Raw genomic sequence first — 57,172 nt, 5'->3', positions numbered from 1 at the left:
ACGACACTCCGCCCTTCGTCTCCGGCGGGCAGCTCGGCGGCCGCGTTGAGCAGCCCGCAGCCGCGAAAGCCGCGCTCGTAGGCGAACGCCGCGTGATCGGCGTAGGCGTCGAAGGCCGCGAGGACACCCTCGCGGGGGTTCTGGGCCCGCTCCAGCCGGGAGGCGTACAGCGCGAGCCACTCCTCGTGCCGGGCATCGAGATAGGCCCTGACGAGATCGGACTTGGAGGAGAAGTTGTTGTACAGGCTCATCTTCGCCACGCCGGCCTCGGTGGTGATCGTGTCGATTCCGGTCGCCGTCACGCCGTCGGCGTAGAAGCGCCGCGCGGCGGCCGCCAGCAGGCGCTCCCGGGCGGGCCGCCGCCTGCCGGGATCCGTCGTCCTCGTACCGGTCTCACTCATCGCATGCACCCCGACAGATTAGGTAGGTAGGTCTACCTACTGTAGAGGGGCGATGGGAGATCCGGGAAGTGGGTTTCACCAGCGGTCGGCCCCCACGGCCGTCGCCGACTGAGCGGCAGAACGGCGGGCACTCGAACGGGCCAGGACGTGGCCTGCTCGGGCGATGGTGATCTTCCAGAGGGCGGAGGAGAGATCATGGCAGCCGAGACCTATGACCCCCGGCGAACGGCGGTGCTGCTCGTCGACCCGTACAACGACTTCCTCTCCGAGGGAGGCAAGGTCTGGCCGGTCGTGCAGAGCGTGGCCCAGAAGGTCGGTCTGCTCGACAACCTCCGTGCCGTCGTCGGCACCGCCCGGCAGTCCGGGGTGCGGGTGGTGTTCGTCCCGCACCGCCGCTGGGAGCCGGGTGACTACGAGTCGTGGACCCACCCCAACCCGACCCAGCGGAACATCATGGTCCGGCACAGCTTCGCCCGGGGCACCTGGGGCGGGGAGTTCCATCCCGACTTCCAGCCGCGGCCGGGGGAGGTGGTGGCCCATGAGCACTGGGCGCAGAGCGGGTTCGCCAACACCGACCTGAATATGCAGCTCAGGCAGCACGGCATCACCCATGTGATCCTCGTCGGACTGCTGGCGAACACCTGCATCGAGTCCACCGGGCGCTTCGCCATGGAGCTCGGCTACCAGGTCACGCTGGTCCGTGACGCCACCGCCGCCGCCACACCCGAGATGATGCATTCCGCGCATGAGCTGAACGGCCCCACGTTCGCCCATGCCATCCTCACCACGAGCGAGCTCCTCACCGCGTTGCCGGGGGAGGGCTCCGGGGTGTAGCGGCCGTGTTCTACGGCGCGGGGGCCGAGCCGGAACCGATGACGCGGCCCTCCGGGATCTCCGCACGGGGCGGGCTCTCCCGGGATCGGCGCGGCGTCAGGTGGCGGACCAGGGCGATCCCGGTGAGGACGGTGACGAGTGCGCACACGCCCCACCAGCCGGCCCGGGCCCAGACCTGGACCCCGAGCCAGGAACCCGCGCTGCCGCCCAGATAGGCGCAGGTCATATAGGCGGTGTTGAGTCTGCTGCGGGCGTTTGGGCGCAGGGCGTAGACGCGGGCCTGATTGGCGACCATGCCGGACTGCATCGCCACGTCCAGGAGCAGCGTGCCGACCGTCAGGGCGGCCAGGCCCAGCGTGCCGCCCCGGGCGCCCGCGGCGAGGATCAGGGCGGAGACGAGGACCCCGAGCATGCAGACGAGGTTCACCGGATCGGGCCCTCGGCGGTCCACCAGGCGGCCGGCGAGCGGGGTGCAGAACATGGTCGCCGCGCCGACCAGGGCGAGCATCCCGACGGCCTGGGCGCCCAGCCCGTAGGCCGGACCGGTGAGGAGCAGCGCCAGACAGGTCCAGACGGCCGAGAATCCACCGAAGACGGTCGCCTGGTACAGACACGAGCGGCGCAGCTCCGGCTCGGTGCGCAGGAGCCGCAGCGGTTCGGCCAGCAGCGCGGGATAGGACTGCCGGGAGCCCGGGGCCGTGGCCGGCACCGCGAACGCCAGGACGGCGGCGAGGAGCAGGGCCAGGACCGCGGCCACGAGATAGGGGGCCCGCCAGCCCAGCCACTCGCCGAGCGTGCCGCTGAAGGTGCGGGCCAGCAGCATGCCTCCGGTCGATCCGCTGAGCAGAGTGCCGATCACCGCTCCTCGGCGGTCGGCGGCCACCAGTCCGGCCGCCAGCGGGCCCACGATCTGCGCGGCCACCGTGGTCAGGCCGACGAGGGCACTGGCGGCGACGAGGGGCGGCAGGGCCGGTGCGCACCCCGCGGCGAGCAGGGCCAGGCCGGTGAGGGCGAGCAGGACGACGAGGAACGTGCGGTGCGGGATCCGGTCGCCGAGCGGCACCAGCAGGACGATCCCGGCCGTGTAGCCGACCTGGGTGGCGGTCACCACCAGGGTGGCCGAGCCGGCTGACACCTGCAGCCCGTCGGCGACCAGCGGGGCGATGGACTGCGGGAAGTAGATGTTGCCCACCGCCACCGCGCAGGTGATGGCGAGGATCAGGACCATACGGCGGCTCATGCGTCAGTCCACCGGCCATCGGTGGCACCGGTCGCCACGGCCGTCGCCTGTGCATGCGTGGGATGCGTCATGGGCTGAAGTCCATGGCACCGGCGTGCCCTTGCCAATCGATGTAGCGTACGGCTCAATGATCAGCTTCGCGCTCGATGTCGAGGACCTGGCGGACACGCGGTTCGCCGTATCGCCCTTGAACGAGACGGTGTTCAGCCTGCGGGTGCTGCACGACCCGAGCCTGTCGGCGGTGCACCTCCCGTGGCGCAGGTCCGTGCTCGGCGGACTCGGCGACCTGGACACGGACCTGCTGATGTCCCTGGTGGCGCGCAGACGCACCCTCCCGGACTTTCTGACTCCGCGGCCCGCGAGCTTCGCCCCGGCCTTCGAGGACGAACTGGCCGTCGTCCGCCGGACCCCTCCCGGCCTGGTCCGCCGCGACCTGCCGGCCACCCACGCGCCGGATCCGCTGCCCCCGGCGCTGCGCGACGCCACCGCCGCCGACGACGCACCCGTCGCGGCACTCCGCGACACCATCTGCGCCCTCCTGCGGCAGTACTGGGAGATCGCCGTCAAGCCGATGTGGCCGCAGATGCGACTGGTCGTGGAGGCGGACATGACCTATCGCGCGCGGCAACTGGCCATGGGCGGCGCCCGTTTGCTCTTCGCCGATATGCACCCCGATCTGCGATGGCACAACGGGGTGCTGTACATCGCCAAGATGATCAGCCGGCACCATGTCGCGGCTTCCGGCCGGGGACTGCTCCTCCTGCCCTCGGTCTTCGCGCACAAGCCCGCGCCCCCGCTGAGCCCGGAGGAAGCACCGTCGCTGGTCTATCCCAGCCGCGGAGTGGCGACGCTCTGGGCCTCGGCGCCCACCGACGCCGCGCCCGCTCTCGTGTCGCTCATCGGCGCGCCCAGGGCGAGGCTTCTCGGCCTCCTGGAGGAGCCACTGCCCACCGTGGAGCTCGCCCGCCGCCTCAGGGTGACGCCGAGCGCCGTCTCCCAGCACCTGCGGGTGCTGCATGCCACGGGGCTGGTCACCCGGGCACGCCACGGACGGCAGGTGCTGTACCGGCGAAGCACCCTCGGCGACCGACTCGCGGCCCCGGACGGGTCGTACGGGTGAGGCCGTGGCGGCGGGGCAGAGCCTCACCCGTACGTCCTTGACTTCACGTTCGGTTCAACTTTTACGGTCGATTTCGTCGAACGAGTTCACGCAACGACGGAGGGACCGGCCATGGAGTACTCCCACAGCGACGCCGAACTGATACGGCAGCCCATCGGCTACTGGAGTTGGGCGGCGTACAAAGCCGTTGTCACCCGCATCCAGAGCACGCTCGCCGGGATCGGTACCACCCAGCCACAGTGGTGGGTCCTCGCGCAGGTCGCCCACGCCGACCCGGACAAGACCCGCGAGGAGGTGTCCGACCTCCTCGGCAACTATCTCGAAGCGGGCCCGGCGGTCATGGAGGAGGAGATCGACCGGACCATCGCCCAGGGCTGGATCACCGAGGACGCCGAGGGACGTCTGGGACTCACGGCGGAGGGCAGAACCTTCTTCGACAAGGCCGCGGCCCTCCAGGACGAGCTGTGGACGGAGCGGCACGCAGGCATCTCCGACGAGGAGTACCTGACGACGATGAAGGTGCTGCAGCGCTTCATCCACAACACGGGCGGACATGCCTGGCACCACTAGGGAGGGACCGGCCCCGTGTGGTCGTGGGTGTTCCGGGCGGTGTGAAACCGCCCGGAACACCCACGGCACCAGAGCCGCGGGCGCGCCTACCTGGCCAGTTCGGCCGGTACATCCAGCCGGGTCAGCTTCCGTGGGTTTCTCACCACGTAGATCCGGGTGATGCGCCCGTTCTCCACCAGGAGGCTCACCGCGGACGGCTCGCCGTCGAAGGCGAGCCGGCCCGCGGGCGCGCCGTTGAGCCATACGGGCGTCGTCTCGAACGCGGCCACCACCTGGTTCGCGCGCGCCAGCAACTTCGCCACTTCCTCGACGCCGTGGATCGGAGCCCGCGCGGCGGCCACCACCCCGCCACCGTCGGCGATCATGACCACGTCCGGCGCCATGATCTCCATCAGCTCCCGCACCTGCCCGGTCCGCAGCGCGGCCAGGAACCGCTCCACCACGGCCTGCTGCTCCGACCGGCTCACCCGCATCCGCGGCCGCCTGGCCGCCACATGCTCGCGGGCCCGTCGGGCGATCTGCCGCACCGTTGCCGCGGATTTCCCGATGGCCTCGGCGATCTCTCCGTACGGCAGGTCGAAGACCTCGCGCAGCACGAACACCGCCCGCTCGGCCGGTCCGAGCGTTTCCAGGACGGTCAGCATCGCGATCGACACGCTCTCCGCGAGTTCGACGTCCTCGGCGACATCGGGGCTGGTCAGCAGCGGCTCCGGCAGCCACTCGCCGACGTATTCCTCGCGGCGGCGCGACAGTGTCCGCAGGCGGTTGAGCGCCTGGCGGGTGACCGTGCGGACGAGGTACGCCCGCGGGTCGCGCACCCGCGACCGGTCGACGTCGGCCCACCGCAGCCAGGACTCCTGGACCACGTCCTCCGCGTCGGCGGCCGACCCGAGCATCTCGTAGGCGACCGTGAACAGCAGGCTGCGATGGGCGACGAACGGATCCCCGGTCATGCCGTGGACGTTACGCCGGACGACTGCGCGGGGCGCCCGGCCAGCGGAATCCCGCAGGCGTCGGAGTAGCCCTGCGAGGTGATTCCGTGCGCGATGTTGGACCTGCTCGCGAAGTTGGCGAAGCCGATGTACACGGTGAGTTCGACCAGCGCCGCCGGGCCGAGCCGGTCCAGCAGGCTCGCGGACAGCTCATCGGTGACGGTCGGCGGTGTGTTCGTCATGGCCTCGGCGTACTCCAGGACGTCCCGCTCCAGCGGTGTGAACACCTCCGACTCCCGCCAGCGCGGCACCTGGCTCGCCTTGGCCAGGTCCAGTTTCTGGTTCAGCGCGAGGAAGTAGTTGATGTCGAGGCACCAGCTGCACCCGATCTGCGCGGCGACCGCCATATGCGCGAACGTCTTCAGGCTCGCGTCGGCGGCGTCCCACGCACCCAGCCTGGCCGCGAACTCCCGGTTCGCCTCGGCCACCTTGGGGTTGTTCCACAGCACCTCGTCGGGCTCGGGCACCTCACCGAGCTGCTTGAGCAGGATTTCCCGGAGCTCGGTGGGGAGCTCCCCCTTCGGAACGCGTAGCGACATGGTGTTCTCCCTGTGCGGTTGCCTGTTCGGCATGAAGACACCGCCGGGGCCGCGCATGTGACAGCGGTCGCCACCGTGCCCGGATCGTCAGGTCACGGTGGCGCGCCACGGTCAGTAGGTGGTGGTGAGGATCTCCAGGACCTGGGTGTGATCGGGGGACAGGGGATTGTTCGTCGTCACCGCGTCCGCCACCGCCCCGGCGGCGATGGCGGGCAGCATGCCGCGGTCGGTGCCGAGCGTCCTCAGGGGGCGCTTCACCTCGACGGCGCCCGCGATCTCGCGTACCGCGTCGATGGCGGCCCGCGCCCAGTCCCCGTCGGCGGGCGGTGCCAGCCGCATGGCGCGCGCCACCTGCTCATAGGCGCCCCGCGCGGCGGGGGCGTTGAACTCCATCACCTCTTCGAGGACGGCGGCGAGGGCGACGCCGTGGGGAGTGCCGGTGTGCGCGGTCAGCGCGTGGCCGATGCCATGGACCAGCCCGAGCCCGGAGAGGCTGAGTGCCTGGCCCGCGAGATGGGCTCCCAGCATCAGCTCGGCGCGGGCATCCAGGTCCGCGCCGTCCCGGTACGCGGCGGGCAGGGCGTGGCTGACCATGGTCACGGCCTGGGTGGCGTAGGCGGTGGAGACCGGGTTCGCGCCGCGCGAGGCGAGTGACTCGATGCCGTGGACCAGGGCGTCGATACCGGTGGCGGCGGTGGCCGGTGCGGGAAGCCCCAGGGTGAGCTCCGGGTCGAGCAGCGCGATGCGCGGCTTCACGGAGGGGTGGCCGATGTACACCTTGCGGCAGGCGGTGGTGTCCTCGATGACCCCGAAGCCGTTGGTTTCGGCGCCGGTGCCGGAGGTGGTGGGGATCGCGACGAGCGGGAGTCCGTCGGCCGCCTCCCAGAGCTCGTCGGCGTCGCCGGCCATGGCCTTCGGGTTGCCGACCAGCAGGGATATGCCCTTCGCCGCGTCGAGTACGGAGCCGCCACCGAGGGCGACGACCGCGGCGGTGCCGAACGCACGGGCCCGTGCGGCACCCGCGTCGACGTTGGCGGTGGAGGGGTTGGGAGCCACCTCGTCGTAGACGGCGTACTCCAGCCCCGCGGCCCGGAGGATCTTGAGAACGGGCTCGAGGACGCCCGCGGCGCGCAGGCCGTGGTCGGTGACGACGAAGGCGCGATCGTGGCCGGTGGCCGCGATCAGTGCGGGGAGTTGGCCGATGCGGCCGGGGCCGAACTCGATACGACAGGTGGGGTCGATGCTCAGCGGCGTTGGGCCGCCGGGCCCGGAAGAGGTCATGGGTGCGGCTCCTGGCGTCGTGGTGCGGGGTGGCGTTCGCTTCTTCTCAGACCGCGAGGGTCGCGCTCAGACCGCGAGGGTCGCGTCGGCCGGCGCGATGGTCGGGTCGGGCAGCCGGAACTCCTGCCCGGCGAGGGCCTCGTAGAGGCGGACCGGGCTCATCTCACCGGCGAGCTCGCCATGATGGGCCTTGGAGCGGCGGTAGATCTGCTCGACCAGGGCGGACAGTTCGGTGGACACCCCCAGATCGCGGCCGAGGTCGACGGCGAGCCCCAGGTCCTTGCAGGCCAGCGCCATGGCGAACGAGTCGTCGTAGTCACCGTCGGCGAGGATGGACATGAGGTCCTTCTCGACGAAGGCGGAGGCGGCCGGGCTCGCCAGCAGCGAGCTGCGCAGCGTCCCGAGGTCGACGCCCGCCTTGACGCCCATGGCGAGCACCTCGGAGGTGGCGACCACATGGCTGAACCAGAGCAGGTTGAGCATGAGCTTGACCGTGTAGCCCGCGCCGGGCGGGCCGACGTGCAGAATCCGGTCCGGATCGCCCATGGCCTCGAGGACGGGCAGGGCGATGCGGAAGTCGTCGTCCGTACCGCCGGCGAAGATCTGCAGCGCTCCGGCCTCGGCGCCCCGCGCCATCCCGCTGACCGGTGCGTCGAGCCGGCGCACCCCGCGCCCGTTCAGCACATCGGCGGCGACCCGGTCCGCGGCCGCGGGGGTCGAGGTCGACATGTCGATCCACAGGGCGCCGGGCGGCAGGGCCTCGGCCGCGCCACCGCGCAGCAGCACGTCCTCGACGATCCGCGGGGTGGGGAGCATCGTGATCAGGAATTCCGCGCCTTCGGCACAGGTCGCGGGCGAGTCGGCCCAGCGGGCGCCGAGCGCCAGATGCTCGGCGGCGGCCTCGGGCCGGGTGTCGTGCACGGTGACCAGGTGGCCCGCGTGGATGAGATGGCGGGCCATGTGGCGTCCCATGTTGCCCAGGCCGATGAAACCGATCCTCATCGTTGTCCTCGCTGTGGTGAGAAGAGAAAAGTAAAGAGGGGAGGGGATGAACAGGTCCGTGCGCCATGGCCGGTTCAGGCCAGGTTGATCCAGGTGGTCTTCAGCGCCGTGTACGCGTCCAGTGCGTGCAGGGACTTGTCACGGCCCGCGCCGGTGGCCTTGAAGCCGCCGAAGGGGGTGATGACATCGCTGGCGTCGAAGGTGTTGATCCAGACCGTCCCGGCCCGCAGCCGCTTGGCGGCGCGGTGGGCGACGGCCACATCACGTGTCCAGACGGAGGCGACGAGCCCGAAGTCGCTCTCGTTGGCCAGCCGTATCCCCTCGTCGGCGTCGCCGTCGTAGGACACGATGGCCAGGACCGGGCCGAAGATCTCCTCCTGGCCGACGGCGGAGGTGTTCACCACCCCGTCCAGGACGGTCGGTTCGACATAGCTGCCGCCCGACTCGGCGAGGGTGCGGCCACCGCCGAACACCACACTCGCCCCGTCCTCCACACCGCGCTCGATATAGCCGAGGACCGTGGCCAGCTGGGTCTCGTCGACCAGGGGGCCCATGACGGTGGCCGGATCGAGCGGGTCGCCCACCCGGAAGGTCTCCGCGGTGATCCGGCGCAGGGCGTCCAGGAGCCGGTCCTTGACGGAGGCGTGGACCACGACGCGGGAACCGGCGTTGCAGGTCTGTCCGGCGTTGTAGAAGATGCCCCAGGCCACCGCCGACGCGGCGGCCTCGATGTCGGCGTCGGGCAACAGCAGCTGGGGCGACTTGCCACCCGCCTCGACGGCCACCTGCTTGCCGTTGGACTCGCCCGCGTACACCTGGAAGAGCCGGGCCACCTCCGCCGAACCGGTGAAGGCGATCTTGTCGACCTCCGGGTGGCGGCCCAGAGCCTGTCCGGCGACCTCGCCGCGGCCCGGGAGGACGTTGAACACCCCGTCCGGCAGACCCGCCTCGGAGGCGAGGGCGGCCAGGCGCAGAGCGGCCAGGGAGGTCTGCTCGGCCGGCTTGAGGACGACGCTGTTGCCGGTGGCCAGCGCCGGACCCAGCTTCCAACTGGCGATCAGCAGCGCGTAGTTCCACGGGACGACCGCGCCGATGACGCCCAGGGGTTCCCGGGTGATCAGGGCGATCGCGTCGCCGGGGGTCGGCGCCACCTCGTCGTAGGTCTTGTCGATGGCCTCGGCGTACCAGGCGATGGTCTCGGCGGCCTTGTCCACGTCGATCCGCACGGACTCGGTGATGGGCTTGCCCATCTCCAGGGTGTCGAGGAGGGCCAGCTCCTCGGCGTTCGCCCGGATCAGATCCGCCCAGCGCAGCAGGACGCCCTTGCGCTCCTTGGGCGGCAGGTCGCGCCAGCGTCCGTCCTCGAAGGCGGCGCGCGCGCCCCGTACGGCACGGTCCACGTCCTCGGCCCCGGCCGCCTGCACCTTGGCGAGCACCGAACCGTCGCGCGGCGAGACGCTGGTGAAGGTGTCGCCGGAGAGGGCGTCGGTGAAGCGGCCGTCGATGAACAGCCGGGTCTCGACGGTGAGTGTGCCGGCCGCGGCCACCCACTGGTCGTACGAACGGGCGAGCAGGGCGTCGATGCCGTGCGTCATGTGATCCTCCAGCGGTCGATCGCGTCTTCGTCGAGCTCGATACCGAGGCCCGGCCTCGCGGATATCTCGAGGTCGCCCTCGCTGTTCACCCGCACCGGGTCGGCGAGCATGAAGTCCCGGCGCTCCGGGGTCCACCCGGGCGGGTCGTAGGGGAACTCGAAGTACGGGCCGCCGCCGACCCCTGCCGCCACGTGCAGATTGGCGAGCACGCCGATGCCGTTGGTCCAGCTGTGCGGGGTGAAGTGGCGGTGCTTGAGCTGGGCGATCTCCGCCAGGGTGCGGGCGCGGTGCATGCCGATCGCGAGCACCACGTCCATCTGGTAGATGTCCAGGGCGTCCTCTTCGAGGTAGCGCAGCAACTCGGTGGGGGAGTGGTGCATCTCGCCGGCGGCGATGCGTACCCCGGGGTTCTCGGCCCGCAGGCGCTTGAAGCCCGCCAGGTCGCCGTAGGGCAGTGGCTCCTCGACCCAGAACACGTCGAGCTCGGCCAGGCGCGCGATGGTCTTGCGGGTCCGGGCTAGGTCGGTGGCGCCCGCGGTGTCGCCCGCCATGCGCCACGACTGGTTCAGGTCCACCATGATCTCGAAGTCGGCGCCCAGTTCCTCGCGTACGGCGCGGACCGCGGCGATCCCCTCGTCGACCCGGTCGCGGTCGATGCGGATCTTCATCGCGCGGAAGCCCGCTTCGCGGACCTTCAGCGCGGTGGCGACACGCTCCTGGGGCGCCTTGAGCTCACCGCAGGAGGCGTAGGCGGGCAGCTTCTTGGCCGCGTTGCCGAACAGCTCCGCCACCGGGCGGCCGTGGACCTTGCCGATGATGTCCCACAGGGCCGCCTCCAGCGGCCAGTAGTGGGCGCCGTGGAAGTTGGCGGTCTCGATGGCCTTGACGTGCCGGGTGATGTCGAGCGGGTCCTCGCCGACGAACAGGTGCTTGTAGGTGTCGAAGCCGTCCATCAGATCACCGGAGCCGATACCGGTGATCCCCTCGTCGGTGTGGACGCGGACGATCGTCGCGTCGAAGTGGCGCCGTGGCTCGGGGTCCCACGCGGCCCGGAACGGCGGGTCCAGCTCCAGGCGCAGCCGGTCCAGGGTGATATCCGTGATCTTCATCGGGTGAGCACCTCGGAGGTGGGGGCGTAGAACGGGTTGACCGGGCCTTCCTCGGCGGCCGCGAGGACATCGGCCACGGTCGGGGCGCCGGTCACCGCGGCCCGCACCGCCTCGTAGGCGGCGGCGCGCTGATTGCGGAAGGACACGTCCAGGTCGTCGACCGCCGGGTTCACCCAGATCGCGGCGATGATCAGCAGTTCGTCGGCATCCTCGGCGGGCAGCACACCGTCCCGGACCGCGTCCGCGACCCCCTGCGCCAGACCGGCCTGGGCGGAGCCCCACGTGGCGCGCTGGTGCAGCTCACCCTCCGCGGCGGCCTTCGGCACGAACAGCGTCAGCGGCTTCACCGGGACCGAGGGCCGCACGATCGTCACGAAGGGGACGTGTCCGGCGCTGGGCGTGGCCAGCGCCGTGGCCCAGGCCGTTTCGACGGGTCCGCCCTTGCGTCCGATCACGACGTTCGTGTGCGCGGCGTTGGCACCCTCCCCGGCGAAGGACTCGCCGATGAGGGCGGTCGGGGCAAAAGGCGATGGCATGGGGATCTCCTGGATCTCCGGGAGCGGGGAATCGGCGGACCACAGGGGAGGAACCGCGCATTCGCCGCAGTTCTCCGGTCCGATGCGGCGAATCTAGAACCGCCGCCACCCCGTCGACAAGCCGTCGGGGTGAATCGAAATGCCGGTTGCTCTCATGACAACCCGGCGGCTGACCTGGGGCTTCCGCGGTGTGCGCCCTAGGATGTCGCGCGTGACGAACCTCCCCCCTCGCGGCACCGACGGTCCCGAGGACCCCGCCGATCCGCATGGCACGGGCCCCGACGCCGCCTCCGCCGGTCCCGCGGACACCGCCGCCCCGCGCGGCCACGGGCTGCGCCGTGACATCGACCTGCTGGAGGCGCTCGCCTCCGACGAGGCCCAGAACGCCGGCGGGCTCGGCGTCGTACGCCTGGCGCATCTGGTGGGCCGGGAGAAGACCCAGGTCTCACGGGCCCTCAAGGCCCTGGCCGCCGCGGGGATCGTGGAACGCGACCCCGACACCCTGGAGTACCGCCTGGGCTGGCGGCTCTTCTCGCTCGTCGCGCGGACCTCGCAGAACCGGCTGGTGCGCATGGCCGAGCCGGTGATGCACGCGCTGTCGTCGGACGTGGAGGAGACCAGCCATCTGTGTGTCCTGAGCGACCGCGAGGTGCTCACCCTGCTCTCGGTCTCCGGACACTCCTTCCGCGTCCACGGCTGGGAGGGGCGCGGAGTGCCCGCGTGGCAGACCTCGGCCGGACGCGTGCTGCTGGCCGATGCCACCCCCGATGAGCTGTACGTCCGCTTCGGCACCGCCTCGACGCCACCGATCCCCGAGCTGTGGTCACTGATCCAGGAGGCTTCGCGACGGGGCTACGCGAGGGTGAGCGAGGAGTTCGAGACCGGGCTGGTCGGGGTCTCCGCACCCGTACGCGACTTCCGGGGACGTGTCGTCGCGGCGCTCAACATCTCGGCACCCAAGTCCCGGCTCGGCGACCGCCTGGACCAGGCGGGCCGCACGACGGCCAAGGCGGCGGCACGCGTCTCCGTGATGCTGGGCTGGGAGCCTCGGCACACCTCCTTCCCCAGGGCACGGCTCACCTGACAGCGCGGGGGCCGCGCGGCCCATGCGGGTGCGGGGCGGGCATGCCGGGGCAGTTGCCCTGACAGCAACCACCATTGCGATCCGAGAAGTGGTCTTGTCGGCCGCATGACGCGCTCGTAAATTCACCGCGAACCGGACCAGCCCCTGTTCGGAACGGAGAAAAGAGCAGCTCATGAACCTCCCCGGCATAGAAACCCTCGTCAAGGCGCCGTTCGCCGAAGGCGATGTGTTCATCGCCGGCCGCTGGTGTGCGGCCGAGGACGGACGGACGTTCCCCGTGCACGACCCGGCCACCGCGGAGCTGATCCGCGAGGTGTCCGCGGCCGGCCCGGCGGACGCCATGGCGGCGGTCGACGCGGCCCAGGCGGCCGCCGCCGGGTGGCGGGCGACGCCGGCCCGCCGTCGTTCGGAGGTCCTGCACACGGCGTTCGCGCTGATGCGCGAGCACACCGACACGCTCGCCCGCCTGATCGTCCTGGAGAACGGCAAGGCATACCGGGACGCGGTGTCCGAGGTCGGCTACGCGGCGGAGTTCTTCCGCTGGTTCGCCGAGGAGGCGGTACGGATCGGCTCCTCGTTCGGCGACGCGCCCGGTGGCGGCTTCCGGCACGTCGTGCGCAGGCATCCGGTGGGCGTCACCGCCTTCGTCACACCGTGGAACTTCCCCGCCGCGATGGCCACCCGGAAGATCGCCCCGGCGCTCGCCGCCGGCTGCCCGGTGCTCCTCAAGCCGGCCCCCGACACCCCCTTCACCGCCCTCGCCATCGCCGCCCTGCTGAGCGAGGCGGGCCTGCCCGACGGGCTGCTGAACGTCCTGCCGACCGACCGCGCGCCCGAGGTGGTCTCCGCCTGGCTCCGCGACGAGCGGGTCCGCAAGTTCTCCTTCACCGGCTCCACCGCCACCGGCCGCACCCTCCTGGGGCAGGCGGCGGAGAACGTGGTCAACGTGACCATGGAGCTGGGTGGCAACGCCCCCTTCATCGTCTGCGAGGACGCCGACGTCGACGCCGCGGTGCGCGGTGCGATGGACGCCAAGATGCGGGGCGGTGGCGAGGTCTGCATCGCCGCCAACCGGTTCTACGTCCATGAGTCCGTCGCCGCCGAATTCACCGAGAAGTTCGCGGCGGCCATGACCGCGGTCCGTGCCGGAGCGGGTCTGGAGGAGGGCGTCACCCTCGGCCCGATGATCAACCGGACCGCCGTGGAGTCCATCCGTTCCCTGGTCGACGACGCGGTCGCCCGTGGCGCGAAGGTCGCCGCGCGGGGCAGCGTGCCCGAAGGCCCTGGCTGCTACCACCCGGCCACCGTCCTGGTGGATGTGCCCGAGGACGCCCGGATCATGAACGAGGAGGTCTTCGGGCCGGTCGCGCCCCTGGCCACCTTCGCCGACGAGGACGAGCTGGTGGCCCGTGCCAACGCCACCGTGCACGGCCTCGCCTCGTACATCTACTCGCGCGACGTGGGCCGGGCCCTGCGCCTGTCCGAGCGCTTGGAGACCGGCATGGTCGGCCTCAACCGGGGCCTGCTGTCCGACCCGGCCGCGCCTTTCGGCGGCGTCAAGCAGTCGGGCCTGGGCCGGGAGGGCGGCCGCGAGGGCATCGAGGCCTTCCTGGAGACGCAGTACATCGCCCTCGACTGGCCGACCGACTGATTCCCCCTCCCCCCACCGCTGCTCCCGGGGCCACTCCTCCCGGGCCGCTCATTCTCGGGCCGCGCTTCCCCGGGCCGCTCTTTCCCGGGGGCAGCGGTCTCCTCCCCCTCTCAGTGAAGGACCCGCGCATGGCAACGACGCCTGTGACCGAGCAGAACGAGCCCAGCACACCGCCGGGCGCACCCGCCACCGAACGCGAACGGAAGCGGCTGCACACCAAGCTGAAGCTGGCCACCCAGATCGGCCAGGGAATCGACGGCTACATCATCGGCGGCATCGGCCTGGCGATGTCGGCGATCACCGACGACCTCCATCTGTCCTCCATGGAACAGGGCCTGGTCGGTGCCTCACCGCTCATCGGGATCTTCATCGGAGGGCCGCTCTTCGGCCGGCTGGCCGACCGGTTCGGACGCCGGCCGGTGTTCCTGATGGACATGCTGATCTTCCTGATCGGCTCGGTGCTCCAGTTCTTCGTCGCCGACGGCCCCCAGCTCATCCTCATCCGGCTGGTGATGGGCGTGGCGATCGGCGGCGAGTACGCGATCGGCGCCCCGCTGCTGTCGGAGTACGCGGGCCGGCTGGGCCGCGGGCGGCTGCTGGCGAGCCTGGAGATCAGCTGGTACCTGGGGTACGCGCTGGCCACGGTCGTGGGAGCGCTGTTCACCTCCGTCGACGGCGGCTGGCGCTGGTCCCTGGCGAGCAGTGCGGTGATCGCGGTGGTGTGCGTGGCCCTGCGAGGTGGCATTCCGGAGTCCGCGCGCTGGCTGCTGAGCAGGGGGCGCCGGGACGAGGCCGAAGCGCTGATCGAGAAGTACGGCATCGAGGTGGACGTCGAAGCGGAGCTGGACGACCGCGACGAGGTGCGGCAGGACGGGTTCCGCGCGCTCTTCAGCCGGCAGCATCTGCGCTCCACGGTGTTCGCCAGTGTCTTCTGGGCCGCCCTGGTGCTGCCGTACTTCGCCATCGGCACCTTCTGGACCGAGGTCTTCGAGGCTCTGCACATGGGGGACAACGCGGTCGCCGCGCTGCTCGTCTACTCCTTCACCGCCGTGGCCGGTGTCACCGCGGGATGCCTCGTCGTGGACCGGATCGGCCGCCGCAAGCTGCTGATCCCGCCGTTCTGGATCACGGCCGCGTGTCTGGCCCTGGTGGCGGTGTGGCCGTCCTCCACCCCCGTCATCGTCGTCGGCTTCCTGTTCTTCATCTTCCTCAACGCCGCCTCCAGCGCACTGACCGCGGTCTATCCGCTGGAGGTGTTCCCCACCTCCCTGCGGACCACGGGCGTCGGCTTCGCCACGGCCATGAGCCGGGTGGGCGCCGCGATCGGCACGTTCCTGCTGCCGATGGGGCTCGACCACTTCGGCGCGGAGTTCGTGCTCCTGATCGGCGCCGGAGTGCTGGTGGTCGGCGCCCTGGTGTCCCAGTTCCTGGCGCCGGAGACCACCGACCTGGACCTGGCCCGGGCGGCGCGAACGGCCCGCGAAGGGGCGTAGGGACCGGCGGCGACCGGCTACCCGGCCGCGAGACGGGGTGCGCCGACGGTGCTGCGGAAACGGGCGCGATAGACCGTCGGCGAGACCCCGAGGGTGTGCTGGAACACCCGCCGCAGCGACTCCGAGGAGCCGAACCCCGCCTGCCGCGCCACCTCCTCGACCGTGCCGGTGCCGTCCGCGAGCAGTGCCTGGGCGGCCTCGACACGGACGGCTTCGACATAGCGGCCGGGCGTGATGCCCACCTCGGTGCGGAACAGCCGCTCCAGGTGGCGGGCGCTCACACCGCCCGAGGCGGCCAGCGTGGCCCGGGTGTGGCACCCCGCGGGGTCCGCGGTGACGCGGTCCATCACCCGGCGCACCGCCGGATGCCGTGGCTGACGCGGGGCCAGCCGCGCGCTGAACTGCGCCTGCCCGCCCGGGCGGGCCATGAAGACCACCAGCTGCCTGGCCACGTTGCGGGCCACCTCCGCTCCCCAGTCCTCCTCGACCAGGGACAGCGAGAGGTCGATTCCCGCGGTGATACCGGCCGAGGTGGCCACATGGCCGTCCCGGACGAAGACGGGATTGCCGTCCACGCGCACCTGGGGGTAGGCGGTGGCCAGCTGCGCCGCCAGCTCCCAGTGCGTGGCGGCGCGGCGGCCGTCCAGGAGGCCGGCCTCGGCCAGCACGAAGGCGCCCGCGCACACGGATGCCACGCGCTTCGCCCGCACCGACAGCCGCGTCACGAGCCCGACCAGGTCGGTGTCGGCCACGGCCGAGCGCCAGTCCCTCCTCCCCGGGACCAGCAGGGTGCCCAGGCGTGGTGGCAGCGTGCCGGGATCGCCGTCGGCGCCGATCACGAGCCCGGAGGACGTGGTGACGGCGTCACCGGCGAGGGAGACCACCCGTACGTCGTAGTCGGCGCCGTAGTGGTTGGCCGTGGTGAAGACCTCCACGGGGCCGGTGACATCCAGCAGCTGCACCCCGTCGAACGCGACGATCACGACGGTGCGCCCGCCACGGGGTGCCGGTGACGCCGGGCGCGCTATTCCGTCCACGGCGAATCCAGGATCGTCCGGACGAAGTTCCCCCGCTCGAAGCCGGGGACGAAGTGCTCCAGGACATCCGCCTTGACGTTGCCGAACGTGGTCTGCGGCTTGGGGCGGATGCCATCGGCGAACGCCCGCAGAATCCTGTTCTTGAAGTCGGGGCGCGGATGCAGCGCCACGACCGCCGCCCGGTCCTCGGCGGAGAGATCCTCGTACCCGATGCCGAGCACGTCGTACTCGACACCGGCCGTCACCAGCGCCACTTCCGGTTCCATGAACTCGGGGACCCCGGGAGTGGTGTGCAGGGCGATCGCCGTCCAGACCCGGCGGATACTGTCCTCGGGTACGCCATGGGCCTGCAGAAACCGCTTCGCCTCGGCCGCGCTGTCCACCTCGAAACGGCGGCCACTGCCATGGAACGCCTCGTTGAGGCCCACGTCGTGGAACATCGCGCCCAGGTACAGCAGCTCCGGGTCGAAGCTCAGATCGCGCCGGTGGCCCTGCAGGCTGCCGAAGAAGTACACCCGCCGCGAATGGTGATAGATGAGCTCGCTCGTCGTGTCCCGGATCAGCTCCGTGGCCTCGCGCGCCAGCGTCGTGCCCGGCACCTTCACGCCTGCCGCGACAGCAGTGTCAGTCGTCATGTGTCCGCTCTCCGTGTCCGTAGCAGTACGCCCCTGTGGGGCACTGTCCACAGCCTCGCGCGGCGGCCGGCTCGCTTGCCATGACGATAGCGCCCTGTATCCCACGGATAGCGACAGGAAACGCCGGTGGTGGCCCCGCGCCGATGTCCGTGTGAGGGGCTTCGTGAGTCTCAGTCGAAGTGCCGGATCCGTGCGATGGCCCCGGGCGCGTACGGCGGCCAGTCGCCCGGAGAGGCGCCGACGATGAACGCGGTGACAGCCGTGGCGAAGGCCCGCCCCATCGCCCGCTCGGCGTCCGAGGGTTCCCCGGGTGAAAGCGAGGATTCGAAGACAAATGATCTCTGGATCGGGGCAGAAAGTGCGACATGCGGTGCCCACCCGTGCCACGTCAGCCCGGCTGACGTGGCATCGGCGCAACGGGGGACGGGTGGTTACGGTCTACGACTGCCCGTTCTCCTCGAGCCAGCGGAAGAAGGCGATCTGCCGGGACATGACGGAGATCAGCTCGTAGGCGGTGTGCGAGGCGGCCACGGAGGTGATCTCGGCGTGGTCGTACGCAGGGGCGACCTCGACCAGGTCGGCGGAGACCAGATAGCAGTCGCTGAGCCCGCGCACGATCTCCAGGAGTTCACGCGAGGTGAGGCCGCCCGCCTCGGGGGTGCCGGTGCCGGGGGCGTGTGCGGGATCCAGGACGTCTATGTCCACGGATATGTAGAGCGGCCGCTTGCCGATGCGCTCCTTGAGCTGCTGCACCACCTCGTCCACCCCGCGCCGCATCACATCGGCCGAGGTGACGATCCCGAAGCCCAGCTTGGTGTCCTCGTCCAGGTCTTCCTTGCTGTACAGCGAGCCGCGGGTGCCGACGTGTGAGAGCGCGGAGGTGTCCAGGAGGCCCTCCTCGGCCGCGCGGCGGAACGGCGTTCCATGGGTGTACTGGGCGCCGAAGTAGGAGTCCCAGGTGTCCAGGTGCGCGTCGAAGTGCAGCAGCGCCACCGGGCCGTGCCGGCGGGCCACCGAGCGCAGGATCGGCAGCGCGATGGTGTGGTCGCCGCCCAGCGTCATCAGCTGCGCGCCCGTGGACAGCAGAGCGTCCGTGCCCTCCTCGATGCTCTCGACGGCCGCGTCGATGTTGTGCGGATTGGCCGTGATGTCACCGGCGTCCGCCACCTGGGCGTAGTGAAACGGGTACACGTCCTGGGCCGGGTTGTAGGGGCGCAGCTGGCGCGAGGCCTCCCGGACGGCGTTGGAGCCGAAGCGCGCGCCCGGCCGGTAGGAGACACCCGCGTCGAACGGCACCCCGACCACGGCGATATCGGTGGTGCCGACCTGGTCCAGACGGGGGACACGGCCGAAGGTCGCCGGGCCCGTGAAGTGCAGGGTGGCATCGGTCTCATGGGGCGGAACGGGCATTGCCATGTCGAGAGGGTTCGCGGTCATGCGGTGCCGAGTCCTTCTTCTGTGGGGGGAACGATCGTGTAGGGGGATGATCCGTGTGGGGGGATGATCCGTGTGGGGGAATGCCGGCCTGGTCGAGGCCGAGTTACGTGGATGATGAAACCGTCCGTTGGTGAACGGGGAAGGGCGCTCACCTGGCTCCGCGGCAGTCCCGCGCACATCGCCAGGTGACCCGCTCGGTGTCCAGGGGTCGCGGACGCACCAAGCGGTCGTCGGTCGCACTCCCGCGGGGGAAGGAGTGCCGCGCCTAGGACGCGTGGCGTACGGGCCGGGGGCCGGTCATGGGGCCCGGGTTTCCCGAATCCGAGCAGCCCGTTCCAGGAAACCCCCGGTCAGCGGGTCTTCGGCTCTCTGTGGCGCGGCAGCGGCGCCCGCGACAGCCGCTCACTGGGCGCCGTCCCGGCGTTCGCTCACTCGTCACACCCTTGTGGTCCTCCGCCTCGCGGGCGGCTGCCTCGCGGCACGATGTGGGCAGTCCAGCACACAACCGCTGGCCTGCGCATGTACCTCGGTCATGTCCGATCGTAGAACCGGCAGTTGAAGCCCTCCCACCCGGCCTCCGATGACCGCTCGCGCCGGGCGAACGAGCGGCCGGACGCGCTACCCGTCACGGGCCTCCAGGCGGGCCACGATCCCCTTCGACGTCGGTTGGTTGCTGATCTCGGCCACGCTGTCGAGCGGCACCAGGACGTTGGTCTCGGGGTAGTAGGTGGCGGCGCAGCCGCGGGTGGTCGGATACGGGACCACCTCGAAGTCCTCCGCGCGGCGCTCCACATCGTCGGTCCACACGCCCACGAGGTCGACGGACTGCCCCTGGACCAGACCGAGTTCGGCCATATCGGCGGGATTGACCAGTACCACCCTGCGTCGTCCGTGGATGCCCCGGTAGCGGTCGTTGTCCGTGTAGGGAATGGTGTTCCACTGGTCGTGGGAGCGCAGGGTCTGCAGCAGCAGATGTCCTTCGGGGGCCCGCAGCATGTCCCAGGCGTTGCGGGTGAACAGGGCCTTGCCGGCGGGGGTGGCGAAGACCCCCTCGTTGACCGGATTGGGCAGCCTGATGCCACTGGGACGGGCCACCCGCCGGTTGTAGTCGTGGAACCCCGGAACGACGTGGGCGATGCGGTGGCGGATCGCCCCGTAGTCGGCCTCGAACTTCTCCCAGGGGATGCCGGCCTTGTCGCCGAGGGTGTGGCGGGCGAGCCGGCACAGGATGGCCACCTCGCTGAGCAGCAGCTTGGAGGCCGGTTTCAGGCGCCCATAGGACGTGTGCACCTCGCTCATCGAGTTCTCCACGGTGACGAACTGCTCGCCACTGGACTGGATGTCCCGTTCGGTGCGGCCCAGGGTCGGCAGGATGAGCGCGGTCCGGCCGCAGACCGTATGGGACCTGTTGAGCTTGGTGGAGATGTGGACGGTGAGGCGGCAGCGCCGCATGGCTTCCTCGGTGACCGCACTGTCCGGAGCGGCCCGGACGAAGTTGCCCGCGAGCGAGAGGAAGACCTTGATACGGCCCTCGCGCATGGCCCTGATCGAGTTCACCGAGTCCAGTCCGTGGGCGCGAGGCGGATCGAAGCCGAACTCGCGCTGCAGCGCGTCCAGGAAGGAGTCCGGCATCTGCTCCCAGATGCCCATCGTGCGGTCGCCCTGCACATTGCTGTGCCCGCGCACCGGGCAGGCCCCGGCTCCGGCCCGGCCGAGGTTTCCGCGCAGCATCAGGAAGTTCACGATCTCCCTGATGGTGGGGACACCGTGGCGGTGCTGTGTCACTCCCATGGCCCAGCAGACGATGATGCGCTTGCTGTCCAGGACGGCGTCCCGGACCTCCTCGATCTCGCGGAGGGTCAGTCCGGTCGCGGTCAGGATGTCGTCCCAGGCGATGGTGCGGACGTGCTGGGAGAACTCCTCGAACCCACTGGTGCTGGAGCGGATGAAATCGTGGTCGAGCACGGTGCCCGGCCGGGCGTCCTCCGCCTCCAGCAGCAGTCGGTTCAGGCCCTGGAACAGCGCGAGGTCGCCGCCGCTGCGGATGTGGAGGAAACGATCGGCGATACGGGTGCCGGGCCCGATCACCCCGCGGGCCCGCTGCGGGTTCTTGAACCGGAGCAGTCCGGCCTCCGGCAGCGTGTTCACCGCGATGATGTGGCCGCCGTTGATCTTCGCCTGCTCCAGCGCGGAGAGCTGTCGCGGATGGTTGGTGCCGGGATTCTGGCCCACCAGGAAGATCAGGTCGGCCTGGTGCAGATCGTCCAGGCTCACCGTGCCCTTGCCCGTGCCCAACGTCTCGTGCAGCGCGAAGCCGCTGGACTCATGGCACATATTGCTGCAGTCGGGCAGGTTGTTGGTGCCGTAGGCCCTGGCGAAGAGCTGCAGCACGAAGGCGGCCTCGTTGCTGGCGCGCCCCGAGGTGTAGAAGACCGCCTCGTCGGGGGAATCCAGCGATGTCAGCTCCGCGGCGATCAGCTTCAGGGCGTCATGCCAGCTGATCGGCTCGTAGTGATCCGCGTCCGGCCGCTTGACCATCGGTCCGGTGAGCCGGCCCTGCTGGTTCAGCCACAGGTCGGAACGGCGGCCGAGTTCGGAGACCGCATGCGTACGGAAGAAGTCGGCGGTGACGCGCCGCGCCGTCGCCTCGTCGTTGATGTGCTTGGCGCCGTTCTCGCAGTATTCGTTGCGGTGCCGGTGGCCGGGGGCGGGGTCGGCCCAGGCGCAGCCGGGACAGTCGATGCCCGCCACCTGGTTCATGGTCAGCAGCGTCGTGGCGGTGCGCCGGACCGTCGTCTCCTCCAGGGAGTACTCCAGCGCATGGGTCACCGCGGGCACTCCCGCCGCCCACTTCTTGGGCGGCGTGGCGGAGAGCCGTTCATCCGGCTCGTGTCTCGGCGCCTTCTTCATCAGGTGTGTCTCGCTCTCTTGGACGAGGGTCAGCCCACGGGCCAGCGAGCAACCCGGCTTCTCGGCGGTTCCGGCTCCGTCGGCTGTACGTGCCCGTTGTGGATGGACCCCCGCCAGGCACCGGTCTCCTCGCCCAGACCCTCGATGAACTCCTTGAAGTGCCCGAGTTCCCTTTGGACCACACGGGCGGTGAGCCCGGAGGATGCGTGGGTGAGGAGGGACGCGACTTTGCCCGGAGCGCTCTGTATGCGCACGGTGACCTGGGCGCGGTCCGGTGCCGTGGGGCGGAACGACGCCTCACCCCAGTGGGAGGGGCGGCGCTGGAGGCAACGCCACACCACCAAGGAGTCCGGCCGCTGGTGCACGATCTCGGCCTGGAACGCACAGCGCACCGGGCCGCACCGGATGACCCAGTGGGTGATCGCGGGTCTGATCTGCTCGACCCGCTTCACCGCGGACATGAACCGCGGAAAGCTCTTGAACTGGGTCCATTGGTTGTAGGCAGTGCGTACCGGGACCGCGACCTCGACCGTCTCTTCGATGGTGTTCATGGCCCACCTGTCTCCAGATCTGCCCTCAGTGTCACCGCCCGACCAGCGGGTCGCCAGATGGATCTTCCTCCTCCGTGAATGAGAATCTACAGTCAACCTATTGTTTGACTGCATGAATTCATGCATGCTGGCGCCGTCCGAATGTGAACGGTCGGGAGGCAGGCGTGGCAGTGCACACGGAGGCGGCGGACGCGCGGACGGCGGGGGACCGGGATGCGGCGCCTGTGCCGGGCACCGCCCCGAAGGAACCGCTCACCGGCTTCCACATCCGGGTGACGGCCACCACCTTCGGGGCGAACTTCTCCGACGGCTACGCCCTCGGGGTCATCGGCGCGGTGCTGCCCGCGCTCGGCACCGATATGCACCTGTCCGGCGTCTGGCAAGGCCTGCTCGGCGCCTCCGCCCTGATCGGCCTGTTCTTCGGCAGCATCCTGCTGGGGCGGGTGGCCGACGTCATCGGGCGCCAGAAGCTGTACCTGTACAACTTCGTCCTGATCGCCGTCGCCTCCGCCGCCCAGTTCTGGGCCCACAGCCCGCTGGTCCTCTTCCTGCTCCGGCTGGCGATCGGCTTCGGTCTGGGCGCCGACTACGCCGTCGGCCCGACCCTGCTCTCCGAGTTCGTCCCCAGCCGGCTGCGCGGCGTTCTCCTGGGCTCCCTCACCGTGCTGTGGACCGTCGGCTACGTCCTCGCCAACGTCCTGGGCACCTACATCCCGATCAACGGCACCTCCGCGTACTGGCTGCTGGCCAGCGGAGCGGTGCCCGCTCTGCTGGTGCTGCTGCTGCGGATCGGTATCCCCGAATCCCCGAGCTGGCTGGCCGCCCGCGGCCGGGCCGCCGAGGCCGCGAAGATCCGCCGCACCTACCTGGGGCAGTCCGAGGCCACCGCCGCCGACGCGGAGGCCGCGGCCGCGAAGCAGCCGCCCGCCGCCCGGTACCGCGAGCTCTTCGCCCCCGGTCAGGCGACCAAGACCTGGTTCGGCGTCATCTTCTACAGCGCCCAGGTGCTGCCCTACTTCGCCATCTACACCTTCATGCCGCAGATCCTGGCCACCTTGCGGATCTCCGGCGCCGACCCCCAGAACCTGGTGCTCAACCTGGCCCTGCTGCTCGGCGGGGTGATCGGACTGTGGCCGGTGCAGCGCCTGGGGCGCAGGCCGTTCACCATCGGCACCTTCACGATCCTCACGCTCTGTCTGGCGGCGATGGCCGTACTCAGCGGCGCCTCCAGCGGGGCGCTGATGGTCCCCTTCCTGATCTACACCTTCGTCATGGCCGGTGCCTCCACCATCACCCAGGTCTATCCGGCCGAGCTCTTCCCCACCGCGCTGCGCGGCTCCGGGGTCGGCTTCCTCAACGGCACCAGCAGGGTGGCTTCCGCCCTCGGCACCTTCGTGCTGCCGGTCAGCCTGAGCCACTTCGGCGCGGGGTGGTCGATGGGCTGGATGGCGCTGGTGCTGTTGCTCGGCACGGTCGTCAGCCTGGCCTGGGCGCCGGAGACGCGTGACACTCTCACCGCCGAGGACCTCCACCACTGACGCCCGCGACGGGCGGTCGCCCGGCGCTGCCCGGCCCCGCACACGGAGGGGAGGTCATTCATGTGCTCTTCCCCGTCCGTTGCCGGACATCTTCCTGCGTTTGCTCTCATGGGCCTCATAACGTGCGCTCGATCCCCGCCGTCCCACCGTGTGGAGCAAGCGCATGTGCAGCCCCCGTCAGACCCATGAGCCGCAGCCCGGAACCCGCCGCCGTACCTTTCTGCGCACCACCGGACTCGCCGGCGCGGGCGTGGCCATGACCGGGCTGGAGCTGGCGCCGCCCGCCGCTGCCGCACCGGCATCCGGCGCCACGGGCGTGCCCGCCTGGCACCCCGACCCCGAAAGCCCCAGATTCACCCTCGCCGTCATGCCGGACACCCAGTACCTCTTCGACGGCGAGAGCATCCACCCGGCGCCGGTGGAGGCGTCCTTCCGCTATCTCCTCAACCACGCACGCGAGGAGAACATCGTCTTCCTGTCCCACCTCGGCGATCTCACCGAGCATGGGAAGGTCACCGAATTCGGGCCGATCAGCGGGGCGTTCCGCCTCCTGGACGAGCGGGGCGCCGCCTACAGCGTGGTGGCCGGAAACCACGACCTCGACTCGTCCACCGACGACCAGCGGGGCCGCACGCCCTATCTGGACGCCTTCGGCCCCCGGCGGTTCCGCTCCTCGCCCTCGTTCCGCGGCGCCAGCCCGGACGGCTACAACACGTACCACACCTTCTCCGCCGCGGGCCGGGAATGGCTGGTGCTCGCCCTGGACTGGCGCCCGTCCGCGAAGGGCATCGCCTGGGCCCGGGAGGTCATCGCCCACCACCCCAGGACTCCGGTCATCCTCACCACCCATGAGCTGGTCTACGCGGACCACGAGGGCGAGGAGGCGAGCTTCTCCGACCACGGACAGTGGCTGTGGGACGAACTGATAGCCGACCACGACCAGATATTCCTGACCCTCAACGGCCACTACTGGCCGCCCGCCCGCACCGTCCGCAAGAACACCATGGGCCACGACGTCCATCTGCACATCACCAACTACCAGGACCGCTACTACGGCGGCGCCGGGATGATCCGCCTCTACCAGTTCGACCTCGCCCGCCACACCATCGACGTCCGGACGCTCTCCCCGTGGATCCTGGACCGCGCCGATGACCACCTCAACGAGCTGGAGCGGGGCGAGATCGAACGCACCGGTCCCCAGGACTACTTCAGCGTCCCGATCGACTTCGAGCGGCGCTTCGCCGGGTTCGCCCCCGCCGCACCGCGGCCGGCCCGGCCCGCCTCGCGGCTGGTGATACCCGGTACGGTGGCCTACTGGCGGTTCGACCAGGGCGGCCGGGACGGCGCGCCCGTCGAGGACACCGTCCGGATCACCGATCACTCGGGGCGTGGCAACCACCTCACCAAGGTCGCCGTCCCCGGGAGCCCCGCCGACGCCCTCACCTGGTCCGATGACCACCACCCCGACCAGCCGGGACACGGCAGCCTGGTCTTCCAGGGCGACAAGTCCCCGCTGCGCGGCGCCTATCTGCGGACGGCCGACGGCGCCCCGTTGAACGGCGCCTCCTTCCGCTCCGGTTACACCGTCGAGGCGTTCCTCAAACTGCCCGCCGACTGGGACAGCGGACGCAACGCCTGGGCCGCGCTGCTCGGCCGGCGGGGCCGCAGCGGCGACGCCGGAAAGACCGGCGGTGACACGGAGGAGCCGGTGGTCACCCTCTCGCTGTCCGACGGCCATGCGCTCCAGTGGGCCGTCTATCCGCTGAACCAGGACGGCGCGGTCACCAACTGGAGCCATGAGCTGCCGCTGAACACGTGGTGGCATGGGGCGGTGGTGAACGACGGACGACACACCACGCTGTATGTGAACGGCTGCCCGGTGGCGCGCAATCCCTCAACCCCGGCGACCGGCCTCACCACCCTCGGGCTGCCCTGGCTGCTGGGCGGCTATGAGTACGGCGGGAAGATCGACCAGATCATGCGTGGCTGGATCGGCGACGTCCGCCTCGTGGACCGGGCACTCCCGGTGCGCGAATTCATGACCTCCTGACCGAGGGCTCCGGGGGCTCCAGCGGCCCTCCCGGGCCTTCCTGGAGCCCCCCGGAGCCCCGGGCTCAGTGCGTCAGCGAGTACCAGCCGGCGCTGCCCAGCGTGACGCACACGGCGCCGGCCCACCGCAGCGCTTTGGGCGAGACGAGGAGGGCGAACCTGACGTGTTCGTCGACGTTGACCTCAAGCCGTCGTGGATGCCGGCGGCTTCGGACGGGTGCGGAAGGGGTGTCGTGGTCTCCACCGTTGGCCAGGTGCTGGTCGGCCGCGACAGGAGGATGGCTCTCATCGCGGCCGTCACCGGTTCCACCGGGGCCGAGACGTGCTTCGGCCATACAGGTATCTCCTTGGTCTTCGGGGCCCGCGGTGACGTGCCGGGGCCTGTCTGGTGAGGGATTGACGGGGTGTCCGGCTCCAACTGCCAGGAAGGGGGGAACACCACGTCGGGACGTACGCCTGCTCGTCGACAGGTGTCGTGTAGTTAACGCAGCCACGTCCCCATACGCAACTAAACCCGCAGTAACCGCTGACCCGGCGTCAGCCGGTGTCTGTCGGAGGGGGGCTCTACAATGCCGCTTCGCGCAGAGGACATTGAGGGACTTATCTCCCATTGCCGACCATAGCGGCTGAACTTACCGGCGGGTATGTCGCAAGTTTGCGATAGGGAGCGCGGGTAAATTCACTTAACGCGCCAGTTGAGCTCCCGTAGGTATGGCCAACGCCACACTCCCGGCGATGGCGAAGCACCAAAGCCGGACCTACCCGCGCATCAGCGGAAGATTTCCGCGTAGGCCCCACGCCAGGTGCGTGAACAAGGGCGCTTCGGCGGGGCTTTCAGGTCACGAGGCCGACCGGCCGGCCTATTCGCGTCGTGGTTCGAGGGGGTACGGGCAGTCTGTCCGATGCCCACTCATTGTCGCTCGGTTTGGCAGTTTCCTGCAGGTCGGCTAAGTGATTGCCCGGGCGGACCATCCATGCTCAACGCAACGATGAGATCGCGAATGCAAATTCAATGGGAGCGGTGTGGATGAAGCGAGGAACAAAGACCGCCATGGCCGGAAACCGCCGCCCCTCCCTTCCTGGCAGTTGGAGCAGGGGCGGCGGCCCTCACCAGACGTGGAGAACCACGCCTGCTCTTCTTCATCGTTGACCCCGCGGATCTGCGGGCAGCGTCGCTGTTCCGGCCTCCGCCCAGTCAACGACCGGATCGAGGATAGTGTTTATCTGTAGGGTTCGGACGCACAACGAGGGTGAAATTTGTGTTATTCGCACCACTGTTCTGGCTGTTCAGAAATATGAAAATCTCCGGCCGCGGGCCCGATCTCTGAGGGCGTTCTGATAGCGGAACCTCCGATCCTGCCGGTGCGGGCCGCCGTCCAATACCCGGCCCAATTGCGGCGCGGCGGCGTTATGCGAGCGCCGCGGCACGGCTCATCGTCGGCCGACCTCGCCCGGAGTCACAGCCATGTCGTCGCCGGCCAGATGGCCACGGCCGCGGCGATGAGCAGCGTGAAGTTGAGAGTGATCTGACGGTCTCCGCGGCTCAGATGGACCCTGGTCGCGCCGAGTTGGAGGACCACGAACCCGATGGCCGCGGCCAGGGCCAGCCAGGGCGCGATGCCGGTCAGCGGCGGGAGGATCAGCCCGATCGCGCCGAGCACTTCGATCACCCCGATGGCCCGGACGGCCGGCATCGGCGTGGTGTCCACCCAGGCCATCATCGGCCGGAGCCGCTCACGGCTCCGGACCACCTTCACCCCGCCCCCGTAGAGGTAGAAGAGAGCGAGCAGGCCGGCGACGATCCAATAGGCGACGTTCACGATGCCGGCTCCGTCCGCTGATCGAAGTCGGTGGCGGGCTCGGTGGCGTAACGGCGCATCACCTGAATGTTCGCCTGCGGGGTCAGCGCCTGGCCGCCGGCGATCATGTCCTGCAGCTCCCGGAAGTACCGCACATACAGGTCCGGTGTGAAGGTGCTGAGCATGACCGCCGGTTGGTCGGTCGTGTTGGCGAAGGTGTGCGGGGCGCCGGGAGGCACCATCACGAGCGTGCCCGCGGTCGCGTCGTAGTCCTGTTCCCCGACCGTGAACCGCACCGTGCCGGAGATGACGTAGAAACCCTCGTCGTGCTCGGCGTGGCGGTGTTGCGGCGGTCCGGGGGTGTGCGGCGCGAGGACGGATTCGGCGATGCCGAGGCGGTGCCCGGTGTTACGGCCGTCTTCGAGGATGCGCAGTCGTGTGGTGCCCAGGACGATCGTCTCGCCGTCGTCCGGGCCGACCACCGATACGGCGGGGTCGGCCATCGGTTCGCTGGTCTTCGGTTCATCAGTCACGCGTCGATTCCAGTGCCAGGGCGCGGCGACTGTCCAAGACCCATGCTGTGCTGTCGATACCGTACGGGTATCGTTCCACCATGGAGCTACGGACACTGCGCTATTTCGTGGCGGTCGCCGAGGAACTCCACTTCGGCCGGGCGGCCGTTCGGCTGCATATGAGCCAGCCGCCGCTGAGCCGGGCGATCAAGCAGCTGGAGACCGAACTCGGTGCCGCGCTGCTTCGCCGGTCGTCAGCCGGCGTCGCGCTCACTCCGGTGGGGGCGGTGCTGCTGGACGAGGCGCGCGCCCTGCTCGACCAGGCCGACCGGGTACGCGTGCGCGTCGCCGCCGCGGCCGGCGCCGCCACCGTCACCGTGGGCCTCCTGGCCGACAGCGCCGACCCGGCCGCGACCCGGCTGGCCGGCGCCTACAACCGGCGGCACCCGGGCGTCGAGGTGCACATCCGCGAGACCGACCTGACCGATCCCACCTGCGGGCTGCACGCCGGGCTGGTCGACATCGCCCTGACCCGCGGGCCGTTCGACGAGACCGGCCTGACCGTGCACGAGTTGCGCACCGACCCGGTGGGCGCGCTGCTGCGCACCGACGATCCGCTGGCCCGCCGCGACAGCCTGAAACTGGCCGACCTCGCCGACCGCCGCTGGTTCCGGTTCCCGGAGGGCACCGACCCCCTCTGGCAGTCGTACTGGAACGGCGGGGAGCCTCGTCAGGGCCCGGTGGTGCGCGGCGTCCAGGAATGCCTGCAGGCCGTTCTGTGGAACGGCACGGTCGGCATGACCCTCGTGGGCCACGAACCGGCGGCGGGGCTCACCGTGGTGCCGCTGATCGACATGCCCCCGAGCCGTGTGGTGGCGGCGTGGAACGGGGACGACACGAATCCACTGATCCGCTCCTTCGTCCAGATCGCCATCGCCGCCTACCGCCACTGACTCACCGGCGGGTCACCAACCTCTCCGGACAGCACAACTAGGGCCGGTACGGCACACCGGCGGTGTCAGGCGTCGTCCTGCTCCACCCTGACCAGGTGTACGGTTGTACTGGCCCAGTCGCCGGGCCGGAGGTCCGGATGGAATCCGTACGCGGCGAGCACGGTGGCATGGTGCACCTCACCGGTGCGGGTGTCGCGGTAGCGGGCGCCGGGGGTGAGCCCACGCAGCCGCACCGGCAGCCGCGGGACTCCGTGGCGCGGGCCGCGCTGCCAGGCCAGTACCAGCGTCTCGGCGCCGTCCTCGGCGGCGTACTGCACCACGGTCGGCGACTCGCCGTGCGGCCCGGACAGCCGGTACAGGGCGCCGTACTGGACGAGGTGGCGCACCCGCTTGTATTCGGCCACCAGCTCGGCGCCCTCGGCGAGTTCCTCCTCCGACCAGCGGGCCAGATCGCCGCCGATGCCCAGCAGCCCGCACATGGCCACGTGGAAGCGGAACCGCAACGGCACGGTGCGGGAGGTGAGTTGGTGGGGCACGTCCGTCACCCAGGCGGACATCGTGCGCGCCGGGTGGAGTTGACCGAAGCCGTGCTGGATGACCAGGCGGTCGACCGCGTCGGTGTTGTCCGACACCCACGCCTGGTCCGTACGGGTGAGGATGCCCAGATCGACGCGTCCGCCACCGCCGCTGCACGTCTCGATGCGCAGCCCGGCATGGTCGGCCCGCAGCCGGTCGAGGACGCCGTACAGATTGGCCACATAGCCCGTCCACAGCCGGTCGTTGCCGTCCGGGGGGCCGGGCCAGCCGGCCTCGCTGAAGGCGCGGTTCATGTCCCACTTGAGGAAGTCGATGCCATGGTCCGCGACCAGCCGGGTCAGCCAGCCGTAGGCCCAGTCGGCGACGTCGTCGCGGGCGAAGTTCAGCACGAGCTGGTTGCGCAGTTCGCTGCGGGCCCGGCCGGGGGTGTGCAGGACCCAGTCGGGGTGCGCGCGGTAGAGGTCGCTGTCGGGGTTGACCATCTCCGGCTCCACCCAGATGCCGAAGCGCATGCCCAGGCGGTGCACCGTGTCGGCCAGGGGGCCGAGGCCCTCGGGGAAGCGGTCCTGGGCGGGGGTCCAGTCGCCGAGCCCCGCGTGGTCGCCGCGCCGGGCCCCGAACCAGCCGTCGTCGACGACGTACAGCTCCACGCCCAGGGCCGCTGCCCGCTCGGCCAGCGCCTTCTGGTTCGCCTCGGCCACGTCGAAGCCGGTGGCCTCCCAGGAGTTGTACAGCACGGGCGCCACCTCGTGCCCGTGCGGCAGGACGTGGTTGAGCGTGTAGGCGTGCCAGGCCCGGCTCGCCGCGCCGAACCCGCCGTCCGTGAACAGCCCGGCGAACGCGGGCGTGGTGAATTCCTCGCCCGGCGCGAGCGGCACGCAGGTGCCCTCGTGGCCGACGCCGCCGGAGAACCCGGCGCGTCCGTCCGGTGTGCGCTGGACGGTGAGGCGCCAGCTCCCGCTCCAGGCGAGGGCCGCGCCGAACACCCGGCCGTGCTCCTCGGTCGCGTCGCCCGCGTCCACCATCACCCAGGGAGCGGCGTGGTGGCTGGTGATGCCACGCCGGCTGGTCAGCACGGTCTCCCCGTACGGCAGGTGTTCGCGGCGCAGCTGGCTCTCCGCGGACCACTGGCCGGTGACATGACTGAGCCGGTAGTCGGCCGTCGCCGGCAGGGACCAGGCGGCCGAGTCGGCCCGGACCAGGCTGAGGTGCTCGTCGCCGTCGTTGCTCAGCACCGTCCAGCGCTCGATGACATCCGTGTCGTCCCGCACCCTGTAGTGGAGGGCGACGCGCAGCGGGTAGTGGCGGTCGCGGAATTCCAGCGAGAGTTCATGGACACCGTCGGACGGCCTGCGCAGGCGGTGTCCGGTCGGCTGCCACTCGAAGCCGCGGGAGCCGTCCGCGTAGCGCACCTGGAGGGAGGGCGTGCCGTAGCGGGTGCCGCCGTCGACCGGCAACTCCTCGCCCACCGGGGGCCGTCCCTCGAAGCTGCTCGGCGCCTCCCCGGCGGGCACGGCCAGCTCCTCCGCCTCCGGCAGCGTCAGCCGCGGCCCCCAGGCGAGGTGGCAGGGCGCGCCCGTATCGTCGATGCGCAGGGCGTATGACGTACGGGGAGTGGTCAGCAGCCAGACCCCGGTGTCCGGGGCATGGGAGATCGTCGGCATCGGGCCTCACGTTCGGGAGACGACGGGGGAGCGGCGGGTGCCGCCCGCGGATGCGGGGCGCTCGGTGACGGGGACGAGGATCGCCTCGTAAGCCAACGAGACCTTCGATCGCATGTCAACACCCCGTGTGTGGCTGGCTTTGGAGCCTGGATCGGGGCTCACAGGCAATCCTCAGGAGATTCCTGCTTCTTTCATTGACAGCGGAAAATAAGGAGCCTAGGTTCCCGGCCATGTCCTCGCCCCCTGCCGTCGAGTCGTTCCCCGCGAACACGTCGGCCGCCGCGCAGATCTTCACCACGGTCCTGTCCCAGGGCCCGCTCACCCGTATGGAAGTGGCCCGGCGGGCGGGGCTGTCGGCCGCGGCCGTCACCAAGGCGGTCCGTCCCCTGATCGAGGCCGGCTACCTGGTGGAGGACGTGGACGAGGACGCGCGCCCGGCGCTCGGGCGGCCCGCGAACCTGGTGCGGGTGGACGGCGGCCGTGCGCTGTTCATCGGGGTCAAGGTGACCGGAGACAAGATCATCGGTGTGCTCACCGACCTGTGCTGCCGGATCCTGGTGGCCCGCCACATGCCCCTCGCCGCCCGGGACCCCAAGGCGGTGCTGGGGTCGGCCACCGAACTCGTACGGGAACTGCTCATCGAGGCGGACGGCCTCGGTGTGCGCGTCGCGGGTCTGGGCATGGCGGTCTCCGGTGACGTGGACCGCGCCGAGGGCGTCGTGCGCTACTCGCCCTTCCTGGAATGGCGCGATGTCCCGCTCGCCGAACTCGCCGCCATGACCACGGGGCTGCCGGTCACCGTCGACAACGACGTGCGCGCGCTGACCGTGGCCGAGCAGTGGTTCGGGGCGGGCGTGGGACTGTCCGGCTTCGCCGTCGTGACGGTCGGCGCGGGCATCGGCTGCGGCCTCGTGGTCCACGGCAGGGTGGTCGCCGGGGCCCACGGCGTGGCCGGCGAGATCGGCCACGTCACCGTCGACCCGGCGGGCCCCCGCTGCCACTGCGGCAACCGCGGCTGTGTGGAGGCCATCGCGAGCGACGACGCCATCGTCCGTCAGATGCGCGCGGCCACGGGGGTCCAGGTGGCCGACGCGGTCCAGGCCGCCGGGCTGGCCCACGACGGCGTCGCCGGCGCACGGGAGATCTACGCACGGGCGGGCGACGCCATCGGCCGTGGCATCGCCACCGTGGCCAATCTGCTCGGCCCCGAACGCGTGATCATCTCCGGCGAGGGCCTGGCCGCCTACGACCTGTTCGCCGACCACATCCGTGCCGCCTTCGCCGCGGCGGCCTTCGGCTCCGCGGCGCGGTGCGATGTGCGGACCCGGCCGCTGCCCTTCGACGAATGGGCCCGTGGCGCCGCGGCCACCGCCATCCAGTCCTTCATCAGGTCGGACGCGAACCAGCACATCCGAGGAGCAGCCATGACGCAGCACGCCTGAACCGGACCGAGAAACACCGTGCCCTCCGCGACCCGCTCCCGCTCCCGTCGCGGACGCGGCGACCGCCGCTCCCACGCGGTCGCCACCCCCCGCCGCTGATCGCCCCGCCGGTCTTCGTCCGGCCGCCCGTCCCCGCCCCGATCGCGCTGTCGTTCCCCGAACGGCCGCGAATCCACTACGTCGCCTGCCCCGGCGCCCGTTCACCGGCGCACTCACCCTCGGTTCGGGCAAGGCCGAGCCCCCGCCGCCGTCTCCCCGGACCCGCCGCGTCCCCCCGCCACCCCCTTCCCCGGACCACACCTCCAGAAGGCAGGACCCATGCGGTCATCCTCGTATCCCCTCATGCCCGTACGCGGTCTGAGAACCGTCGTCGTCATGGCCCTCGCCGCGGGCTTCGCCACCGCCGTCCCGGCGGCACAGGCACAGCCCGGCGACAACAAGGCCACCCCGGCAGCCCCGGCGGGCCCCGCCGCTGCCGCCGCCAAGCCCTATATGGGCTGGACCAGTTGGAGCATGCAGTCATCGAAGTACCCGGGCCTCAACCCGAACGGCGACTACAGCTACCTCACCGAGGCGAACGTCCTCAAGCAGACCGACGCCATGGCCGCCAAGCTGAAGAAGTACGGCTACGAGTACGTCAACATCGACGCGGGCTGGTGGCGCGACTACGCGTGGACGCCGGAGTTCGACGAGTACGGCCGGCAGAAGGCCGATCCGGTGCGCTTCCCCAGTGGCATGAAGGCGGTCGCCGACCATATCCACTCCAAGGGTCTCAAGGCCGGTATCTACCTGCCCGTCGGCCTGGAGAAGGAGGCGTACGGCGGGGGCAAGGTGCCGATCTGGAAGGCCGAGGGGTGCACCACCGCCGACATCGTCTACGACGACCTGCGCACCACCAACGGCTGGGACAGCGCGTACAAGATTGATTTCTCCCATCCCTGCGCCCAGAAGTACATCGACTCCCAGGCGCGGATGTTCGCAGACTGGGGCTATGACTTCCTCAAGCTCGACGGTGTGGGTCCGGGCTCCTTCAAGAGCGGCGACAACTACAACAACGTCGCCGACGTGGCCGCCTGGCAGAAGGCGATCGCCGCCACCGGTCGCCCCATTCACCTGGAGCTGTCCTGGTCCCTGGACATCGGACACGCCGCCGACTGGAAGAAGTACTCCAACGGCTGGCGCATCGACACCGACGTCGAGTGCTACTGCAACACGCTCGTCAGCTGGGAGAACTCCGTGGACGACCGCTGGAGTGACGCCCCCGCCTGGACCCGGCACGCCGGTCCCGGCGGCTGGAACGACCTCGACTCCCTCGACGTGGGCAACGGCGAGATGGACGGCCTGACCAAGGCCGAGCGACAGAGCTACGCCACGTTGTGGGCCATCGCCAAGTCCCCGCTCTACACCGGCGACGACCTGACCCGGCTGGATTCCTACGGCCTGTCCCTGCTGACCAACCGCGAGGTCATCGCCGTCAACCAGAGCGGCAACGCGCCCGCGAAGCCGGTCACCCCGTCCGACCCGCAGCAGGTGTGGGCCGCGAGGAACAGCGACGGCACCTACACGGTCGCCCTGTTCAACCTCGCCGACAAGCCCGCCTCGGTGACCGCCGACTGGTCGACGCTCGGCTTCACGGGCAAGGCCGCCGTCCGGGATCTGTGGAACCACGAGAGCCTCGGCAGCCACAGTGACAAGATCACCCAGGCCCTGCCCGCCCACGGCTCCCGCCTCTTCACGGTCACCCCGCGCGGCGACGCGCTCACCTGGACCGGCATCGAGGCCGAGTCGTCCGCGAACACCCTCAGTGGCAACGCCTCCGTCGCCGACTGCCCGGCCTGCTCCGACGGCCACAAGGTGGGCAACCTCTACACCGGCGGCAAGCTGACCTTCAACAACGTGGTCGTCGACAAGGCCGGCACCTACCAGATCAAGGTCGCCTACGTCAGCGGCGACGCCCGCTCCGTCGCCGTCTCGGCCAACGGCGGGGGCGCCACGAGCCACGCCTTCCCCTCGACCGGCGACTGGTCCACCGTCAGCAGTGTCCACGTACCGGTGGCGCTGAAGGCGGGCTCCAACACCATCACCTTCGACAGCGGTTCCGGCTACGCGCCGGACATCGACCGGATCGACGTACCGAAGTCCTCCTGAACCCGCGGGGGCCCGGCCCCGGCCGGGCCCCGCGCGCCGATCTCAGCCGCCTGGAGCCGCCATGAACCCCCGCCCGACCGACGCCGGCAGTGACCCCGGCAGAGAGCCCGGTAGAGCCCCCGGAAGTGACCCCAGCAGACGAACCGCGCTGTCGCTCGCGGCGACGGCCGGACTCACCGCCGCCCTCGGCGGCCTGCCCGCCTTCACCGCCTCCGCCGCGCCCCGGCGCCCGGCCGACCCCCCGCCGCTCACCGGCACCTCGCACGACCAGCTGTGGTGGCAGGCCCCCGGCGACGAGGGTTCCCTGATCGAGCAGGGCCTGCCGGTCGGCAACGGCCGCCTCGGCGCCCTCGCGAGCAACGACCCCGGCCGCGAACTCCTGCTGATCACCGACGCCACGATGTGGACCGGCGGCCTCAACGACACCCTCGACGCCGATGGCCAATTCCCCTACGGCCGGGGTGACTTCGGTTCCTTCACCCTGCTCGCCCGGCTCACCGTGGACATCCCCGACCACGACCTGTCCGGCGTCAACGACTACCGCCGCTCCCTCGACCTCGCACAGGGACTGGTCACCAGCTCCTACGTCCGCTCCGGTGTCACCTACCGGCGCCAGGTCTTCGCCAGCCACCCCGACGACGCCATCGTCCTGCACTTCACACAGAGCGGCGGCGGCCACTACACCGGCACCATCACCCTGGGGGGCACCCACGGCGAAAAGCCGTCGAACGCCGAGTCGTTCGGCGCGACCTTCCCGGGCGGCCTGCGGTACGGCGCGGCGGTCACGGCCTACGGCAGCGGCGGCCGGGTCCGCGTCAACGGCACACGCATCGACTTCTCCGGCTGCAAGGACCTCACGGTGGTGGTCAGCGGCGGCACCAACTATGTGCCCGACGCCGAGCGCGAATACCGCGACCCCTCCCTCGACCCCGAGAAGCTGGCCCGCACCAAGGTCCGCGACGCCGCCCGGCACTCCGCGGACACCCTGCGGCGCACCCATGTCGCCGACTACCGCGGCCTGTACGAGAAGTTCGCCCTCTCACTCGGCACCTCCACGGACGCCCAGCGATCCCTGGACACCTGGGAGCGCCTCACGGCACGCGCCCGGGACGGTGTGCCCGACCCCGAACTGGAGGCCGCCTACCTCCAGTACAGCCGCTACCTGATGATTTCCGGCTCGCGCGACAGCCTGCCCCTGAACCTCCAGGGCCTGTGGCTGGACGGCAACGACCCGGACTGGATGGGCGACTACCACACCGACATCAACATCCAGATGAACTACTGGATGGCCGACCGGGCGGGCCTGTCCCCGTGCTTCGACGCCTTCGCCGACTACTGCCTCGCCCAGCTCCCGTCCTGGACCGAGCTCACCCACGACCTCTTCAACGACCCGCGCAACCGCTACCGCAACTCCACCGGGAAGATCGGCGGCTGGGCCGTGGCCTTCTCCACCAACGTCCACGGCGGCAGCGGCTGGTGGTGGCATCCCGCGGGCAACGCCTGGCTGAGCAACAGCCTGTACGAGCACTACGAGTACACCCAGTCGCGGGAGTATCTGGCGAAGATCTACCCGCTGCTCAAGGGCGCCTGTGAGTTCTGGGAGGCGCGGCTGATCACCACCACCCTCCCCGGCACCTCCAAGGAGGTGCTGATCGACGACCGCGACTGGTCGCCCGAACACGGCCCGCAGGACGCCAAGGGCAATACTTATTCCCAGGAGCTGGTGTGGGCGCTGTTCGGCAACTTCGCCGCCGCGGCCGCCGAGCTGAAGAAGGACGGCGGCTACGCCGACACGATCAGCTCGCTGCGCAAGAAGCTGTACCTGCCGGAGGTGAGCCCGAAGACCGGGTGGCTCCAGGAGTGGATGTCCCCCGACAACCTCGGCGAGACGACCCACCGCCATCTGTCCGTCCTGATCGGTCTGTTCCCCGGCGACCGGATCCGCCCCGACGGCTCCACTCCCCAGGAGATCGTGGACGGGGCCACCGCCCTGCTCACCGCGCGCGGCATGAACAGCTTCGGCTGGGCCAACGCCTGGCGCGCCCTGTGCTGGGCGCGGCTGAAGAACGCCGACAAGGCGTACCAGCTCATCGCCAACAACCTCCGCCCCTCCATCGACGGCAGCAACGGCACCGCGTTCAACCTCTTCGACATCTATGAGGTCGAGAAGGGCCGTGGCATCTTCCAGATCGACGCCAACTTCGGCACCCCGGCCGCCATCAGCGAGATGTTGCTCTACTCCCGCCCCGGCCACCTGGAGCTGCTTCCCGCCCTGCCCGAGGCCTGGGCCGCGTCCGGCTCGGTGACGGGGCTGGCCGCGCGGGGCGGCTTCGTCGTCGATCTGCGCTGGGAGCAGGGGGTGCCGACGTCGGTCCGGCTCCACAGCGTCGGCGGCCGCACCACGACGGTGACCCACGGCGGCACCTCCCGTACGATCCGCCTGGCGCCCGGCGAGTCCCACACGCTGAACGGATTCGCCCGATGACGGCCCGCCGCGCCGCCTTCGGCGGCGCGGCCGCCGCACTGCTCGCGGCCGCCGCCCTCCAGGCCACCCCCGCCGAGGCGGCGGGCGGCCGGCACGACGTCGTCACCTGGGCGGCGAGCGCGGATCGCCTGGGGGACGGGACGCCGGACCGCGGCTACCGGATGGTCGTGCACACCAGCGTCGGCGGGAGCGAGCTGCGCATCCGTCTCTCCAACGCCTTCGGCGACCGGCCGCTGACCCTCGACAGCGTCTACACCGGCGTCCAGAGGTCGGGTGCCGAGCTGCGGCCGGGCAGCAACCGGCGGCTGACGTTCGGCGGCGCGCACACCGTCACCATTCCGGCGGGCGGGACCGTGCTCAGCGACGCCCTGCCCGGCAGCCTGCCCGCCGAGACCAACCTGGTCGTCAGCCTCCACACCCCCGACGCCGCCGGTCCGGCCACGGGGCACGGGATGGCGATGCAGACGTCGTACACGACCCAGGGCGATCACACGGGAGAGGAGAGCGCCACCCACTGGACGGAGACCACCGGCTCCTGGTTCTACCTCGACGCCGCCACCGTCCGCACGTCCGCCGCCACCGGTGCCGTGGTGGCGCTCGGCGACTCCATCACCGACGGCTGGCAGTCCACCACCGACCTCAACCGCCGCTGGCCCGACTACCTCGCGCGCCGGTTGCGGACGGCGGCCTCCGACGTCAGGGGAGTGGCGAACGAGGGGATCTCCGGCAACAAGGTCCTCGCCGACGGCGCCGGTCAGAGCGCCCTGAACCGGCTCGACCGCGATGTCCTGTCCCTCCCGGGTGTGCGGACCGTGTTCCTCTTCGAGGGCGTCAACGACATCAAGGCACACACCGGTGTCACCGCCGCGGACATGATCGACGGCTACCGCCAGATCATCGCGCGGGCGCACGCGGCCGGGAAGTGCGTGGTCGGCGCCACCGTGGGCCCCTTCAAGGGCTGGTCCGAATGGGACGCGGCCGCCGAGTCGGTACGTCAGGGCGTCAACGCCTTCGTCCGCGGCAGCGGCGAGTTCGACGCGGTCACCGACTTCGACCGCGTCCTGCGCAGCCCCTACGACCCCGAGCGGGTGCTGCCGTTCCTCGACAACGGCGACCATCTGCACCCCAACGACAAGGGGATGCAGGCGATGGCCGACGCCATCGACCTGACGGCACTCGACTGCGCCGACGGCCCGCGCTCCACGGCCTGACCACGCGCCGGCGGCCTCACCGGCTCAACACGGCGCCGGTGGGCTGCCGGGCGCGGCTGGTGGAACGCCGCGCCCGGCCACCCGGCTCGATGGAACGCGCCGGTCATGCCACTGCCCTCGCGGAGGACCGGCGCGCCCGTCTCACTGCTCGCCCGGGCGCCGTGCCGCAGGGGGCGGGGGCAGCACCTCGCCCGAGGTGAAGCGGCCCGGCCGGAAGTCCCTCAGCAGGGGGGACTCATGGCCGTGGAGCTCGTCCGCGACCAGGCGGCCGAGCAGCGGGGCCAGGGTGATGCCGCTGTGGGTCGCCACCACGTAGAACGGAACGTCGGTGGCGGGGAAGCCCGCCACCGTGAAACCGTCGCCCGGCATGGCGCGTTGACCGACCCGGACCTTCTCCACGACGGTGCCCTCGGCGGCGTTCAGCACCCCGGGCAGACGGGCCAGCATGTCGGTGGCGATCTCGCCGTCGGGCGGGTACGGCGTGGCGGGGTCCGCGGCCGCGTCCAGGTCCAGGGCCTGGAGGAGCAGACGGCCACCGCCGTCGGGGCGGACATTGAGCCGCGGGCCGGTCAGCACGCGGGACAGGCGTGCGGCCGTCGGTGCGGTGGTGGCGAGGAAGCCGACCGTCGCCGAGCCCGCGAGATCCGGGTCGGCCATGGGGACGTGCGCACCGGCCAGCGCGGCCACGCCCTGTGTCCACCGGCCCGCGCAGCTCACCACCGTGTCCGCCACGTAGCGGCCGCCGTCGGCGCAGATCACGGCCGTTCCCGCCGGGCCGTGCTCGATCGCGGTCACCCTGGCGCCGCCGACCACCGTCACGCCCCGGTCCCTGGCCCCGCCCAGCAGCCGGGACAGCAGCAGCACGGGCAGTGTGTACGCCTCCTCGGGGAAGAAGGCGAACACGGCGTCCGACGGTGTCGCCGCGAGGTCCGGTTCCAGCTTCCCGGCCTGTTGCGCGGTGATCCACTCCACCGGGTAGTCCCTGGCCGTCAGCCGCGCCACCCGCCCGGCCAGCACCTCCTTGTGGCGGTCCGTCACCGCCCACTCCAGGTTTCCGGTGGGGAAGAACCACGGCGCGCCGTCCCCGGCCAACGCGTCGTGAGCGCGCATACCGGCGTGGTTGAGCGCGAAGTACGGCTCGGGCTCCTTGTTCGCGCTGTTGATCCAGGCGAACGAGTTCGCGGTGGTGCCCGCTCCGGGGTGATCCGCCTCGAGCACGGTGACCCGGGCGCCGCGAGCGGCCAGTTCCGCCGCCACGGCCGCGCCCACCACTCCGGCTCCGATGACCACAACTCGCACGGGAATCCTCCTTGGCACGGGGTCACTACACGAGGTCACTGGACGGGGTCACCGCTCGGGATCGGCCCCGAAGAGATGAGCGACGCCGACGACGCGCTCGATGATGACGACGGCCACCGCGGCGAAGAGCACCATCACGGTGCCGACGGCGGTCACGGTCGGGTCGTAGTTGTACTGGAGGTAGTTGAAGATCCGCACCGGCAGGGTCTGCATGTCCGTGGTCACCACGAACAGCGCGATCGTCAGGTCGTCGAAGGACGTGATCAGGGCGAAGAACGCCCCCGCGATCAGCGGACCGCGCACGGCGGGCAGCGTCACATGCCAGAACACCTGCGGCGCCTTCGCACCCAGACCGGCGGCCGCCAGCTCCGCCGAGCGGTCGAGCCCGGCGAGACCGGCCAGGACCAGGCGCACCGTGTACGGGACGGTCAGCACCAGATGCGCCAGCAGCAGGGTGAGCGGGCTGGAGGCCATGCCGAGCTGGGCGTACCACTGGAGCAGCCCGATGCCGAGCACGATCGTCGGCACGGCGAACGCGCTCGAGAACACCCTGTCCAGCACCGACTTCCCCGGGAACGGGTAGCGGTGGATGGCCAGCCCCGCCGCGAGCCCGAGCGCCGTGGACACCACGGCCGCCCCCGCCGCCACGCCGATGCTGAGCAGGAAGGAGTCCAGGAACTCGGGGCGGTTCAGCAGCTCCGCGTACCAGTGCAGGGTCAGCCCCTTGGGCGGGAAGGTGACATAGCTGGTCGTGGTGAGCGACGAGGCGATGGTCACCAGCACGGGCGCCAGCAGGAACAGCCCGACGAGGGCGGCGAACGCGGCCCCGAGCAGGCGCCTCGCGCGCTCGCCCACACCCACGGCGACCGGCTTGTCCCCGGCCCCGCCGGCCGCCTCGTTCGTCGCCGATGCGGTGGTTGCCTTCGCCGTGTTCACGCGAACACCTCCTTGCCGCCACGCCCGCGCAGCAGCCGGGCGTACACGGCCGTCAGAATCGTCGTGACCACGATCAGCACGAAGCCGATGGCCGCCGCGTACGGCCAGTTCAGGTTGGACGTCGCCTCGGTGTAGACGAAGTACGGCATCAGCTTCACGGTGGGCCCGCCCAGAATCGCCGGGGTGACGAAGCTGGAGACGGTCAGGCTGAACACGATCAGCGAACCGGCGAGCATCCCCGGCAAGGACAGCGGGACGGTGATCCGCCAGAAGCAGGTCCAGCCGCTCGCCCCCAGGCCCTTGGCCGCGGGCGTGAGCGCCGGGTCGATCCGGTCCAGGCTGCCCATCAGGGGGAGCACCATATAGGCGAGCATCACATGCACCATGCCGACGACGACCGCGGTGTCGTTGTACAGCATCTTCGGCGCCTCCAGGCCCACGGCGTGGAACCCGTCCGCGATCGGCCCCTTCGGCCCGAGCAGCACCAGCCACCCGTACGCCCTGGTCACCATGGAGATGAGCAGTGGCGACAGCAGTACGAGGGACAGGTAGTTGCGTGCCCGGGGCGAGCGTCCGCGCAGATAGACGGCGAACGGGTAGCCCACGACGAGGCAGCCGAGAGTGGTCAGCGCACCGATCCACAGGGTGTGCCACAGCACGTCCCGGTAGAAGGAGTCCCCGAGGAACCGTGTGTAGTTCCGCAGTGTGGGATCGCCCGCCTGGGTGCGGAAGCTGTTGTACACCAGCATGAACAGCGGTGCGATGAAGAGCAGGGCGAGCACGGCGATGGCGGGGGAGGCCAGCAGCAGTCCGGTGCGCCAGGGGCCGCGCGCCGTGACCTGCCGGGGAACCTTCGGGGCCGGCGCGGAGTCGTCGGGCCTCAGGGCCGGGCCGTCAGCGATGCGTGCTGTGGCTGCCATGCGCAGATCACCTCCTCGCCCAGCCTGGGCACCTCGGAACCGAACGGCAGTGTGGCCTCGACACGTCCCGCCGCCGTGGCCACGACGCAGCGGATGCGGGTGCCGAGGAAACGGGTGGCCTCGACGGTGCCGGGAAGCCCCGGCCGCGCCGCCGTACCGGCCGGTGGCACGCCCTCGGATACGGCCAGCACCCGCACGGCCTCCGGCCGCACATAGAGCCGTACCGCCTCGCCGTCGCCCGGCGCGGCGCCGACCGGTGTCGCCGTGAGGAGATGGGTGTCACCGATCCGGCAGCGGTGCCCTTCGGCGGCCGCCCCCGCCGCGATCCCGTCGAGCACATTGACCTCGCCGACGAACTGCGCCACGAAGTCCGTGGCCGGACGCAGATACACGGTCTCGGGGGCGTCCAGCTGATGGATCGTCCCCTCGGCCATCACCGCGATCCGGTCCGACACCGCGAGCGCCTCGTCCTGATCGTGGGTGACCAGAATGGTGGTGGTGCCCACCCGGCGCTGGAGGGCGGCGACCTCCTCGCGCAGTCGCACCCTGAGCTGGGCGTCGAGGTTGGAGAACGGCTCGTCGAGCAGCAGCAGATCGGGTTCCACGATCAGCGCCCTGGCCAGGGCCGTGCGCTGGCGCTGCCCGCCGGAGAGCTGGCGCGGATAGCGCTCGCCCATGCCGTCGAGCCCCACCAGCTCCAGGGCCTCGGTCGCCCTGCGCCTGCGCTGGGCGGCCCCGACCTTGCGCATCCGCAGGCCGAACGCGATGTTCTCCGCCACCGTCATATGGGGGAACAGGGCATAGGACTGGAAGACCATGCCCATGGCCCGCCGGTTCGCGGGGAGATGGGTGATGTCCCGCCCGTCCACCTCCACCACGCCGGAGTCCGGCAGCAGATGGCCCGCCACCATGTTCAGCGTGGTGCTCTTGCCACACCCCGACGGACCGAGCAGGGTGAGGAACTCCCCGGGCTCCATCGTCAGGTCGATACCGCGTACGACCTCCTTGCCGCCCAGGGCCTTGTGGATCCCCTGGAGGACCAGCCGCCCGCGGGTGGTTCCGGCCCGTGCGGCGGCGTCCGGCGCGGCCTTCGTGCCCACGGTTTCCGTCCCCGCGGTCACTTGCTCTCCACCTGCTTGTTCCACTGGTCGGTCCAGGCGGAGCGGTTCTTGTTGATGGTCTTCCAGTCGAGCCTCAGCAGGGAGTCCACCTTGTCGGCGCTGACGACCTTGTCCTTCAGGGCGGGGTCCTCCTTGACGCCCTGGACCACCGAGCCGTCGTAGGTCGCCTTGGCCAGCGCCCGCTGGACGGACGGCTCCAGCAGATGGGCGACGAACTTCTGGGCCACCTCCTCATGCGGTGCCTGCTTCACCACGTTCGCCGTGGTCACCAGGCCGATGGCACCGTCCTTCGGGTAGGCGAACTCGATCGGGAAGTCCTTCTCCGCGAGTGTCGAGGTCCGCGACACCCCCCACACCGAGGCGGCGGCCTGGCCCTGGAGGAAGTAGTTGGACACATCGGCGGTGGTGTCGAACGTCGCCGCGTTCTTGGCGATCTTCTTGACCGCCGTGAGGCCGGGGTCGACGTCCTTCTCCGAGCCGCCGTTCGCCTTGGACGCGCCGACCAGCAGCCCCACCCCGTAGGTGTTGGTGATCGACGGAAGGACCACCTTGTCCTTGAGCTTGGGGTTGGCCAGGTCCTCCCAGGTGGTGGGCTTGGGGATGCCGTGGTCCTCGAACCACTCGGGGTTGTAGGCGATACCCGTGGCCGTCAGCCCGAATCCCACCCCCGAGTTGTTCTCCATCCGGGCGATCGGCACCACCTCGTCCACCGGCACCACCTTGGTGTCGACCGACGCGAGCAGCCCGGCCTCCTGCGCCTGCGTCTGGGGACCGTCGTCGACCAGCGCGACGTCGATCTGCGGGTTGGCGCGCTGCGCCTTGAGCTTGGCGACGGTGTCCGTGGACGAGCCGGGGATATAGGTGACCTTGCAGCCGCAGCTCTTCTCGAACGCGGGCAGTACCGAGTCGCGGAACGCCGTCTCGAACGAGCCGCCGTAGCCGGCCACCACCAAGGCGCCCCCGCCGCCGCCGGCGGCGGGGTTGGGAGAGCCGCAGCCGGTGAGGGCGACGGTGAGCGCGAGGGCACTGGACACGGCACACAGGGCGGGCAGGGCTGATCGGGGGGAATCCATGGCTACCTCCTGCGATGAGGGATGGAAGTGCCGTTCCCGCGACCGGAGGAGGCGGGAGGGAGGGTGAAGCGATGGGGGATCCGGGCGTCGCGCGGTGCGCGAGGGGACGAGGAAAGAGAGAGGGATACGGAGGCGAACGGGGTCAGCCGAGCGGGCCGGGGAGCGAGGTCTCCACGTAGAAGCGGGAAGTGTCGGTCGGCAGGATGATTTCGAGGTGTTCGACCACCTCGTCGTTCTCCGCCCAGGTGACGCGCAGCCAGCGGAAGACCGCGGTACCCGGTTTCAGGCCGAAGAGCTCGGCGTGCTCCTCGTCCAGGGCGTACGGCTCCACGTAGAGCCGTGAGCGTTGCAGGGGCACTCCGCGGTCGCGGAGGTACATATGGCTCGTGATGGTGACCAGGTCCTGGTCCAGCAGGTCGGGGGCGAACCGGAAGGGCAGCACGGCGAGCTCCGTGCCGGTCACGCGGCTGCCGTCTGCGCTCAGCTTGTGGCGGTCGAGTTGTACGACGGCGTCGTTGTCGTCCAGGCCGGGCAGCCGCAGGGCCGCGCCGCCCGCGGGCAGGACCTTGGCGCTGATCACCCGGTGGTCGCCGTGGGTTTCCGGCCCGCTGGTCAGCACGCCCGCGGAGCGGAGCAGGTTTTCCTCATCGGTGGTCTGTGCGACGAACGTGCCGTGCCTGCGGTACCGGACGACCAGCCCGGCGTCCGCGAGGTCGCGCAGCGCGCGCTGCACGGTGATGCGCGAGACGCTGAACTGTTCTCCGAGCTCGGCTTCGGTGGGCACCCGGGTCCCGGGTGCCCACCGGCCGTCCCGGATGTTTCCCTCCAGCTCCCTGCGGATCTGCTCGTACAGCGGGAGGTCACGTTCGGCCATGCGAAGAGAGTGATCTCAACCAATTGCTATGTCAATACGTTGGATGGATATGACGTAGGGCCGTAACGCGTCCTCCTCGCCGGGCCACGGCGGGAAACGTCTCCGCGACGCGGCGTTGACGTGCCTCGAAACCCCTCGTCAGCTGTTGGCACCCGCACCCGGAGGCTGGATCAGCTCCACAAGGGTCCCGGACGGTCGACCGTCCGGGCCGTGGGGGTGGGACCCGGGGCCCCGGGTCCTACGTCACCTGTGGCTCAGCGCGCGGGGTGCCGGGATCGGCAGGGGAATCCCCTGGAACACGCCGTCCGGGTCGACGGTGTCCTTCACCGCGAGCAGCCGGGCGGTGTTGCCACCGAAGACGTGGGGGATCTGGTCAGTGGCGTCGGGCCCCAGCAGGTTCCCGTAGCCACCGGCGAAGGCATGTGGCTCCAGCGCCGCCGAGGCGGCGTCGGCCCAGGCGGCGTGCCGCCCGCCGTCCGTCTCCGGCGTCCACACGGCGATGACCTCGGCCATCATGTGGGGCTTGCGCAGCGCGAAGGCCGTCTCCTCCCACGGGACGCGGGTGGCCGCTCCGTGGAAGTGGTGCACCGAGAAGGCCGACAGGGGTGAGGTCATCGTCTTGGCGCCGTGCACCAGGGCGTCCACCACCTCGGGGGTGTGGCGGGGGAGGGAGCGCGTACGGAGGCAGACGTACCGCCCGTCCGGGAACATCGTGTCCCGTGCGGCTATCGCGGTCGCGAACGAACCGGTCTCGAACTCGGCCACCGCGGGGGTGCCCAGGCGCGTCAGCCGCTGCACCGGACCGGATGGATCCGTGCCGACGGCGGGTTCGCCGGACCAGGTCGGCCACAGCATGGCCATCGGTGCCCCGTCGGGCCCGTTGATGATTCCGGTCTGCACCGTCAACTCGTCCGGGCAGTCCGCGAGCAGTTCCTCCAGCCGCGCGAAGACCTTCGGCGCCTGCCGCAGCGGATAGAGCACCATCCCGGTGACGACGGTGGACACCGTATGCAGCCGGATCTCCATGGACGTCACCACGCCGAAGTTGCCCCCTCCGCCGCGCAGCGCCCAGAACAGGTCCGGTTCGTGCTCGGCGTCGGTCCACACGACGGATCCGTCGGCCAGCACGACCTCGGCACCCGCCAAGTTGTCCGCGGCGAGGCCGAATCGGCCGCCCAACGGGCCGTAGCCGCCCCCCAGGGTCAGCCCGGCCATGCCCACGGTGCCGATGGTGCCGGTGGCGGCCACCATGCCGTACGGGTCGGCGGCGGCGAGCACATGGTTCGTCCTGGCCCCTCCGGCAACCGTCGCCCGGCGGGCCTCCACATCGACATGCACCGAGGACATCGGGGTCAGATCCAGCGTCAGCCCCTGGTCGGTGAGGGCACGTCCCGCCCAGTCGTGGCCTCCGCCCCGCACCGAGAGCGGCAACCCGAACTCCCGAGCGGTCCGGACTCCGGTCTGTACCTCGGCGGTCGATGTGCAGCGCAGCACAATCGCGGGCCGGGAGGTGACCGCGCCGTTCCAGAGCGCGGTGCCCGCCGCGTACTCGGGACCCGCGGTGAGGACCCGGTCGGCGGGCAGGTGCTCCTTCAGCGCCGCTACCGCCCTCTGCCGGGTCTGTGGGGTGAGTGTCATGCCTTGCTCCATAGGTACATCAACATGTGCGTGAGCCGGAGCCCACGCGGTGGCACATGTCCCAGCGCGGGACATCAGGTCCGGCTCACAGGCGGAGGACGCGATCGGCGGCGCGAGCCGCGTGATAGGCGAATTCCCAGAAGTCCATATGGCCGATGGCCAGGTTCACATGCATCAAATTGACATCCGGGGGCATCAGGCGGAATTCGCGGTCGAGCTCCATGTCCCCGTCCTCCAGCTCCTGGATTCTGGTCGAAACCGCGAGCAGGGGGTGGTCGCCGGTCATGGTGGCGGCATCGGCCAGGAAGACGACTTCGAGCGCGGGTTCGGCGTCGGCAGCGGATATCACGTCCTCCGGACTCGCGCCGGTGAACGCACGGTCGTCGAGCAGGAAGGTGCGCACCTCGAAACCGTTGTCATCGGGCTGGTTGAGCAGATCGACGACCCTCCGCCAGGCCGCGTCGTCCGAGTAGTCCGTACGCACGACAAGGGCTTCGGCTTCGAAGTCGTGATGGGTGAAATCGATGGTCGGTGGCATGGCGGGGTCACGCATGGGAAGTCCTCTTCTTATTGCTCGATGTGGCTCCTGCCTTTTCCGGTGAGAATCGCAGTAACGTGACCGAGTGTGCCGGGAACGTCCAGGTCAGGGAGGTGCCGTGGGCCGTGGTGTGTGACTTTTCGATGGTGACGGCGTCGGGGTGGGCGCCGCATTGGGAGACGGCGACACAGGCACCGTCCTTGCCGTGCGCGCGTACCTGTGCGATGAGGTCGGAGACCATCTTCGCGGCGGCCCTCTCGCCGAGCATCTGAGGCGCCCACCTATTTCACTCATGCGCGCTCCCGCTCCTTCCGAAGGCGACGAGGACAGCGCGAACGGCGACTGCCGAACATGGCGCAACCTCCCACGAGTTGTGCGTCTTCGTGGATAGGACGGTAAATGCTGTCTTTGTGGGATTCATGTGAGGAGTCGCTGCCGACCGGCCTAGACGGTGTCCTCGGACACGGCCTTCGGGGCCGGCTCCGTCGCGGTGATCGAGGGCCGCGGTTCACCGGAGTCGACGATGCGCTGCGCCAGCCGCCGTCGCAGCTCCACCAGGACGTCCTCATGGGCCGGGTCGTCCACGAGGTTCCTCACCTCATCGGGGTCGGCGTACAGGTCATAGAGGTAGGCGTCCTGATACCGCTCGGCGCGCGGCTCGTTCCAGGCGTCGGCGCCCGGCGCGGTCGCGGCGTACTTCCAGCGGTCGGTCCGCAGCCCTCGCCCGACCTCCGATTCGCTGATCTGGAAGAGCACCTCGCGCGGCCACTCGGCGCCGTCCCCGCCGTGTGGCAGCGGCAACAGGGACCGTCCCTGCATCTGTGGTGGCACGGGGACGCCCGCGGCCCGCAACAGCGTGGGCGGCAGGTCGACATGGCTGACCAGTTCCGGCAGCCGTACGCCACCGCGCAGCCCCGGCCCCCGCAGCACGGTGGGCACGCGCAGGGAGGCGTCGTGCACACTGCGCTTGTACTCGTCGTTGCGGGTCTTGAAGTGGCAGCCGTGGTCGGAGGTGAAGAGGATGACGGTCTCGTCCAGCTCCCCACGCCGTTCCAGGGCGGACACGATGCGGCCGAGCACCTCGTCCAGTCGGCGCACCATTCCGTAGTAACCGGGCAGATGCTCGGCCCAGTTGCCGCCGCCGAGGGCGGCGAGATCGGACGGCACCCAGGGAGGGGCATAGCGGTCGCGGTAGCCGTTCGGGGCGGGATAGTCGTCGCGGGAGTTCTGGTGGTGGGGCTCCAGGAAGGACAGGAAGAGGAAGAACGGCCGGTCCTGGGCCCGGTCCTGGGCCTGGTCGTGGTCCTGATCCTGCCTCTGGCCCTGGCCCTGGCCGTGGTCGAGGTCGCGGCCGTGGTCGAGGTCGCGGGCGTGGTCGATGAAGTCGATCGCCGCGGTGCCGAGCGCGTCGGCGCGGTAGCCCTCGAAGCGGTGCGGGGCGCCACTGCCGTCGTACAGCGTGGTCTCGTAGGCGTCCGAGGTGAATTCCAGCAGGTTGGCGGCGAGCCAGTGTTCGTAACCGGCCCGGTCCTCCTCCGGCACCGGCCCGGCGGTGTGGTCTCCGGCGAGATGCCACTTACCGATGTAGCCGGTGGCATAGCCCGCGTCCCGGAAGGAACGGGCGAGGGACGGAGTGTCCCGGGGAAGGGCGAGGCCGTTGCGGAAGACGCCGGTGGTGGTCGGGTACTGCCCGGTCTGGAGGCTGGCGCGGGAGGGCGCGCACACGGGCTGACAGGTGAAGGAGCGGTCCACGCTCACCCCCTCCGCGGCAAGGCGGTCGAGGACCGGAGTGAGCCCGAGCGGGTTCCCGTGCAGACCGGTGGTGTCCCAGCGCTGCTGGTCGGTGAAGAAGACGAGGACGTTCGGACGCCGTGTGGACGTGGCGGGGCCGGAGGGAGAAGCGCTGCGGGTCATCGTGCGTGGCCCTCCTGTCCTTCGCTTTTTATGAGAGTCGTTTATTTAAGCCGTGCGCTAGACTTCCAGGCCGCGCGCGCCGGGGTCAAGATCCCGTGCTCGTCAATGTCCTCAGCGCGCAGTCGAGAGGAGCGCCGCAGCAGATGCCGGGCGATATCGCTACATCCGCCCTGGCCCGGAGGGTCAACGCCGCGCGCATCCTGGCAAAGCTGCGGGAACGCCCCGCGGAGCGGGCGGAGATGTCCTCCGGCGACTTGATGGATGCCACCGGCATGTCGCGGCCCACCGTGCACGCCGCCGCGCACCACCTCGTCGAGCTCGGCTGGGTCCGGGAGAGCACCGATCGCGTCGATGGGCGCCTGTCCGGGCGCGGCAGGCCATCGAGGGTCTTCTCGTTCGCGGCGACCGCCGGTTATGTCCTGGGCATCGACATCGGCGCACACAGTGTCCGCGTCGTCGTCGCCGATCTGCGCGGAGCCTTTGTCGCCGAGGCGCGGATCGCGTTCGGTGACCCGTCGGTCGGCCCGGAACAGCGCATCATGCGGGTGCGCAAGCTCGCCGTCGAGGTGGTGCGCACCGCCGGGCTGCGCGATGAGCAGGTACTGGCGGTCTGTGTGGGCACCAGCGGTCCCGTCGACGCCGACGGCGTCGTACAGCAGCGCACCGGCATCCCGGGCTTCCTCGGGGTCGACCTCCGCGCCGCGCTGGCCCGGGACTTCTCCGCCCGGGTGTGCGTGGAGAACGACTGCAACCTGGCGCTCATCGGCGAGCGCTGGCGCGGCTGCGCGGGCACCTCCCAGGACGTCGTCTGCCTGCTGGCGGGGGAGCGGCTGGGGGTGGGCATGTGCACCGGCGGCACCCTGGTGCGCGGCCAGGCCAACAGCGCCCGGGACCTCGGTTTCCTGTCCCTGATGGGTGACTACTCCCGCGACGACGGCATCGCGAGATCGGTCCGGGAGCGGGGAGCGTCCCTGGTCGCCAAGGTGGCGGCCCGGGGCGCCCCGCCGCGCCCCGGCACACCGGGCGCCGAGCTGCGCACCCTGACCGACGCGGACCCGCGCCGCGTGAGCGCGAGGGATGTCTTCGAAGCCGTCCGCCGGGGCGACCTCGGCGCCGCCGGTGCCCTGGAGGAGGGGCTGGAGGCGGCCGCCCGCGCGATCGCCACGCTGACGATGCTGCTCGCCCCCGAACTGGTGGTGGTCACCGGTGCCGTGGCGGGAGCGGGAGACGTGCTGCTGCCGCCGCTGCGGCGCCGGCTGACCGACCTCGTCCCGCGCGTCCCCCGTGTCGAAGCCTCGCCGTTGCGCGAGCACGCCGTGGTCACCGGTGCCGTACGCCTCGCCCTCGACACGGCCGAGACGGACTACCTCGACCCACTCGCCCCCGCCCCCAGGGCGGCCTGACGTCCTGCCGAATGCCCCACCGGCCACCTCCGCGTCCGTCCCGGCCGGCCGCATACGCGGCCACACGAGGACGGCGATGAGGGCCGTCGGGGTTCTGACCGATGATGAACTACCAGAGAGCGTGAACCGCATGAAAACCGCGATGCCGAAGAAGACGGCTGCCGGCTGGATCGCCGGCGTATGTGTGCTGCTGGCCGCGGCGCCGGCCCTCACCGGGTGTTCGACGGACTCGGACTCCTCGAAGCCGAAGGGGAAGGACGGCTCGGCCTCGGCCGCCCCGTCCGCCTCGACCGGCACGACCGCCGAACCCACCCCCTCCCCGACCGGGCGGCCCGGTCCCGGCGGTCGGTCCACGGTGCAGGAGGCGGTGGCCACCTGGGTCGCCGCGGTCGTACAGGACCAGCCCAAGAAGGCGTGCCTGGTCATGGCGACATCGGCCGACGGCGGCTCTCCCGCGAAGCCCAACACGGCGGCGATGTGCGGCGGCGACACCCCGCAGGCCCGGCAGATGAAGCAGCAAGTACACCGCCTGCACGCCTCGTTCGCCCCCGATCAGCCGAAGAATCCCCCGACGGTGAAGGTGGCGAAGGTCCCGGTCGCGGACCAGAAGGCGACGGTCGACGGTGAGCAGATCACCGTGGACGGCCAGACGTTGAAGGCCATCGTCCTGTCGAACTCCACCGGGGTGAAGGAGGACGAGATCGGTGTCAGGGTCGAGGCCGCCGTCGTGGGCGGTCGCTGGTATGTGACGGATCTGGGTCTTTCCGTCGGCTGACACGGCGATGGCGGCCGCGGGAACCGGGGGATCCCGCGGCGGGCTCACCCGGCGGGACCCTTGACCTCCCTGGGTTTTGGTTGCAAGGTCACTCCAGCGTAGTTAAATAAACTACTCTAATTTAAAGGGGTGGGAGAGGCTGCGGTGCGGCGCGGACTGCCCCGACGCCGCCTGCTCCCACCTCTTCCCCGACCTCGCCGACCATCACGCGGGCACGCGGCTCGTGTGGTCAACCGACCGGTAGGAGTCAGCGTGACCGGACAACGTGGTCAGCCAGCCCGCCGCACGGTCCTCGCCGCGGGACTCCTGCTCGGCACGGGCCCGTTGAACACCGCCTGCCGCAGTGCCGTCGCGGAACAGCAGGGGTCCGGGGGCGGGCCGCGCCACGGCGGCACCCTGCATATGGTCCAGGGCACGGACATCCTCCCCGCGTTCCTGCTGTCACAGATCAATCCGAACTTCTCGGTGAGCCGCACGGTCTTCAACACCTTGACCGAGCTGGACCACAGGACTCTGCGGCCCAGGCCGTCGCTCGCGAAGAGCTGGCGGGTGACGGACGGCGGACGGACCCATGTCTTCCAGCTCCGTGACGACGTGAGGTTCCACTCGGGCCGCCCCTTCGGACCGGACGACGTCGTGTTCGTCCTGGACCACCTGACCAAGGACACCACCTCCTCCCAGGTCAAGTCCGTGGCTCAGCAGGTCACCTCCGCCGAGCGGACCGGCGATCACGAAGTCACCGTGGGCTTCGGCAAGGCCGTCAGCAATGTGTGGGACATGTTCGAGATGATGGTCATGATCGACCGGGAGTCGGTGACCGATCTCGCCTCGGGACGGGAGATCATCGGCACCGGGCCGTTCACCGTCGAGTCCTACAAGCCGGGCTCGTCGATCTCGCTGAAACGCAACCGCCACTACTGGAAACCCGGCCGTCCCTACCTCGACGGCATAGAGATCGCGATCGCCGCGCAGTCGTCCACCGCCGTGGCCTCCCTGCGCTCCGGCCAGACACATCTGGCCCTCGACCTCTCGCCGCTCGACGCCGCCGGCATCCGCGACCGGCCGGGGTTCCGCCTGGTGCAGTCGGATGCCCACGATCTCACCTATTACATCGGGGCCAACGTCAAGGTGCCCCCGCTGGACAAGGTCGAGGTGCGGCAGGCAGTGGCCTGGGCGGTGGACCGGCAGCGGGTGCTCGCCCAGGCCCTGGGCGGGATCGGCCGACCGAGCAGCCTGCCGTGGTCACCGGCCTCGGCCGCCTGGGACCCCGATCGGGCAGCGGCCTACACCCTCGACCCGGAGAAGGCGAAACGTCTGCTGCGACAGGCCGGCGCGGCCGGCGCCACGGTCGACCTGTACTACAGCAACACGCTGGCGACCAACGCCGCGATCGCCCAGATCGTGCAGGCGAACCTCGAGGACATCGGCCTCACCTGCCGACTGCGACCCAAGCAGGACGCCGAGTACCAGAAGCTGTTCGTCAGCGGGAAGATCCCCGGCCTGTTCGTCAACGGCCACGGCTTCGGGCAACTGACGCCGTCGACCCTCGTCAAAGGCGCTTGGCCCTTCAATGCCCAGCAGAACGCCTCCAACTTCCGCGATCCCGAGTACAGCCGCCTGGCCGAAGAGATCTGGACCGGCAAGGGAGACGCGCTGACCGCCGCGTACCGCGACCTCAACGAGCTGCTCCTCAGGGAGCAGTTCGTCATCGACCTGATCAACAGCACCCATACCTATGCCATTCAGGCCTCGCTCCAGGGTCTGGCCTGGACCATGTACGACGGCATCGACCTCGACAATGCCTATCTGGCATGAGGAGGACCCCATGCTCCGCTACGCCCTCCGGCGTGTCCCCTCGGCCCTGCTCGTACTGGCCATCGCGTCGGTCGTGGTCTTCGGCGTTCTCCACCTGGCGCCCGGCGACCCCGCCGTGCTCGCCGCGGGCCCGGACGCCTCCGCCAGGACCGTGGCCGTGGTCCGGCACCAGCTGGGACTGGACGCTTCGCTGCCCCGGCAGTATCTCTCCTGGCTCGGCGGGGTGCTGACGGGCGACCTCGGCGACTCCTATGTCCGCGGAGTGCCTGTCGCCACCCTGATCGGCAACGGCCTCGGCAACACGCTCGAACTCACCCTCGGCGCCATCGTCCTGGCGGTCCTGCTCGGCGGCCCGGCCGGTCTTGTGCTCGGCGTGGCCAAAGGCCGCCTCATCCGCGGCGCGACCGCCGCCGCGACGGCACTGGCCTTCGCGATACCGCCCTACGTCAGCGGAGTGCTCCTGGTGATGGTGTTCGCCATCACCCATCGCATCCTGCCCGCGGGCGGCCACATCTCCCTGACCGCGGACCCGGAGCTCGGTGTGCAGTACCTGATCATGCCCGCCCTCGCCCTGGCCCTGCCCGCCGCCGCCGTACTGGCCCGCTTCCTGTCGACTTCCATCCGGCGGGTCTTCGACGAGGACTACATCCGCATCGGCACGGCGAAAGGACTGCGACGGCGCCGGATCGTCCTGTGCCACGCCCTTCCGAACGCCCTGCCGCCGGTGCTCACCGTCCTCGGCATCCAGATCGGCCAGATGCTCGGCGGGGCGATCGTGGTGGAGGCCATCTTCGCCTGGCCGGGCGTGGGCCAGCTCATCATCGACTCTCTCAAGAGCAGCGACTACTTCGTCGTGCAGAATCTGCTGCTCATCACGGTCACGGTGTTCGTCGTCCTGCAGACCCTCACCGATCTGCTGCACGCGGCCGTCGATCCCCGGCTCAGGATGGAGCGAGCATGACCACCACCACCGAGGCACCGCCGACGGCCACCGTCGCCGTCCGTGGCGGAGACCGGTCGCGCCTGCTGCGCCGCCCGGTGCTGAGCATGGGGCTCGGACTCGTCGTCGTGCTCGTCCTGGCCGGTGTGCTGGCCCCGCTGCTGGCACCCGCCTCGCCGACCCAACAAGGGCCGCTCGCCCTCGCCGATCCGTCGTCCGCCCACCCGCTCGGCACCGACGAATACGGCCGCGACCTGTTCTCCCGGGTGCTGTACGGGCTGCGCCAGGACGTGTTCGCCACCGTGATAGCCGTCCCGATCGGTGCCCTCACCGGGATCCTCATCGGCCTCGCGAGCGGACTGGCCCGGTGGCTCGACACCGTCGTCCAGCGGGCGTTCGACGTCATGCTGTCGTTCACCGCGCTCGTCGCGGGCGTCACGGTCGCCATGCTCATCGGCTCCGGACGCACCGCCGTCATGGTGACCATCGCCCTGGTCAATGTGCCGCTGTTCGGCCGGCTCATCCGGTCCTCGGTCGTCAGCGAGTGGCAGCGCGATTATGTCGTGGCGGCCGCGGCCATCGGCTCGGGCCGGGTGCGGATCCTGCTGCGCCACATCCTGCCCAACGGCCTCGACCCGCTGATCGTCCAGTTCGCCCTGTCGATGTCGACCGCCGTCTTCATCGAGGGCGGCATGAGTTACGTCGGGATCGGCATTCCCCCGCCGGCCCCCTCCTTGGGGTCGCTGCTGCAGGGAAGCATGAACTTCCTCGCACAGAACCCCTGGTACGCCATCGGCCCGATGGCCGCCGTCACCCTTCTCGTACTGGGATTCCAGCTCGTGGCCGACGGTCTCACCGCGAGCCTGCTGCGCCGCTGAACCGAAGCGGGGCCCCGATAGCGGCACAGCGGGCGGAAGGCTAGCTCGACGAGGGCGGTGGGAAGCGCAGAAGCGTGACCGAGTGTGCCGGGAACGTCCAGGTCAGGGAGGCGCCGTGAGCCGTGGCCTGCGACTTTTCGATGGTGACGGCGTCGGGGTGTTCGGCGTCGCGGGATACGCGTCGGCTTCGCGCTCCCCTCCGAAGAAGAGGGCGCCGCATTCGGAGACGGCGATGTACGCGTCGTCCTTGCCGTGTTTGCGCACCTGCGCGGTGAGGTCGGAGACCATCGTGGCGGCGGCCGCGTCGCCGAGCATCTGGTAGTCGTGTCCGGCCCGCTTGTCGGGGAAGCTCGTGGCCTTGAGGTCCCGGGAGAAGTTGGTGTACGGGTGGATGGCCATGCCGTCGTACTTGTCCGCGTGGCCGTGCTCGGCCATGAGTTCCGGGAAGCTCTTGCCGCCCGCCAGCTTCCCGTCCTCGATGGGCGCCCAGATGGCGAGCACCTCGATGGTGGGATCGACCGCCTTCATCTTCGTGTAGTAGTCGACGAAACCGGCGTGTGGTCCGGAGTCGTAATCGGCGGTGATCTTCGAGCCCTTCCGGGGGACCTCTCCGTGGTGCCCGTCGCCGAAGCGGATCCTGCCGCTGCGCGGGTCGAAGGCGTAGACGCGGTCGTCCGCTCCGGCCGAGGCGAGATCGGCGACCTCGCGCCAAATGTCCTTGTCGACGCGGATGGTCTGGCTCTTGGGCACGACGGGTGGGTACCAGACGGTGAAGCCCTGGTTCGGCTGGCCATTGCTGACCGCGGCGGCGGGACGATCTTCGTTTCCGTGGGCACGGGACGGTAGGAGACGGCCTTGTGGGCTTCCTGTGAGGTGATCCGCCGGACCCCGACCGGTTCGGGTGTGGAAAGTTACCTCTCACTGAGAGGTAAAGTGGGGACATGGCCACAGAGGAGTTCCCCGATTCGTTCGCCGATGTGCTGGGCGGCGTCCAGCGGCTGATCCGGCGGCGGCTGCGGGCCGGGATGACGGAGCCGCGGCTGCGCGGTGCCCAGGTGGAGCTGTTGCGGCTGGTCATGGCCCAGCCCGGGATCCGGGTGTCGGCCGCGGCCAAGGAGCTCTATCTCGCGGGAAACTCGGTCTCCACCCTGGTCAACCAGCTGGTGAAGGCGGGCTATCTGCACCGCGAGACCGATCCCGAGGACCGGCGCTCCGCACGGCTGACGACCACTCCCGCCGCCGAGACCCGGCTGCGGGAGTGGCAGGCACGGCGCGGCGCGCTGGTCCGTGAGCAGGTGGCGCGGCTGTCCGAGAGCGATCGGGCGGCGCTGGCCGCGGCCGTTCCGGCGCTGCGCCGGCTGGCCGAGAACCTTCATGAGGAGGTGGATGGGATATGACCGACGCCTCGGAGAGCACGTCTCCGGTCGCGCTCGTCTGCGAGGGTCTGAGGTACGCGTTCGGGGAGACCAAGGCGGTCGACGACCTGGAGCTGTCGGTCCGGGCGGGCGAGGTCTTCGGGCTGCTCGGACCCAACGGAGCGGGCAAGACCACCGCGATCCGCTGCATCACCACACTGCTGCCGGTCCCCGCCGGGATGGTGCGGGTGTTCGGGCACGACGCCGCGAAGGAGCGGATGGCGGTCCGCCGGCTGCTGGGTTACGTACCGCAGCAGCTGTCCGCCGACGCCGGACTCACCGGCCGGGAGAACGTGGAGCTGTTCGCCCGCGTCTTCGACGTCACCCGCCGGGAGCGGGCCGACCGCGTGGCGCGGGTGCTGGAGGCGGTGGACCTCACCCCGGCGGCCGACAGGCTCGCCAAAACGTACTCCGGAGGCATGGTCCGCCGCCTCGAACTGGCCCAGGCCCTGGTCAGCGCGCCCCGGCTGCTGATGCTGGACGAGCCGACGATCGGCCTGGACCCGATCGCCCGGACCAGCGTGTGGGAGCACATCAACGCGGTACGGGCGGCCACCGGGATGACCGTGCTGGTCACCACGCACTACATGGACGAGGCCGACCAGTACTGCGACCGGGTCGCGCTGATGCACCGCGGCCGGATCCACGCACTCGGCACGCCCGGCGAGCTCCGCTCCGAGCTGGCCGGCCGCCGCCGGGCGGAGGGCGAGACCGACCCGAAGCCGACTCTGGAGGACGTCTTCCGGGACGTCGCCGGAAGTGGCCTCGACGAGCAGGGAGGAGATTTCCGCGATGTCCGAAGCACCCGTCGCACCGCGTCCCGGGTCGGCTGATGCCGCCGGGCTCGTCCCGGACGGACGGCCCGATCCGCTGCTGACCCCGCCGCGCGCCCGCACCGGCTGGCGGGTGCTGCCCGCGCGGGTCGTCGCGATGTGCGTGGTCGAGCTGCAGAAGCTGCGGCACGACCGCACCGAGTTGTACACCCGGGCCGTCCAGCCCGCCCTCTGGCTGCTGATCTTCGGCGAGACGTTCACCCGGCTCAAGGCCATACCGACCGGCGGCACGCCGTACATCGACTATCTCGCGCCCGGCATCATCGCCCAGTCCGCGATGTTCATCGCCATCTTCTACGGCATCCAGATCATCTGGGAGCGGGACGCCGGCATCCTCACCAAACTGCTGGTCACCCCCACCCCGCGAGCCGCCCTGATCACCGGCAAGGCATTCGCCTCCGGGGTGAAGGCGCTGATCCAGGCGGTCGTGGTGATCGTCATCGCG

Annotated in this window: 50 protein-coding genes (2 of these 50 only partly in view); 21 read left to right on the top strand and 29 right to left on the bottom strand. The window is 70.5% G+C overall.

The genetic code is table 11. The annotated features are described in order from the left end of the window. Positions 1-401: the 5' portion of a TetR/AcrR family transcriptional regulator gene (locus tag J8403_RS02085; RefSeq protein ID WP_211121551.1), read on the bottom strand. 205 nt of this gene lie to the left of the window's left edge; the window shows 401 of its 606 coding nt (coding positions 1-401); it begins with the start codon at positions 399-401; its stop codon lies beyond the left edge, outside the window. 195 nt (positions 402-596) lie between these two features. On the opposite strand from J8403_RS02085, the gene J8403_RS02080 reads away from it, so the two are divergent. Continuing rightward, positions 597-1,235 carry a cysteine hydrolase family protein gene (locus J8403_RS02080; RefSeq protein WP_211121550.1) on the top strand — a complete coding sequence of 213 codons (639 nt, stop codon included), beginning with the start codon at positions 597-599 and terminating at the stop codon, positions 1,233-1,235. A 10-nt stretch (positions 1,236-1,245) separates the two neighbouring features. On the opposite strand, the gene J8403_RS02075 is transcribed toward J8403_RS02080, so the two are convergent. Then, on the bottom strand, positions 1,246-2,475 hold the full coding sequence (locus J8403_RS02075) for an MFS transporter (protein ID WP_246585647.1): 1,230 nt from the start codon (positions 2,473-2,475) through the stop codon (positions 1,246-1,248). Between the two features lie 127 nt (positions 2,476-2,602). On the opposite strand from J8403_RS02075, the gene J8403_RS02070 reads away from it, so the two are divergent. Together J8403_RS02070 and J8403_RS02065 are read left to right on the top strand one after the other, a co-directional pair. Continuing rightward, positions 2,603-3,595, top strand: a complete 993-nt coding sequence (locus J8403_RS02070) for an ArsR/SmtB family transcription factor (RefSeq protein ID WP_211121549.1) — start codon at positions 2,603-2,605, stop codon at positions 3,593-3,595. A 111-nt stretch (positions 3,596-3,706) separates the two neighbouring features. Beyond that, the gene (locus tag J8403_RS02065; protein ID WP_211121548.1) at positions 3,707-4,165 is read left to right on the top strand and encodes a MarR family winged helix-turn-helix transcriptional regulator; all 459 of its coding nucleotides are present in this window, start codon (positions 3,707-3,709) and stop codon (positions 4,163-4,165) included. An 86-nt stretch (positions 4,166-4,251) separates the two neighbouring features. Here the strand turns inward: J8403_RS02065 and J8403_RS02060 are convergent, their stop codons facing one another. The 7 genes from J8403_RS02060 to fae form a co-directional block, all read right to left on the bottom strand. Beyond that, entirely contained in the window at positions 4,252-5,118 is an 867-nt protein-coding gene (locus tag J8403_RS02060; RefSeq protein WP_211121547.1) for an RNA polymerase sigma-70 factor, read from the bottom strand. Continuing rightward, on the bottom strand, positions 5,115-5,696 hold the full coding sequence (locus J8403_RS02055; protein WP_211121546.1) for a carboxymuconolactone decarboxylase family protein: 582 nt from the start codon (positions 5,694-5,696) through the stop codon (positions 5,115-5,117). Before J8403_RS02055 ends, J8403_RS02060 begins: the two co-directional genes overlap by 4 nt. Before the next feature lie 111 nt (positions 5,697-5,807). Continuing rightward, on the bottom strand, positions 5,808-6,977 hold the full coding sequence (locus tag J8403_RS02050) for an iron-containing alcohol dehydrogenase (RefSeq protein ID WP_211121545.1): 1,170 nt from the start codon (positions 6,975-6,977) through the stop codon (positions 5,808-5,810). Between the two features lie 66 nt (positions 6,978-7,043). Beyond that, a complete protein-coding gene (locus tag J8403_RS02045) occupies positions 7,044-7,979 on the bottom strand; it encodes an NAD(P)-dependent oxidoreductase (protein ID WP_211121544.1) in 936 nt (311 codons plus the stop codon). 74 nt (positions 7,980-8,053) lie between these two features. Further along, complete coding sequence (locus J8403_RS02040) at positions 8,054-9,574, bottom strand: aldehyde dehydrogenase (protein ID WP_211121543.1); 1,521 nt, start codon at positions 9,572-9,574, stop codon at positions 8,054-8,056. Then, entirely contained in the window at positions 9,571-10,683 is a 1,113-nt protein-coding gene (locus J8403_RS02035) for a mandelate racemase/muconate lactonizing enzyme family protein (RefSeq protein ID WP_211121542.1), read from the bottom strand. The genes J8403_RS02040 and J8403_RS02035 overlap by 4 nt, the downstream gene beginning before the upstream one ends. Beyond that, positions 10,680-11,219, bottom strand: a complete 540-nt coding sequence (fae, locus tag J8403_RS02030) for a formaldehyde-activating enzyme (protein ID WP_211121541.1) — start codon at positions 11,217-11,219, stop codon at positions 10,680-10,682. The genes J8403_RS02035 and fae overlap by 4 nt, the downstream gene beginning before the upstream one ends. Before the next feature lie 211 nt (positions 11,220-11,430). Here fae and J8403_RS02025 point away from each other — a divergent pair, with 211 nt between their 5' ends. From J8403_RS02025 to J8403_RS02015, 3 genes are all read left to right on the top strand, one after another. Further along, the gene (locus J8403_RS02025) at positions 11,431-12,303 is read left to right on the top strand and encodes an IclR family transcriptional regulator (RefSeq protein WP_211121540.1); all 873 of its coding nucleotides are present in this window, start codon (positions 11,431-11,433) and stop codon (positions 12,301-12,303) included. Between the two features lie 172 nt (positions 12,304-12,475). Next, positions 12,476-13,954, top strand: coding sequence for an NAD-dependent succinate-semialdehyde dehydrogenase (locus J8403_RS02020; protein WP_211121539.1), 1,479 nt, complete (start codon positions 12,476-12,478; stop codon positions 13,952-13,954). A gap of 128 nt (positions 13,955-14,082) precedes the next feature. Next, entirely contained in the window at positions 14,083-15,447 is a 1,365-nt protein-coding gene (locus tag J8403_RS02015; RefSeq protein WP_211121538.1) for an MFS transporter, read from the top strand. Between the two features lie 17 nt (positions 15,448-15,464). Here the strand turns inward: J8403_RS02015 and J8403_RS02010 are convergent, their stop codons facing one another. From J8403_RS02010 to J8403_RS01990, 5 genes are all read right to left on the bottom strand, one after another. Then, positions 15,465-16,484 carry a GlxA family transcriptional regulator gene (locus J8403_RS02010; protein ID WP_246585646.1) on the bottom strand — a complete coding sequence of 340 codons (1,020 nt, stop codon included), beginning with the start codon at positions 16,482-16,484 and terminating at the stop codon, positions 15,465-15,467. After that, positions 16,472-17,119 (bottom strand): HD domain-containing protein, encoded by a 648-nt coding sequence (locus J8403_RS02005; protein WP_211121537.1) that lies wholly within the window; start codon positions 17,117-17,119, stop codon positions 16,472-16,474. Before J8403_RS02005 ends, J8403_RS02010 begins: the two co-directional genes overlap by 13 nt. 438 nt (positions 17,120-17,557) lie before the next feature. After that, positions 17,558-18,529 (bottom strand): agmatinase, encoded by a 972-nt coding sequence (speB, locus tag J8403_RS02000; protein ID WP_211128039.1) that lies wholly within the window; start codon positions 18,527-18,529, stop codon positions 17,558-17,560. Positions 18,530-19,174: 645 nt separating this feature from the next. Further along, a complete protein-coding gene (locus J8403_RS01995; RefSeq protein WP_211121536.1) occupies positions 19,175-21,466 on the bottom strand; it encodes an FdhF/YdeP family oxidoreductase in 2,292 nt (763 codons plus the stop codon). Positions 21,467-21,495: 29 nt separating this feature from the next. Then, positions 21,496-22,017 carry an SRPBCC family protein gene (locus J8403_RS01990; protein ID WP_211121535.1) on the bottom strand — a complete coding sequence of 174 codons (522 nt, stop codon included), beginning with the start codon at positions 22,015-22,017 and terminating at the stop codon, positions 21,496-21,498. Positions 22,018-22,181: 164 nt separating this feature from the next. Here J8403_RS01990 and J8403_RS01985 point away from each other — a divergent pair, with 164 nt between their 5' ends. After that, the gene (locus J8403_RS01985; protein WP_211121534.1) at positions 22,182-23,555 is read left to right on the top strand and encodes an MFS transporter; all 1,374 of its coding nucleotides are present in this window, start codon (positions 22,182-22,184) and stop codon (positions 23,553-23,555) included. 163 nt (positions 23,556-23,718) lie between these two features. Continuing rightward, a complete protein-coding gene (locus J8403_RS01980; RefSeq protein WP_211121533.1) occupies positions 23,719-25,605 on the top strand; it encodes a LamG-like jellyroll fold domain-containing protein in 1,887 nt (628 codons plus the stop codon). 64 nt (positions 25,606-25,669) lie between these two features. Here the strand turns inward: J8403_RS01980 and J8403_RS01975 are convergent, their stop codons facing one another. From J8403_RS01975 to J8403_RS01965, 3 genes are all read right to left on the bottom strand, one after another. Then, complete coding sequence (locus J8403_RS01975; protein WP_211121532.1) at positions 25,670-25,939, bottom strand: hypothetical protein; 270 nt, start codon at positions 25,937-25,939, stop codon at positions 25,670-25,672. 1,122 nt (positions 25,940-27,061) lie between these two features. Further along, positions 27,062-27,424, bottom strand: a complete 363-nt coding sequence (locus J8403_RS01970; RefSeq protein WP_211121531.1) for a DoxX family protein — start codon at positions 27,422-27,424, stop codon at positions 27,062-27,064. Continuing rightward, positions 27,421-27,906 (bottom strand): cupin domain-containing protein, encoded by a 486-nt coding sequence (locus tag J8403_RS01965; protein WP_211128038.1) that lies wholly within the window; start codon positions 27,904-27,906, stop codon positions 27,421-27,423. Before J8403_RS01965 ends, J8403_RS01970 begins: the two co-directional genes overlap by 4 nt. A 110-nt stretch (positions 27,907-28,016) precedes the next feature. Here J8403_RS01965 and J8403_RS01960 point away from each other — a divergent pair, with 110 nt between their 5' ends. Then, a complete protein-coding gene (locus J8403_RS01960) occupies positions 28,017-28,868 on the top strand; it encodes a LysR family transcriptional regulator (protein WP_211121530.1) in 852 nt (283 codons plus the stop codon). A gap of 65 nt (positions 28,869-28,933) precedes the next feature. Here the strand turns inward: J8403_RS01960 and J8403_RS01955 are convergent, their stop codons facing one another. Next, entirely contained in the window at positions 28,934-31,069 is a 2,136-nt protein-coding gene (locus J8403_RS01955; RefSeq protein WP_211121529.1) for an alpha-galactosidase, read from the bottom strand. Between the two features lie 230 nt (positions 31,070-31,299). Here J8403_RS01955 and J8403_RS01950 point away from each other — a divergent pair, with 230 nt between their 5' ends. Then, complete coding sequence (locus J8403_RS01950) at positions 31,300-32,511, top strand: ROK family transcriptional regulator (RefSeq protein WP_211121528.1); 1,212 nt, start codon at positions 31,300-31,302, stop codon at positions 32,509-32,511. Positions 32,512-32,723: 212 nt separating this feature from the next. On the opposite strand, the gene J8403_RS44690 is transcribed toward J8403_RS01950, so the two are convergent. Beyond that, positions 32,724-32,957 (bottom strand): hypothetical protein, encoded by a 234-nt coding sequence (locus tag J8403_RS44690; RefSeq protein WP_425519743.1) that lies wholly within the window; start codon positions 32,955-32,957, stop codon positions 32,724-32,726. On the opposite strand from J8403_RS44690, the gene J8403_RS01945 reads away from it, so the two are divergent. From J8403_RS01945 to J8403_RS01935, 3 genes are all read left to right on the top strand, one after another. Beyond that, positions 32,854-34,659 (top strand): alpha-galactosidase D, encoded by a 1,806-nt coding sequence (locus tag J8403_RS01945; protein WP_425519741.1) that lies wholly within the window; start codon positions 32,854-32,856, stop codon positions 34,657-34,659. The two genes, J8403_RS44690 and J8403_RS01945, sit on opposite strands and share 104 nt — an antisense overlap. 61 nt (positions 34,660-34,720) lie before the next feature. Beyond that, positions 34,721-37,144 carry a glycosyl hydrolase family 95 catalytic domain-containing protein gene (locus J8403_RS01940; RefSeq protein WP_246585645.1) on the top strand — a complete coding sequence of 808 codons (2,424 nt, stop codon included), beginning with the start codon at positions 34,721-34,723 and terminating at the stop codon, positions 37,142-37,144. After that, complete coding sequence (locus J8403_RS01935; protein ID WP_211121526.1) at positions 37,141-38,355, top strand: SGNH/GDSL hydrolase family protein; 1,215 nt, start codon at positions 37,141-37,143, stop codon at positions 38,353-38,355. The genes J8403_RS01940 and J8403_RS01935 overlap by 4 nt, the downstream gene beginning before the upstream one ends. 141 nt (positions 38,356-38,496) lie before the next feature. On the opposite strand, the gene J8403_RS01930 is transcribed toward J8403_RS01935, so the two are convergent. The 9 genes from J8403_RS01930 to J8403_RS01890 all read right to left on the bottom strand — a co-directional run bounded on the left by J8403_RS01930 (position 38,497) and on the right by J8403_RS01890 (position 48,668). Continuing rightward, positions 38,497-39,654 carry an NAD(P)/FAD-dependent oxidoreductase gene (locus J8403_RS01930; protein WP_211121525.1) on the bottom strand — a complete coding sequence of 386 codons (1,158 nt, stop codon included), beginning with the start codon at positions 39,652-39,654 and terminating at the stop codon, positions 38,497-38,499. Between the two features lie 48 nt (positions 39,655-39,702). After that, on the bottom strand, positions 39,703-40,590 hold the full coding sequence (locus J8403_RS01925) for an ABC transporter permease (protein WP_211121524.1): 888 nt from the start codon (positions 40,588-40,590) through the stop codon (positions 39,703-39,705). Further along, positions 40,587-41,510: an ABC transporter permease gene (locus J8403_RS01920; RefSeq protein ID WP_211121523.1), complete on the bottom strand. Its 924-nt coding sequence runs from the start codon at positions 41,508-41,510 to the stop codon at positions 40,587-40,589. The genes J8403_RS01925 and J8403_RS01920 overlap by 4 nt, the downstream gene beginning before the upstream one ends. Continuing rightward, positions 41,471-42,631: an ABC transporter ATP-binding protein gene (locus J8403_RS01915; RefSeq protein ID WP_211121522.1), complete on the bottom strand. Its 1,161-nt coding sequence runs from the start codon at positions 42,629-42,631 to the stop codon at positions 41,471-41,473. Before J8403_RS01915 ends, J8403_RS01920 begins: the two co-directional genes overlap by 40 nt. Then, entirely contained in the window at positions 42,628-43,704 is a 1,077-nt protein-coding gene (locus J8403_RS01910) for an ABC transporter substrate-binding protein (RefSeq protein ID WP_211121521.1), read from the bottom strand. The genes J8403_RS01915 and J8403_RS01910 overlap by 4 nt, the downstream gene beginning before the upstream one ends. Positions 43,705-43,846: 142 nt before the next feature. Continuing rightward, a complete protein-coding gene (locus J8403_RS01905; RefSeq protein WP_211121520.1) occupies positions 43,847-44,578 on the bottom strand; it encodes a GntR family transcriptional regulator in 732 nt (243 codons plus the stop codon). Positions 44,579-44,821: 243 nt separating this feature from the next. Next, positions 44,822-46,216: an FAD-binding oxidoreductase gene (locus J8403_RS01900; protein ID WP_211121519.1), complete on the bottom strand. Its 1,395-nt coding sequence runs from the start codon at positions 46,214-46,216 to the stop codon at positions 44,822-44,824. Between the two features lie 85 nt (positions 46,217-46,301). Then, complete coding sequence (locus J8403_RS01895) at positions 46,302-46,769, bottom strand: DUF6924 domain-containing protein (RefSeq protein ID WP_211121518.1); 468 nt, start codon at positions 46,767-46,769, stop codon at positions 46,302-46,304. Between the two features lie 429 nt (positions 46,770-47,198). After that, positions 47,199-48,668, bottom strand: a complete 1,470-nt coding sequence (locus tag J8403_RS01890) for a sulfatase family protein (RefSeq protein WP_211121517.1) — start codon at positions 48,666-48,668, stop codon at positions 47,199-47,201. 143 nt (positions 48,669-48,811) lie between these two features. Between J8403_RS01890 and J8403_RS01885 the strand changes: the two genes are divergently transcribed. From J8403_RS01885 to J8403_RS01865, 5 genes are all read left to right on the top strand, one after another. Next, entirely contained in the window at positions 48,812-50,071 is a 1,260-nt protein-coding gene (locus tag J8403_RS01885) for an ROK family transcriptional regulator (protein ID WP_211121516.1), read from the top strand. A 130-nt stretch (positions 50,072-50,201) separates the two neighbouring features. Then, positions 50,202-50,846, top strand: coding sequence for a hypothetical protein (locus J8403_RS01880; RefSeq protein WP_211121515.1), 645 nt, complete (start codon positions 50,202-50,204; stop codon positions 50,844-50,846). Between the two features lie 252 nt (positions 50,847-51,098). Beyond that, a complete protein-coding gene (locus tag J8403_RS01875) occupies positions 51,099-52,661 on the top strand; it encodes an ABC transporter substrate-binding protein (protein ID WP_211121514.1) in 1,563 nt (520 codons plus the stop codon). 10 nt (positions 52,662-52,671) lie between these two features. After that, the gene (locus J8403_RS01870) at positions 52,672-53,622 is read left to right on the top strand and encodes an ABC transporter permease (RefSeq protein WP_211121513.1); all 951 of its coding nucleotides are present in this window, start codon (positions 52,672-52,674) and stop codon (positions 53,620-53,622) included. Beyond that, positions 53,619-54,479: an ABC transporter permease gene (locus tag J8403_RS01865; protein ID WP_211121512.1), complete on the top strand. Its 861-nt coding sequence runs from the start codon at positions 53,619-53,621 to the stop codon at positions 54,477-54,479. The genes J8403_RS01870 and J8403_RS01865 overlap by 4 nt, the downstream gene beginning before the upstream one ends. 102 nt (positions 54,480-54,581) lie before the next feature. Here the strand turns inward: J8403_RS01865 and J8403_RS01860 are convergent, their stop codons facing one another. Then, positions 54,582-55,229 carry a hypothetical protein gene (locus J8403_RS01860; RefSeq protein WP_211121511.1) on the bottom strand — a complete coding sequence of 216 codons (648 nt, stop codon included), beginning with the start codon at positions 55,227-55,229 and terminating at the stop codon, positions 54,582-54,584. A gap of 191 nt (positions 55,230-55,420) precedes the next feature. On the opposite strand from J8403_RS01860, the gene J8403_RS01855 reads away from it, so the two are divergent. The 3 genes in view from J8403_RS01855 to J8403_RS01845 are tightly spaced (each overlapping or abutting the next) and all read left to right on the top strand, a layout consistent with a single transcriptional unit that may run on beyond the window. Beyond that, a complete protein-coding gene (locus J8403_RS01855) occupies positions 55,421-55,876 on the top strand; it encodes a MarR family winged helix-turn-helix transcriptional regulator (protein WP_211121510.1) in 456 nt (151 codons plus the stop codon). Further along, positions 55,873-56,727, top strand: a complete 855-nt coding sequence (locus J8403_RS01850; protein WP_211121509.1) for an ABC transporter ATP-binding protein — start codon at positions 55,873-55,875, stop codon at positions 56,725-56,727. The genes J8403_RS01855 and J8403_RS01850 overlap by 4 nt, the downstream gene beginning before the upstream one ends. Then, on the top strand, positions 56,687-57,172 hold the 5' portion of the coding sequence (locus tag J8403_RS01845; RefSeq protein WP_211121508.1) for an ABC transporter permease. It continues 384 nt past the right edge of the window; only the first 486 of its 870 coding nucleotides appear in the window; it begins with the start codon at positions 56,687-56,689; its stop codon lies beyond the right edge, outside the window. The genes J8403_RS01850 and J8403_RS01845 overlap by 41 nt, the downstream gene beginning before the upstream one ends.

This window comes from Streptomyces yatensis (assembly GCF_018069625.1).
In the GTDB taxonomy this organism is placed as follows: domain Bacteria; phylum Actinomycetota; class Actinomycetes; order Streptomycetales; family Streptomycetaceae; genus Streptomyces; species Streptomyces yatensis.
This window is presented reverse-complemented; position numbering and strand designations above follow the sequence as displayed.

Bases quoted from the DNA above. Each gene is read 5' to 3' on its own strand.
- J8403_RS02015 (WP_211121538.1), top strand. From the start codon at position 14,083: ATGGCAACGACGCCTGTGACCGAGCAGAACGAGCCCAGCACACCGCCG.
- J8403_RS01865 (WP_211121512.1), top strand. From the start codon at position 53,619: ATGACCACCACCACCGAGGCACCGCCGACGGCCACCGTCGCCGTCCGT.
- J8403_RS02075 (WP_246585647.1), bottom strand. From the start codon at position 2,475: ATGAGCCGCCGTATGGTCCTGATCCTCGCCATCACCTGCGCGGTGGCG.
- J8403_RS01905 (WP_211121520.1), bottom strand. From the start codon at position 44,578: ATGGCCGAACGTGACCTCCCGCTGTACGAGCAGATCCGCAGGGAGCTG.
- J8403_RS01855 (WP_211121510.1), top strand. From the start codon at position 55,421: ATGGCCACAGAGGAGTTCCCCGATTCGTTCGCCGATGTGCTGGGCGGC.
- J8403_RS01935 (WP_211121526.1), top strand. From the start codon at position 37,141: ATGACGGCCCGCCGCGCCGCCTTCGGCGGCGCGGCCGCCGCACTGCTC.
- J8403_RS01980 (WP_211121533.1), top strand. From the start codon at position 23,719: ATGTGCAGCCCCCGTCAGACCCATGAGCCGCAGCCCGGAACCCGCCGC.
- J8403_RS02020 (WP_211121539.1), top strand. From the start codon at position 12,476: ATGAACCTCCCCGGCATAGAAACCCTCGTCAAGGCGCCGTTCGCCGAA.
- J8403_RS02050 (WP_211121545.1), bottom strand. From the start codon at position 6,977: ATGACCTCTTCCGGGCCCGGCGGCCCAACGCCGCTGAGCATCGACCCC.
- J8403_RS01940 (WP_246585645.1), top strand. From the start codon at position 34,721: ATGAACCCCCGCCCGACCGACGCCGGCAGTGACCCCGGCAGAGAGCCC.
- J8403_RS01950 (WP_211121528.1), top strand. From the start codon at position 31,300: ATGTCCTCGCCCCCTGCCGTCGAGTCGTTCCCCGCGAACACGTCGGCC.
- J8403_RS01975 (WP_211121532.1), bottom strand. From the start codon at position 25,939: ATGGCCGAAGCACGTCTCGGCCCCGGTGGAACCGGTGACGGCCGCGAT.
- J8403_RS01945 (WP_425519741.1), top strand. From the start codon at position 32,854: ATGCCCGTACGCGGTCTGAGAACCGTCGTCGTCATGGCCCTCGCCGCG.
- J8403_RS01990 (WP_211121535.1), bottom strand. From the start codon at position 22,017: ATGAACACCATCGAAGAGACGGTCGAGGTCGCGGTCCCGGTACGCACT.
- J8403_RS01870 (WP_211121513.1), top strand. From the start codon at position 52,672: ATGCTCCGCTACGCCCTCCGGCGTGTCCCCTCGGCCCTGCTCGTACTG.
- J8403_RS01900 (WP_211121519.1), bottom strand. From the start codon at position 46,216: ATGACACTCACCCCACAGACCCGGCAGAGGGCGGTAGCGGCGCTGAAG.
- J8403_RS01880 (WP_211121515.1), top strand. From the start codon at position 50,202: ATGAAAACCGCGATGCCGAAGAAGACGGCTGCCGGCTGGATCGCCGGC.
- J8403_RS02080 (WP_211121550.1), top strand. From the start codon at position 597: ATGGCAGCCGAGACCTATGACCCCCGGCGAACGGCGGTGCTGCTCGTC.
- J8403_RS02070 (WP_211121549.1), top strand. From the start codon at position 2,603: ATGATCAGCTTCGCGCTCGATGTCGAGGACCTGGCGGACACGCGGTTC.
- J8403_RS01890 (WP_211121517.1), bottom strand. From the start codon at position 48,668: ATGACCCGCAGCGCTTCTCCCTCCGGCCCCGCCACGTCCACACGGCGT.
- J8403_RS02055 (WP_211121546.1), bottom strand. From the start codon at position 5,696: ATGTCGCTACGCGTTCCGAAGGGGGAGCTCCCCACCGAGCTCCGGGAA.
- J8403_RS01910 (WP_211121521.1), bottom strand. From the start codon at position 43,704: ATGGATTCCCCCCGATCAGCCCTGCCCGCCCTGTGTGCCGTGTCCAGT.
- J8403_RS01955 (WP_211121529.1), bottom strand. From the start codon at position 31,069: ATGCCGACGATCTCCCATGCCCCGGACACCGGGGTCTGGCTGCTGACC.
- speB (WP_211128039.1), bottom strand. From the start codon at position 18,529: ATGCCCGTTCCGCCCCATGAGACCGATGCCACCCTGCACTTCACGGGC.
- J8403_RS02035 (WP_211121542.1), bottom strand. From the start codon at position 10,683: ATGAAGATCACGGATATCACCCTGGACCGGCTGCGCCTGGAGCTGGAC.
- J8403_RS01895 (WP_211121518.1), bottom strand. From the start codon at position 46,769: ATGCGTGACCCCGCCATGCCACCGACCATCGATTTCACCCATCACGAC.
- J8403_RS01965 (WP_211128038.1), bottom strand. From the start codon at position 27,906: ATGGCCGACCCCGCCGTATCGGTGGTCGGCCCGGACGACGGCGAGACG.
- J8403_RS02005 (WP_211121537.1), bottom strand. From the start codon at position 17,119: ATGACGACTGACACTGCTGTCGCGGCAGGCGTGAAGGTGCCGGGCACG.
- J8403_RS02045 (WP_211121544.1), bottom strand. From the start codon at position 7,979: ATGAGGATCGGTTTCATCGGCCTGGGCAACATGGGACGCCACATGGCC.
- J8403_RS01850 (WP_211121509.1), top strand. From the start codon at position 55,873: ATGACCGACGCCTCGGAGAGCACGTCTCCGGTCGCGCTCGTCTGCGAG.
- J8403_RS01960 (WP_211121530.1), top strand. From the start codon at position 28,017: ATGGAGCTACGGACACTGCGCTATTTCGTGGCGGTCGCCGAGGAACTC.
- J8403_RS02040 (WP_211121543.1), bottom strand. From the start codon at position 9,574: ATGACGCACGGCATCGACGCCCTGCTCGCCCGTTCGTACGACCAGTGG.
- J8403_RS01995 (WP_211121536.1), bottom strand. From the start codon at position 21,466: ATGAAGAAGGCGCCGAGACACGAGCCGGATGAACGGCTCTCCGCCACG.
- J8403_RS01885 (WP_211121516.1), top strand. From the start codon at position 48,812: ATGCCGGGCGATATCGCTACATCCGCCCTGGCCCGGAGGGTCAACGCC.
- J8403_RS02060 (WP_211121547.1), bottom strand. From the start codon at position 5,118: ATGACCGGGGATCCGTTCGTCGCCCATCGCAGCCTGCTGTTCACGGTC.
- J8403_RS02065 (WP_211121548.1), top strand. From the start codon at position 3,707: ATGGAGTACTCCCACAGCGACGCCGAACTGATACGGCAGCCCATCGGC.
- fae (WP_211121541.1), bottom strand. From the start codon at position 11,219: ATGCCATCGCCTTTTGCCCCGACCGCCCTCATCGGCGAGTCCTTCGCC.
- J8403_RS01920 (WP_211121523.1), bottom strand. From the start codon at position 41,510: ATGGCAGCCACAGCACGCATCGCTGACGGCCCGGCCCTGAGGCCCGAC.